49 protein-coding genes and 1 pseudogene (2 of these 50 running past the window's edge) are annotated in these 56,334 nt (G+C 73.6%); 24 read left to right on the top strand and 26 right to left on the bottom strand.

Annotated features, from left to right (window positions below; genetic code table 11):
* Window positions 1-862, top strand: partial view of an SDR family oxidoreductase gene (locus ACFYMO_RS22760; RefSeq protein WP_366771616.1) — the 3' portion only. It extends 698 nt beyond the left edge of the window; only the last 862 of its 1,560 coding nucleotides appear in the window; the start codon falls outside the window, past its left edge; it ends in the stop codon at window positions 860-862.
* 182 nt (window positions 863-1,044) lie between these two features.
* The gene (locus ACFYMO_RS22755) at window positions 1,045-1,734 is read left to right on the top strand and encodes a pyridoxamine 5'-phosphate oxidase family protein (RefSeq protein ID WP_366771615.1); all 690 of its coding nucleotides are present in this window, start codon (window positions 1,045-1,047) and stop codon (window positions 1,732-1,734) included.
* A gap of 101 nt (window positions 1,735-1,835) precedes the next feature.
* On the opposite strand, the gene ACFYMO_RS22750 is transcribed toward ACFYMO_RS22755, so the two are convergent.
* Window positions 1,836-2,738, bottom strand: coding sequence for a universal stress protein (locus ACFYMO_RS22750; RefSeq protein WP_388548469.1), 903 nt, complete (start codon window positions 2,736-2,738; stop codon window positions 1,836-1,838).
* A 338-nt stretch (window positions 2,739-3,076) separates the two neighbouring features.
* Between ACFYMO_RS22750 and ACFYMO_RS22745 the strand changes: the two genes are divergently transcribed.
* Window positions 3,077-3,964 carry a universal stress protein gene (locus ACFYMO_RS22745; RefSeq protein WP_366771613.1) on the top strand — a complete coding sequence of 296 codons (888 nt, stop codon included), beginning with the start codon at window positions 3,077-3,079 and terminating at the stop codon, window positions 3,962-3,964.
* A 144-nt stretch (window positions 3,965-4,108) separates the two neighbouring features.
* Here the strand turns inward: ACFYMO_RS22745 and ACFYMO_RS22740 are convergent, their stop codons facing one another.
* Together ACFYMO_RS22740 and ACFYMO_RS22735 are read right to left on the bottom strand one after the other, a co-directional pair.
* Window positions 4,109-5,314, bottom strand: coding sequence for a low temperature requirement protein A (locus tag ACFYMO_RS22740; RefSeq protein ID WP_366771612.1), 1,206 nt, complete (start codon window positions 5,312-5,314; stop codon window positions 4,109-4,111).
* A gap of 198 nt (window positions 5,315-5,512) precedes the next feature.
* A pseudogene (locus ACFYMO_RS22735) lies at window positions 5,513-6,421 on the bottom strand (universal stress protein).
* Between the two features lie 512 nt (window positions 6,422-6,933).
* Here ACFYMO_RS22735 and ACFYMO_RS22730 point away from each other — a divergent pair.
* Window positions 6,934-8,478: an alanine/glycine:cation symporter family protein gene (locus tag ACFYMO_RS22730; RefSeq protein WP_366771611.1), complete on the top strand. Its 1,545-nt coding sequence runs from the start codon at window positions 6,934-6,936 to the stop codon at window positions 8,476-8,478.
* A 399-nt stretch (window positions 8,479-8,877) separates the two neighbouring features.
* Window positions 8,878-10,122, top strand: a complete 1,245-nt coding sequence (locus ACFYMO_RS22725; RefSeq protein ID WP_388548465.1) for an MFS transporter — start codon at window positions 8,878-8,880, stop codon at window positions 10,120-10,122.
* A 224-nt stretch (window positions 10,123-10,346) separates the two neighbouring features.
* Here the strand turns inward: ACFYMO_RS22725 and ACFYMO_RS22720 are convergent, their stop codons facing one another.
* Window positions 10,347-10,832 carry a hypothetical protein gene (locus tag ACFYMO_RS22720; protein ID WP_366771609.1) on the bottom strand — a complete coding sequence of 162 codons (486 nt, stop codon included), beginning with the start codon at window positions 10,830-10,832 and terminating at the stop codon, window positions 10,347-10,349.
* Between the two features lie 322 nt (window positions 10,833-11,154).
* On the opposite strand from ACFYMO_RS22720, the gene ACFYMO_RS22715 reads away from it, so the two are divergent.
* Window positions 11,155-12,078 (top strand): phosphatase PAP2 family protein, encoded by a 924-nt coding sequence (locus ACFYMO_RS22715; RefSeq protein WP_388548530.1) that lies wholly within the window; start codon window positions 11,155-11,157, stop codon window positions 12,076-12,078.
* Between the two features lie 145 nt (window positions 12,079-12,223).
* Here the strand turns inward: ACFYMO_RS22715 and ACFYMO_RS22710 are convergent, their stop codons facing one another.
* The 3 genes from ACFYMO_RS22710 to ACFYMO_RS22700 form a co-directional block, all read right to left on the bottom strand.
* On the bottom strand, window positions 12,224-12,913 hold the full coding sequence (locus tag ACFYMO_RS22710) for a potassium channel family protein (protein WP_388548462.1): 690 nt from the start codon (window positions 12,911-12,913) through the stop codon (window positions 12,224-12,226).
* Window positions 12,906-14,249 carry a potassium transporter TrkG gene (locus tag ACFYMO_RS22705; RefSeq protein ID WP_366771607.1) on the bottom strand — a complete coding sequence of 448 codons (1,344 nt, stop codon included), beginning with the start codon at window positions 14,247-14,249 and terminating at the stop codon, window positions 12,906-12,908. The genes ACFYMO_RS22710 and ACFYMO_RS22705 overlap by 8 nt, the downstream gene beginning before the upstream one ends.
* 238 nt (window positions 14,250-14,487) lie before the next feature.
* The gene (locus ACFYMO_RS22700) at window positions 14,488-16,218 is read right to left on the bottom strand and encodes a BCCT family transporter (RefSeq protein ID WP_366771606.1); all 1,731 of its coding nucleotides are present in this window, start codon (window positions 16,216-16,218) and stop codon (window positions 14,488-14,490) included.
* Window positions 16,219-16,722: 504 nt separating this feature from the next.
* Here ACFYMO_RS22700 and ACFYMO_RS22695 point away from each other — a divergent pair.
* Window positions 16,723-19,305 (top strand): ATP-dependent Clp protease ATP-binding subunit, encoded by a 2,583-nt coding sequence (locus ACFYMO_RS22695; RefSeq protein ID WP_366771605.1) that lies wholly within the window; start codon window positions 16,723-16,725, stop codon window positions 19,303-19,305.
* Window positions 19,306-19,550: 245 nt separating this feature from the next.
* Window positions 19,551-20,114 (top strand): MazG-like family protein, encoded by a 564-nt coding sequence (locus tag ACFYMO_RS22690; protein WP_388548458.1) that lies wholly within the window; start codon window positions 19,551-19,553, stop codon window positions 20,112-20,114.
* A 6-nt stretch (window positions 20,115-20,120) separates the two neighbouring features.
* Here the strand turns inward: ACFYMO_RS22690 and ACFYMO_RS22685 are convergent, their stop codons facing one another.
* Window positions 20,121-21,269: a PP2C family protein-serine/threonine phosphatase gene (locus ACFYMO_RS22685; RefSeq protein WP_388548455.1), complete on the bottom strand. Its 1,149-nt coding sequence runs from the start codon at window positions 21,267-21,269 to the stop codon at window positions 20,121-20,123.
* Between the two features lie 236 nt (window positions 21,270-21,505).
* The gene (locus tag ACFYMO_RS22680; protein WP_366771601.1) at window positions 21,506-21,991 is read right to left on the bottom strand and encodes a MarR family transcriptional regulator; all 486 of its coding nucleotides are present in this window, start codon (window positions 21,989-21,991) and stop codon (window positions 21,506-21,508) included.
* Window positions 21,992-22,050: 59 nt separating this feature from the next.
* On the opposite strand from ACFYMO_RS22680, the gene ACFYMO_RS22675 reads away from it, so the two are divergent.
* The gene (locus ACFYMO_RS22675) at window positions 22,051-22,530 is read left to right on the top strand and encodes a MarR family transcriptional regulator (protein ID WP_366771600.1); all 480 of its coding nucleotides are present in this window, start codon (window positions 22,051-22,053) and stop codon (window positions 22,528-22,530) included.
* Between the two features lie 101 nt (window positions 22,531-22,631).
* On the opposite strand, the gene ACFYMO_RS22670 is transcribed toward ACFYMO_RS22675, so the two are convergent.
* The 3 genes from ACFYMO_RS22670 to ACFYMO_RS22660 form a co-directional block, all read right to left on the bottom strand.
* A complete protein-coding gene (locus ACFYMO_RS22670; RefSeq protein WP_366771599.1) occupies window positions 22,632-23,651 on the bottom strand; it encodes an alpha/beta hydrolase in 1,020 nt (339 codons plus the stop codon).
* Window positions 23,652-23,807: 156 nt separating this feature from the next.
* Window positions 23,808-24,650, bottom strand: a complete 843-nt coding sequence (locus tag ACFYMO_RS22665; RefSeq protein WP_366771598.1) for a helix-turn-helix transcriptional regulator — start codon at window positions 24,648-24,650, stop codon at window positions 23,808-23,810.
* A gap of 51 nt (window positions 24,651-24,701) precedes the next feature.
* Window positions 24,702-25,457, bottom strand: coding sequence for an SDR family oxidoreductase (locus ACFYMO_RS22660; protein WP_366771597.1), 756 nt, complete (start codon window positions 25,455-25,457; stop codon window positions 24,702-24,704).
* Window positions 25,458-25,697: 240 nt separating this feature from the next.
* On the opposite strand from ACFYMO_RS22660, the gene ACFYMO_RS22655 reads away from it, so the two are divergent.
* Window positions 25,698-26,543 carry a DUF4232 domain-containing protein gene (locus tag ACFYMO_RS22655; protein ID WP_366771596.1) on the top strand — a complete coding sequence of 282 codons (846 nt, stop codon included), beginning with the start codon at window positions 25,698-25,700 and terminating at the stop codon, window positions 26,541-26,543.
* Between the two features lie 44 nt (window positions 26,544-26,587).
* Window positions 26,588-26,872, top strand: a complete 285-nt coding sequence (locus ACFYMO_RS22650; RefSeq protein ID WP_366771595.1) for a hypothetical protein — start codon at window positions 26,588-26,590, stop codon at window positions 26,870-26,872.
* Between the two features lie 21 nt (window positions 26,873-26,893).
* On the opposite strand, the gene ACFYMO_RS22645 is transcribed toward ACFYMO_RS22650, so the two are convergent.
* From ACFYMO_RS22645 to ACFYMO_RS22635, 3 genes are all read right to left on the bottom strand, one after another.
* Window positions 26,894-28,138 carry a cytochrome P450 gene (locus tag ACFYMO_RS22645; RefSeq protein ID WP_366771594.1) on the bottom strand — a complete coding sequence of 415 codons (1,245 nt, stop codon included), beginning with the start codon at window positions 28,136-28,138 and terminating at the stop codon, window positions 26,894-26,896.
* Between the two features lie 450 nt (window positions 28,139-28,588).
* Complete coding sequence (locus ACFYMO_RS22640) at window positions 28,589-28,786, bottom strand: hypothetical protein (RefSeq protein WP_366771593.1); 198 nt, start codon at window positions 28,784-28,786, stop codon at window positions 28,589-28,591.
* A gap of 134 nt (window positions 28,787-28,920) precedes the next feature.
* Window positions 28,921-30,324, bottom strand: coding sequence for a hypothetical protein (locus ACFYMO_RS22635; protein ID WP_366771592.1), 1,404 nt, complete (start codon window positions 30,322-30,324; stop codon window positions 28,921-28,923).
* 716 nt (window positions 30,325-31,040) lie between these two features.
* On the opposite strand from ACFYMO_RS22635, the gene ACFYMO_RS22630 reads away from it, so the two are divergent.
* The 4 genes from ACFYMO_RS22630 to ACFYMO_RS22615 all read left to right on the top strand — a co-directional run bounded on the left by ACFYMO_RS22630 (window position 31,041) and on the right by ACFYMO_RS22615 (window position 33,971).
* The gene (locus tag ACFYMO_RS22630) at window positions 31,041-31,421 is read left to right on the top strand and encodes a hypothetical protein (RefSeq protein WP_366771591.1); all 381 of its coding nucleotides are present in this window, start codon (window positions 31,041-31,043) and stop codon (window positions 31,419-31,421) included.
* Window positions 31,422-31,510: 89 nt separating this feature from the next.
* The gene (locus ACFYMO_RS22625) at window positions 31,511-32,116 is read left to right on the top strand and encodes a DUF5134 domain-containing protein (protein ID WP_388548446.1); all 606 of its coding nucleotides are present in this window, start codon (window positions 31,511-31,513) and stop codon (window positions 32,114-32,116) included.
* Window positions 32,117-32,249: 133 nt separating this feature from the next.
* Entirely contained in the window at window positions 32,250-33,191 is a 942-nt protein-coding gene (locus tag ACFYMO_RS22620; RefSeq protein WP_366771589.1) for a M56 family metallopeptidase, read from the top strand.
* 87 nt (window positions 33,192-33,278) lie between these two features.
* The gene (locus ACFYMO_RS22615; RefSeq protein ID WP_366771588.1) at window positions 33,279-33,971 is read left to right on the top strand and encodes a phosphatase PAP2 family protein; all 693 of its coding nucleotides are present in this window, start codon (window positions 33,279-33,281) and stop codon (window positions 33,969-33,971) included.
* 26 nt (window positions 33,972-33,997) lie between these two features.
* Here the strand turns inward: ACFYMO_RS22615 and ACFYMO_RS22610 are convergent, their stop codons facing one another.
* Window positions 33,998-34,798, bottom strand: a complete 801-nt coding sequence (locus ACFYMO_RS22610; RefSeq protein ID WP_366771587.1) for an SAM-dependent methyltransferase — start codon at window positions 34,796-34,798, stop codon at window positions 33,998-34,000.
* A gap of 364 nt (window positions 34,799-35,162) precedes the next feature.
* Between ACFYMO_RS22610 and ACFYMO_RS22605 the strand changes: the two genes are divergently transcribed.
* Window positions 35,163-35,867 (top strand): helix-turn-helix domain-containing protein, encoded by a 705-nt coding sequence (locus ACFYMO_RS22605; protein ID WP_366771586.1) that lies wholly within the window; start codon window positions 35,163-35,165, stop codon window positions 35,865-35,867.
* A gap of 175 nt (window positions 35,868-36,042) precedes the next feature.
* Here the strand turns inward: ACFYMO_RS22605 and ACFYMO_RS22600 are convergent, their stop codons facing one another.
* Window positions 36,043-36,657, bottom strand: a complete 615-nt coding sequence (locus tag ACFYMO_RS22600) for a DUF6214 family protein (RefSeq protein ID WP_388548526.1) — start codon at window positions 36,655-36,657, stop codon at window positions 36,043-36,045.
* A 399-nt stretch (window positions 36,658-37,056) separates the two neighbouring features.
* Between ACFYMO_RS22600 and ACFYMO_RS22595 the strand changes: the two genes are divergently transcribed.
* The 4 genes from ACFYMO_RS22595 to ACFYMO_RS22580 all read left to right on the top strand — a co-directional run bounded on the left by ACFYMO_RS22595 (window position 37,057) and on the right by ACFYMO_RS22580 (window position 41,209).
* Window positions 37,057-38,163, top strand: a complete 1,107-nt coding sequence (locus ACFYMO_RS22595) for a WD40/YVTN/BNR-like repeat-containing protein (RefSeq protein ID WP_388548440.1) — start codon at window positions 37,057-37,059, stop codon at window positions 38,161-38,163.
* Window positions 38,164-38,218: 55 nt separating this feature from the next.
* Window positions 38,219-38,896, top strand: coding sequence for a uracil-DNA glycosylase (locus ACFYMO_RS22590; protein ID WP_366771583.1), 678 nt, complete (start codon window positions 38,219-38,221; stop codon window positions 38,894-38,896).
* On the top strand, window positions 38,893-40,041 hold the full coding sequence (locus ACFYMO_RS22585) for a BadF/BadG/BcrA/BcrD ATPase family protein (protein ID WP_366771581.1): 1,149 nt from the start codon (window positions 38,893-38,895) through the stop codon (window positions 40,039-40,041). Before ACFYMO_RS22590 ends, ACFYMO_RS22585 begins: the two co-directional genes overlap by 4 nt.
* Window positions 40,042-40,237: 196 nt before the next feature.
* Complete coding sequence (locus ACFYMO_RS22580; protein WP_366771580.1) at window positions 40,238-41,209, top strand: hypothetical protein; 972 nt, start codon at window positions 40,238-40,240, stop codon at window positions 41,207-41,209.
* Window positions 41,210-41,332: 123 nt separating this feature from the next.
* Here the strand turns inward: ACFYMO_RS22580 and ACFYMO_RS22575 are convergent, their stop codons facing one another.
* Together ACFYMO_RS22575 and ACFYMO_RS22570 are read right to left on the bottom strand one after the other, a co-directional pair.
* A complete protein-coding gene (locus ACFYMO_RS22575; RefSeq protein ID WP_366771579.1) occupies window positions 41,333-42,469 on the bottom strand; it encodes a lactonase family protein in 1,137 nt (378 codons plus the stop codon).
* A gap of 158 nt (window positions 42,470-42,627) precedes the next feature.
* On the bottom strand, window positions 42,628-44,196 hold the full coding sequence (locus ACFYMO_RS22570) for an FUSC family protein (RefSeq protein ID WP_388548435.1): 1,569 nt from the start codon (window positions 44,194-44,196) through the stop codon (window positions 42,628-42,630).
* 113 nt (window positions 44,197-44,309) lie between these two features.
* Here ACFYMO_RS22570 and ACFYMO_RS22565 point away from each other — a divergent pair, with 113 nt between their 5' ends.
* Window positions 44,310-45,038, top strand: a complete 729-nt coding sequence (locus ACFYMO_RS22565) for an HAD family phosphatase (RefSeq protein WP_366771577.1) — start codon at window positions 44,310-44,312, stop codon at window positions 45,036-45,038.
* A gap of 225 nt (window positions 45,039-45,263) precedes the next feature.
* Here the strand turns inward: ACFYMO_RS22565 and ACFYMO_RS22560 are convergent, their stop codons facing one another.
* Window positions 45,264-46,097, bottom strand: coding sequence for a hypothetical protein (locus tag ACFYMO_RS22560; RefSeq protein ID WP_366771576.1), 834 nt, complete (start codon window positions 46,095-46,097; stop codon window positions 45,264-45,266).
* Between the two features lie 295 nt (window positions 46,098-46,392).
* On the opposite strand from ACFYMO_RS22560, the gene ACFYMO_RS22555 reads away from it, so the two are divergent.
* The 3 genes from ACFYMO_RS22555 to ACFYMO_RS22545 all read left to right on the top strand — a co-directional run bounded on the left by ACFYMO_RS22555 (window position 46,393) and on the right by ACFYMO_RS22545 (window position 49,851).
* The gene (locus tag ACFYMO_RS22555; protein ID WP_366771575.1) at window positions 46,393-47,658 is read left to right on the top strand and encodes a VWA domain-containing protein; all 1,266 of its coding nucleotides are present in this window, start codon (window positions 46,393-46,395) and stop codon (window positions 47,656-47,658) included.
* The gene (locus tag ACFYMO_RS22550; RefSeq protein ID WP_388548430.1) at window positions 47,658-48,521 is read left to right on the top strand and encodes a hypothetical protein; all 864 of its coding nucleotides are present in this window, start codon (window positions 47,658-47,660) and stop codon (window positions 48,519-48,521) included. The genes ACFYMO_RS22555 and ACFYMO_RS22550 overlap by 1 nt, the downstream gene beginning before the upstream one ends.
* Before the next feature lie 649 nt (window positions 48,522-49,170).
* Window positions 49,171-49,851 (top strand): phosphatase PAP2 family protein, encoded by a 681-nt coding sequence (locus ACFYMO_RS22545; protein WP_366771573.1) that lies wholly within the window; start codon window positions 49,171-49,173, stop codon window positions 49,849-49,851.
* A 7-nt stretch (window positions 49,852-49,858) separates the two neighbouring features.
* Here the strand turns inward: ACFYMO_RS22545 and ACFYMO_RS22540 are convergent, their stop codons facing one another.
* The 6 genes in view from ACFYMO_RS22540 to ACFYMO_RS22515 are tightly spaced (at most 7 nt apart) and all read right to left on the bottom strand, a layout consistent with a single transcriptional unit that may run on beyond the window.
* Window positions 49,859-51,184, bottom strand: a complete 1,326-nt coding sequence (locus ACFYMO_RS22540; protein ID WP_366771572.1) for a glutamate-1-semialdehyde 2,1-aminomutase — start codon at window positions 51,182-51,184, stop codon at window positions 49,859-49,861.
* A 7-nt stretch (window positions 51,185-51,191) separates the two neighbouring features.
* Complete coding sequence (gene rfbC, locus ACFYMO_RS22535; RefSeq protein ID WP_366771570.1) at window positions 51,192-51,743, bottom strand: dTDP-4-dehydrorhamnose 3,5-epimerase; 552 nt, start codon at window positions 51,741-51,743, stop codon at window positions 51,192-51,194.
* Window positions 51,740-52,969 carry a polysaccharide pyruvyl transferase family protein gene (locus ACFYMO_RS22530; RefSeq protein ID WP_366771569.1) on the bottom strand — a complete coding sequence of 410 codons (1,230 nt, stop codon included), beginning with the start codon at window positions 52,967-52,969 and terminating at the stop codon, window positions 51,740-51,742. Before ACFYMO_RS22530 ends, rfbC begins: the two co-directional genes overlap by 4 nt.
* Window positions 52,966-53,913: a glycosyltransferase family 2 protein gene (locus ACFYMO_RS22525; protein ID WP_366771568.1), complete on the bottom strand. Its 948-nt coding sequence runs from the start codon at window positions 53,911-53,913 to the stop codon at window positions 52,966-52,968. The genes ACFYMO_RS22530 and ACFYMO_RS22525 overlap by 4 nt, the downstream gene beginning before the upstream one ends.
* On the bottom strand, window positions 53,910-55,226 hold the full coding sequence (locus tag ACFYMO_RS22520) for a hypothetical protein (RefSeq protein WP_366771567.1): 1,317 nt from the start codon (window positions 55,224-55,226) through the stop codon (window positions 53,910-53,912). The genes ACFYMO_RS22525 and ACFYMO_RS22520 overlap by 4 nt, the downstream gene beginning before the upstream one ends.
* On the bottom strand, window positions 55,223-56,334 hold the 3' portion of the coding sequence (locus ACFYMO_RS22515; RefSeq protein ID WP_366771566.1) for a DUF4910 domain-containing protein. 199 nt of this gene lie beyond the right edge of the window; 1,112 of the gene's 1,311 nt are visible here — the last part of the coding sequence; the start codon falls outside the window, past its right edge — the gene reads right to left on this strand; it ends in the stop codon at window positions 55,223-55,225. The genes ACFYMO_RS22520 and ACFYMO_RS22515 overlap by 4 nt, the downstream gene beginning before the upstream one ends.

Genomic DNA, 56,334 nt, shown 5'->3' with positions numbered 1-56,334 from the left:
GTCGGTGGCGGGGCTGCCCAGGAGGCTGATCCTGCCCGTCCCGGTACTGACCCCGGGTCTGTCCAGCCACTGGATCGGGCTGGTCACCCCCGTTCCGCCCGCCGTGGCGCGGCCACTGGCCGAGTCGCTGCGGCACGAGGTCGTCTGCCGCGAGAACGACATCGTGCGGTACCTCCCCGGACCGCCGCGGCAGCCGGTGCCGTTCACCCGCGCGGTGGAGCTGTCGCTGCGGCGGGTCCGCGACCAGGAGGTGGCGACCCGCTGGTCCTCGGCGTCCGTACCGGGCGCCCCCAGTGACCCGCTGCCCACGGACCCCGACTGGGCGGGCGGCACCCTGTACACCGACCGGCGGGCCCGACGGGTGTCCGCCTCTCCGGACGCGCTGTGGCGGGTCGTCGAGGGCATCGGCGGGGAGAACGGCTGGTACTCCTTCGGCCCGCTCTGGGCTGCGCGCGGCTGGCTGGACCGGCTGCAGGGCGGAGTGGGGCTGCGCCGCGGCCGGCGCGACCCGGGACGGGTGCGGGTCGGCGACTCGCTGGACTTCTGGCGGGTGGAGGAGGTCCGGCCGGGCGAGCTGCTGCGGCTGCGCGCCGAGATGCGGCTGCCCGGACGGGCCTGGCTGGAGATGTACGTCGACCGGACAGCGGACGGCCGTACCCGCTACCGGCAGCGCGCGCTCTTCCGCCCGCACGGCCTGGCGGGCCACCTGTACTGGTGGAGCGTCGCCCCGTTCCACACCGTGCTCTTCGAGGGCATGGCCCGCAACATCGCCCGGGCCGCCGAGCAGGGCACCGGGGGCCGGCCCGCCGGCCGGAGTGCCGGACGCCGTCACCGCCTGCTTTCCCGGCGCCGTCGGCCGTAGGTCCCTCCGGTCGGTCCGAGCGGACCGGGGGTCGCCGGGAGCAGGTGGCGGGGCGGTGACCCCGATCGGCGGCGCTCCGGTGGCGCGGCTCGCGCTGCCCTGCTGACCTGGAGCAGGCGGCTCACGGGCCGCGAGACGCAGACGGCACGCCGCGCCGGGCGGCGGGGTGGAGGTCGGGGACGATGCACAGCGAGGGGCCGGAGTCGGACGGCAGCGGCGCGGACGCCGCGGGCCCGCACCAGGACTCCTTCACGAACCGCTGTGCCGTGCGCCGCGAGCAACTGGGCCTGTCCCGGGACGAGGTGGCCCGCCGTGCGGGCATGTCGGTGGCCTATCTCGACCGGCTGGAGTCCTTGAGCGACGACTTCGATCCGGCCGCCCTGATGCGCCTCGCCGCCGTCCTCGACCTCCCCTTCGACGAACTGAAGGAGGGCCCGCGGGAACCGGGTCCGGGCCGGCGGCCGGCCGCTGCGCATCCGCAGCTGAGCCGGATGTCGGAGGACGAGTGCTGGCGGCGGCTCGGCACGCACGGAGTGGGCCGGGTCGGCCTGGCCGACGGGTCCGCACCGGTGATCCTGCCGGTCAACTTCCTGGCGGACGGCCGCACCGTGGTCTACCGGACCGACCCGGACGGGCCGGCGGCGGCTGCGGACGGGGCAGCGGTGGCCTTCGAGGTCGACCGGACGGACGAGCGCCTCAGCACCGGTTGGAGCGTCCTTCTCACCGGGACCGCCCGGCATGTCACCGATCCCGGCACGCTCGAGGACCTCGCCTCCCGGCCGGGCGCTGCCCCGTGGGCGGGCGGGCGGCGCGAGCTGTGGGTCCGTGTGCTGCCCGGCGAGGTGACCGGGCGCCGGATCCGCACCCGGTGACCCGGGTACGGCCCCGAACGCCGCATGCCGGGTCGGGCGAGCGGGCGCATCTTCGCATGCTCCGCGTACGGAGACGCGGAGCCCGCCGCGCGGCCGGCGGATCAGGTGTGCGGGACGACGGCGACGGGGGTGCGGGAGTGGTGCATCACCGCGTGCACCACGGATCCGACATGGGGGCTGAAGCGGGAGGTGCGCTGCCGTCGGCCGACCACCAGCAGAGCCGCGTTCTCGGCGGCCTTCACCAGCAGCGCCGCCGGCTGTTCGAGGAACGCCCGGACATCGACCTCCACGCCGGGATGCCGCTCGCACCAGGGTCGCACCCTGGCGGTGACGGCGGCGGCGCGTTCCGCCAGCAGTTCGTCCAGGGCCATGGTCGCCCGGGGCAGGGTGCGCGCACCGTAGTAGGCAGGCGGCTCCCAGCCGTGCCGGATCTCCAGCGGCGCCGCGCGGCGCCCGGCGGTCTCGAAGGCGAAGTCCAGCACCTCGTCGCAGGGGCGGCTCAGGTCCACGCCGGCCACCACCGGGCGCGCGGCACCGCGCTCCGCGTCCGCTGCGGGCGCCTCGTCCGCCTGCGGGCTTCCCGCACGGGCCCGGACGAGGACGACGGGGCACTGCGCGTGCGCGACGGTGGGCAGCGCGACGGAGCCGACCAGATAGCCCCCCAGGGTGCTGAGTCCGCGCGATCCGATGACCAGCAGATCCGAGGCCTCCGACAGTTCGGTGAGCAGCCGGGCCGGTTCCCCGGTCGCCGACTGCGTACTGATGGCCAGCTCCGGGAAGTCGGCCGACAGTTCGGAGGTGGCCTCGTGGAGGACCTGCTCGGTGTGGCGGCGGGGCTCGCCGCTCTCGTCCGGGGCGACGAGCTGGTCCAGGGCGCTGTCGGCGACCTGCACGTGCACGAGCTGGAGCGGTGCGCCGCGGGCGGTCGCCTCGCGGGCTGCCCAGCGGACCGCGGCCGTGCTCTCCGGGGTTCCGTCGGTACCCGCCGTGACGAAATGGGCCATGTTCGCTCCCGGGACGGAAAACTCCATACCTCGCATACCGGACCTCTCCAGGTTCCCGCGGTCGCGCTGAGCTGTCCACCGACGCCGGAGCAAGAGGGGCCAGCCGACACGGCCGGGAGGGTGCTCAGGGCCCAGGGCTCAGCACGCGGCACACGCGGGCCGGTGCCCGGAATCGGCGCCGCCGCCGAGGTCCGGACGCCGCAGGTCCCCTGGACCCACGTTGCGCCACCGGCACGCCACCCAGCGGGCACACCGTGCGGGCGGCGGCGGTAGCGGTTTCACTCCTTATGGGGGAGGTACGCAATCGCCGATCCGGCAGGGCGGAGGCTGAGTCATCCATGACGGACACCATCGTAGTGGGCTTCGACGGGTCAGCGGAGAGCCAGGCAGCGATTGACTGGGCCGCGCTGGAGGCCGAGCGGCAGGGCGCGGGGCTCCGCCTGGTCCATGTGTGGCGCTGGCAGCCGCACGCGTCGGCCGCAGACCCGGACAAGGAGCACGAGTGGATCGCCCGGGTTCCGCGGGAGGCGGCGCAGCGGCTGGCCGAGCACCACCCCGGACTGCGGGTGGAACAGCTGAGCGTGCCGGGGGTGGCGGCGGATGTGCTGGTCGAGCTGACGGAGGACGCGCGGCTGCTCGTGCTCGGCTCCCGGGCCCTGGGCAGGGCGAGCGGCTTCCTCCTGGGCTCGGTCGGTCAGGAGGTCACCGCCCGGGCCGAGTGCCCGGTCGTGATGGTGCGCGCCTCCTTCCAGGACGAGGAGGTACGGGAGAGCCCGACACCACGGGCGGGCCCCTACCCGGGGCCGGTCGTGGTCGGGCTCGATCTGGTCAAACCCAGCCGGGCGATCCTGCAGTTCGCCTTCGAGGCCGCGGCGCTGCGGGGAACGGGCCTGCGCGCGGTCCACGTGTGGAAACTGCCCGCGGTCTTCACCTACGGCCCGCGGATGATCGACCAGACCCAGCGCTCGGAGCTGGGGCGGCGGGAGCATCAACTGCTCTCGACCGCGGTGCTTCCGTGGCGGGAGGAGTACCCGCAGGTCACGGTGGACGAGCAGGCGGCGCCGGGGAACGCGTCGCGGCATCTGATCGAGCGGGCCGACGACGCGTCGCTGCTGGTGGTCGGGCGACGGGTGCAGCGGCCCGCGCTCGGCACCCGGCTGGGCCCGGTCACCCAGGCCGCCCTGCACCATGCCACTCCGCCGGTGGCGGTGGTCCCGCACATCTGAGGCTCCGCACATCCGAGTCGGCACGGGCGGGGGCACGCGGTGCGGCCCGTCGGCTCCCGGCCGCCGCGCGGACCGGTGAACGCGCCCGCGCGGAACGGCGCCCCCGCGGCCCGGGGCGGTGGTGTCCGCCACGCACACGGCGCCTCAGCTCCGTTCGCCCACCCGTCGCCGCAGGACCACCAGGTTGGCGGTGAGCGTCGCGGCGACGGCCAGCCCCATGCCGAGGACGGCGCCGCCCATTCCGAACACCGGCGGGCTGAAGCCCAGCCCCAGCACCACAAGTGCACCGGCCACCACCAGCAGGGCGTGCCCGACGGCTCCGGTCCCGGTCATCCGGTGCAGCACGCCCAGCACGAGCAGCACGATCACCACCGGTACGGCGACCGCGAGCCCCGCGGCCTGCTCGGTCAGGTGCGCGTGGTGCTGGGTCGTGTCCAGGGCGGCCTCCAGACCGCCGCCCACCGCTGCCAGCGCCGCGAAGACCACATAGTGGCCGTATCCCCACACCAGTGCGGTACGCAGGGTGGTCAGTTCGGCGTCGCTGCCGGTGAAGTAGATCCACCACAGGGCGAAGACAAGCAGCAGCCCGCCGAGGGCGATCAGCAGCACGGTGGCGGACAGACCCTGGTCGGTGACGGCGGACTGGACGGCGGTGAGACTGGCGAGGATGACCTCGCCGAGCACGATGATGGTGAACAGGCCGTACCGTTCGGCGATGTGCCCGGGGTGCCAGGTGGTGGCCCCGCCCCGGGACTCGGCCCAGGCGGGCACGGCCAGTTCGGCCACCACCAGGAGGACGATGGTGGCCGGTGCCCATGCGCCCGTGGTCCACAGCCGGGCGATCCAGCCGCACTGCACCACGGCGACGCCCGCCGCGTACCGCAGGGCGCTCCGGCGCCCGTCGGGATGCCCGGCGGCGGCCCGGAGCCACTGGGCGATCATCGCGAGGCGCATCAGGACGTAGCCGACCACCACGATCGCGAAATCGCCGTCCTGGAACGCGTCTGGCACTCCGGCGGCCAGTACCAGGGCGCCCGCCATCTGAAGCAGCGTCAGCAGCCGGTAGGGCACGTCGTCGGTGTCGTAGGCGGAGGCGAACCAGGTGAAGTTCATCCACGCCCACCAGATCGCGAAGAACACGGCGGCATACCCGGCGAGCCCGGACCCCAGATGCCCCTCCGCCCAGGCGTGGTGGAGTTCGGCCGCGGCCTGGGCAACCGCCACCACGAAGGTCAGGTCGAACAGCAGTTCCAGAGGGGTGGCGGCACGGTGCTCCTCGCCGGGGTCCCGGCCGCGCATCACCCGCCGCAGGGTTCCCGTCCGCTCCCCGAGGCTCCCGCCTGCACTCATCCCGCTTCACCCGCCCGGTGCTCGCCCGCCGCCCGCGGCCGGCCGCCGCAGGGGACCACAGCAGATCCAACCGGAGGCCCCCGGGCCGTGGCCCCGCGACGCACCGGCCGCCCGGATCCCGTACCCGGGCCGGGCGCCCCCCGCGGGCGGGGAGGACGGCCGGACGGTCCGGCAACGGGGCGCGGGGCAGACGATACGTCAGCCGTGGGCGACGACGGCGACGGGAACGGGGGCGTGGCGCAGGACGGCATGGGTGACCGCGCCGCTGCGGATGCCGATCCGGCCGTGCCGCGTGCGGCGGCCCACGACGATCATTGAGCCGCCCCCGGAAGCTCCACGAGGTGGCCCGCGGGGCTGCCGATCCGAGACTCCTCGCGGACTTCCACCTCGGGGTACTTCCGGCACCACGGCCGCAGCGCCTCGGCGATCTCGGCGGCCTTCCGCCGGGCGAACTCCTCGTGCAGGCCGAGGACCGCCGACATGCCGTAGACGCAGTAAGGGGGCAGGTTCCAGGCGTGGACGGCCCGCAATGGGACGGCGCGGCAGGCCGCCGTCTCGAAGGCGAAGGGCGAGCACCGCGCCGTCGGGGCTGTCCGCGTCGAGGCCGAGCACGACGGGGCGGAATCCGGTGGCGGCGGAGGGGATACCGGCGGGGTCCATGGCGTGCTCGTCCGCGGCCTGTTCCCCGGCCCGCACGAACACCACCGGCCGCTCCACCCGCGCGGCGACGGCCAGCCCCACGGAGCCGACCAGGTATCCGCCGAGCCCGCCGAGCCCGCGGGAACCGAGCACCAGCGGTTCGGCGTCCTCGGCAGCGGCGGTCAGCACCGCGTCGGGCGCTCCCTCGTGCAGCTCGACGGCCACCTCCACCCCTGGGTGGCGCAGTCGGATGCCGTCGGCCGCCTCGCGGGGGATCCGGTCCGCCCAGTCCTGGAAGGTCTCCGGGACGGCCGCCGGGGGCGGGTACGTGAGCGGGGCCGAGGCGGGCTCGCGCACATGCAGGAGCCGCAGGGGCAGGCCGCGCGGGCCGGCCTCCCGGGCTGCCCACTCGGCAGCGGCACGGCTCTCGGGTGAGCCGTCGAGGCCCACGGTCACATTGCGGGACATGGCCTCCCCCTCTCATTCCGGGCGCTGCTGCGAGCGTCGGCGCCGGGCGGGGTGCCGGACAGGGGCCACAGGTCCCGGTGCGGGTCCCATCGGCCCCGCGGAACAGGGCTCTCGGGCCCGGAGCGGCGGGAGCGCGGACGGGGGCCGCGAGCATCCCCGCGGGAGAACGCTGCGGCGCGCGAATCCGTGGTCAGTCGATAACAGGATGAAGGTGTCCGGATAACGGTCACGTCACGCGCCCAGGCAATTTGATTAGTTACTCGCCGTTATGTGATTTACATCACGTGTGAATCCGCAATGAACATGCTAGAACAGCGCAATCCCGTATCCGGCTCCACCCCATGCCGGCTCTGCGGACTGCCGGTATCAACTGCACAACCAGGGCGATCGCGGTTCGATTTCGCGGACCGACTCCCTCCCCCTCGCCGATCGGACGACGGCGTTCTGCTCCATGTCCGCTCACCGCGGCGCAGTCTCCCATGCGCCGGCCCGCCCTACAGGTGGTAACCACTGTGTCACTCGATTCCATAACCGACTCCATTGACAGTTCCGTCAGCGATTTCGTCGAACCCATTGCCACCAAGCTGGGTGAAATCGTCTTCTACTCCGTTCCCATCGGCGGAACCGAGCTCCCCCTGATCGTCGCCTGGCTCGTCGTGGCCGGCGCGGTCTTCTCCTCCTGGTTCGGCTTCATCCAGATCCGCAAGTTCCGGCTCGCGGTCAACGTGGTGCGGGGCAAATACGACGAAGACGGGTCGGACGGTGAGGTCAACCACTTCCAGGCACTGACCGCAGCGGTCTCCGGCACCGTCGGCCTCGGCAACATCGCCGGTGTCGCCGTCGCCGTCTCCATCGGCGGTCCCGGCGCCACCTTCTGGATGGTCCTCTGCGGTCTGCTGGGCATGGCCACGAAGTTCGTCGAGGTGACCCTCGGCGTGAAGTACCGCGACGTGCACCCGGACGGCACTGTCTCCGGCGGCCCCATGCACTACCTGCCCAAGGGCCTCACCGAACGCTTCGGCAAGAACGGCAAGATCCTCGGCCGGGTGCTGGCGGTCCTGGCGTCGGCCATGATCCTCTTCTTCGGCCTCTTCGGCGGCAACCTCTTCCAGGTCAACCAGAGCTACGCGCAGCTCGTCTCCGTCGCGGGCGGCGAGGACGGCGCCCTGGGTTCCTCCGCCGGCGCCCTGTTCTTCGGCCTCCTGATGGCCGCGATCGTCGGCATCGTGCTGCTCGGCGGCATCCGCTCCATCGCCACCGTCACCAGCCGGCTGGTCCCGTCCATGGCGGCGCTGTACATCGTCGGGTGCCTGATCGTCATCCTGGTCAACATCACCGCTGTCCCGGACGCGATCGGCTCGATCTTCGAGGGCGCCTTCAACCCTGAGGGTGTCGCCGGCGGTATCCTCGGCGCGCTGATCATCGGCTTCAAGCGGGCCGCGTTCTCCAACGAGGCCGGTCTGGGCTCCGCCCCGATCGCGCACTCCGCGGTGAAGACCAAGCACCCCGCCAGCGAGGGCCTGGTCGCCCTGCTGGAGCCCTTCATCGACACCGTGGTCGTGTGCACCATGACCGCCCTCACCATCGTCATCGCCAGCCCCGACAGCTGGGCCAAGGCCCGCACGGACGAGTCCATCGGCGGCGTCACCATCACCTCCGACGCCTTCGAGACCGTGCTCCCCTGGTTCCCGTACATCCTGACCCTCGCGGTCATGCTGTTCGCCGTCTCGACCGTGCTGACGTGGGGCTACTACTGCCTCAAGGCGTGGACCTACCTGTTCGGCCGCAGCAAGGTCAGTGAGCTGAGCTTCAAGGTCGTCTACACCGTGTTCGCCGTCGCGGGCGCCCTGCTCACCCTGCAGACCCTCATCGACCTGGCGGACGCCGTTCTCTTCTCGCTGGCCGTCATCAACATCATCGGCCTCTACCTGCTCGCCCCGATCGTCAAGCGCGAGCTGAACCACTTCCTGGAGTACATCCGCACCCGCAAGGCCGGCGCACCGGACAGCTCCGGAGGCGCCGACGAGGACAAGGACCCGGTCACCACGACCGTCTGACGGCCTCACCGACGCACCGCGGAAGGGGTCCGGGTACGCCGCGCCACGGCGTACCCGGGCCCCTTCCGCATGTCTGCTCGCGGCGCTGCCCGGCCCGGTGTCCGACGGAGTGCCCGCAGCGGGCCGCGAAGGGCCGAGGCGGCTCAGCGCGTCGAGGCCGCCGGAGACCTGGCTCGGGTGATCACCCGGCCAACACACCGTCGGCAAGCCCGGGGACGGGATGCCCGGCGACCGGCGCACACTGCTGCGCGCTCTCTCGGGGCTGCTGACTCCTTCCGGCACCGCTGCTACATTGAGCCTCATGTTCCTCCTCTTGGCATAGGTACGCCCAGGCCCGCGACCCGCACGGTGCTCGCGTCCTTCGGCGTCCTTCCTTCCGCCTCGACCGAGGAACATTCCATGTCTGCGCCTGCTCAACGGCGATCCTCGTACGCCGCCGTCTCGTACGCCGCCGTACTGCGCCTTCCGCACGCCCGGCGCACCTTCGGTGCCGCCTTGCTCGGGCGGCTCTCCTACGGCATGCTCGCTCTCTCCGTGATGCTGGCGGTGACCCGGGCCACCGGCTCGTATGCCGTCGCGGGCACGATCACGGCGCTGTTCGGCGCCACCGGTGTCTTTCTGTCCCCGGTTCGGGCAGCCCTCGTCGACCGGCACGGCCCACGCCTCGCGCTGCTGCCGATGGCCCTGCTCTACGCAGGTCTCCTGGGCGCTCTCGCGGCGGGCTCCTGGCGTCCCGCCGGCACCCCCGCCGTTCTGCTGGGCACCATCGCCGCAGCCGCGGGCGCCGCGATGCCTCCGCTCGGCCCCTCGATGCGGGCCGTCTGGCGTGAACTCACCGACGAACCGGCGCTGCTACAGCGCGCGTACAGCCTGGACGGCGTCGCGGAGGAGGTGCTGCTCGTGTCCGGACCGCTGCTGGTCGGCGCGCTGGTGCAGATCGCTCCTCCGGCAGCCGGGATCGTGGTGAGCGCGCTGCTCGTGGGGGGCGGGACCTTCGCATTCGTCATGTCGCCGGCCGTGCGGGACGTACGGCCGGCTGCCGTTTCTGAAGGAGCGGCACGCTCCGGGGCACGGCTGCAGGGGGCGCGGGCGCTGCTGACGCCGGTCGTGGTGGCGGCCGGGGTCGGACTGTCCCTCGGCGCCGTGGGTCTGCTGGTCCTCGCGTTCGTGACGGAGCGGCAGCACGGTGACGACATGGTCGCCTGGGTACTCGCGGCCCTCTCGGCGGGCAGCACGGTCGGCGGGCTCCTGAACGGTGCCGTCAACTGGCAGGCCGGGGCCCGGGTACGACTGCCGCGGCTGGCAGTCGGACTCGGTCTCGCCCTGGCCGCCGCAGGGCTCGCACCGGGCGTGGGGACTTTGACCGTCGCGGTGGCGTGTGCGGGAATCTTCGTGGCTCCGGCGCTCACCACGGCGTATCTGCTGGCCGACGAGGTGGCACCGCGGGAGCGCCGAACGCGGGCGGGCGCCTGGGTCAACACGGCGGTGAACGCGGGCATTTCCGGCGGCACGGCGACGGCCGGTCTGCTGGCAGCACGGCTGCCCCTCGGCACATGCTTCGCGCTCTCGGGCGGCGTAACGGTGTTCACGGCCATGGCCTGCGCCGTGCGGAAGCCGAAGACGGCAGGGCTGCCCCTCGGTTGAGCACGTCCCATCAGCCAAGAACGTGCCTTCAGCGATGCATCTCCTGCGCCCTGAGCAGTGTTTCCCCCACCCCCGAGCCGTGCCGGTGGCCGAGCCGCACGCTCGGCCACCTCTCGGCGACCGGGCAGCCGTCCTGCCCGGCGGTGACCGCGCCCCACCCCCCGGGTGGAGCACCACCGGAGGCGGTGGCTTCGGCAGCAGTCGGAACCGTGCAGTCCCGGGACTCAGGTACGCCCTTCGCGCTCCTGCGCCGCCTCCAGTGCCGCCGGCGCAGGCATCCAATCGGCGAGGCGTACCTGGAAGCCCGCCCTCCGGTAGGCGGCGACCACCTGCTCGTCGTCGTCGACCACCAGGACCACCGTGCGCTCCCGGGCCAGCCGGCACAGCAGTTCGGGCTTGACGACCCGGCCCGGGCGGCGGTCGTCCCGCGCGCGCATCAGGAGCCGCCCGGCCGGGAGCCCGTGCTGCCGCAGCCACTGCACCGAATCCGTCCGGCAGCGTTCCGGGCGCCCGGTGAGGTAGGCCAGTTCGCACCGCTCGGCCGTCTCCAGAGCCAGCGCCACCCCCTTCACCAGCGGCGGATCGTCCGCGGCGGCGCGGAAGAACGCGTCCCAGTCCCGCGGCCGCCGCTGCAGGAAAGGCAGCCGGTGCCGGACATCGGCCAGCGTCCCGTCCAGATCGAAGACCGCCAACGGCGCACGCACAACCATCGCCACCTCACTCCCGTCGCGCACATTCTGGCGTATCCGGCCGTGGCAGCCGAGCCGCGCCGGCCCGGCCGGCGACCGGCACGGAGGCGGACGCTCCGCCCCCCAGCCGGATGCCGCCGCGGCTCCCCCACAGGAGCGAGCGGCCGCATCTGATGTGCGCTTTTCGGGTGCCCTGGTCGGCGGATGCGGCAGCAGTGGGGTACCGACCAAGGGGCCGAGAGGTCTCTGTAGCGCGCGGCCGGGCACCGGTGCGGCAACCGCAGGGGGCCCGTGCCGGGTCGCCTGAGCGCCGCGGGATGGAAAGGAGTGGGAGCCGTTGACGGTGGGAGGAGCCTCGGCCTGGCTGCTGTCGGCAGGCCTGCCCTTGATCCTCCTGGCGCTGAGCCTGCCGGTGTGGCATTGGCGCTGGCCGCGGGCGCCGGTGCTGCTGCGCGAGGCGGCGCTCGTCTCCACGGTCTTCCTGGTCTGGCAGATCCCGGCCCGCATGTCGGCGGGGAACCTGGAGCCGGCTCTCGACCGGGCACGGTGGATCTACCGCTGGGAGCAGCGCCTGCGCCTGCCGGACGAGGTGGACTGGCAGCAGGCCGTGCTGCCCCACCCGTGGCTGGTGCAGGCGGCCAACTTCTACTACGCGGTGATGCACTTCGGGGCGATGGCGGCGCTGCTGATCTGGCTGTTCTGGCGGCACCGGGACTCCTACGGCCGGGTGCGCACCTACGTCGTCCTGGTCACGGTGGTCTCCCTGCTGATCCAGCTCGTCGCGGTGGCGCCGCCACGGCTGCTGACGCGGCTCGGTTTCGCGGACACGGCCGAACGCTACGGGCAGTCGGTCTACGGCAGCGGGCCGGGAAGCGTGGTGGCCGACGAGCTGTCGGCCGTCCCGTCCGTGCACGTGGCCTGGGCGGTCCTCGTCGCCGCTGTCGTCATCCGGGTGGGCCACCGGCGGTGGCGGTGGCTGGTGGTCGCCCACCCGCTGCTGACCGTTGCCGTGATCGTGGTGACGGCCAACCATTTCTGGCTCGACGCCGCGGCCGCCGTCGCCGTACTGGCGGTGTGCGCGCTGCTGCAGTGGTCCGCGCGGGCCTGCGCGCACCGGGTCGCCAGGGCAGTCCGGCGCACTCCCGTCTCGGCGGACAGCCCGGCGTGCGGAAACGGGGACCCGTCCGGACCGCCGGAGGGATCGGACGGGTCGAGAAGCACCGAGGGAGGGAACCGCGGCTCCCGTGGCCCGCACCCGCGGGGGTGACGGCGGCCCCGAGTGCGGGCGACGATCCGGGCGCCGCCGGTGCGTCCTCTTCGTCCTGGACCGGGGCGGCCCTAGGCTGCGCGGGCCGACAGTTCCGGCGCTGCCCAGCCTGCCGGGACTGTCGGTCTCCGGCTGCCGCGCCGGCTCAGCGCCGTTCGCTGAAACGTTCGGTCGCCCGGGTGCGTCCGGCCACGATGAGGGTGTCGTCCGCCTGGACCACCGTGTCGGGTGTGGCGTAGCTGAAGCCCTCGCCGGGCCGTTTGATGGCGACGACGGTGATGCCGTAGCGGGTGCGGACGGCGCTGCTGGACAGCGGGATGTCGAGGACGTCGGGCGGCGGCGTGGTCTTGACCATGGCGAAGTCGTCCTCGAACTCGATGTAGTCGAGCATGCCGCCGCGGACGAGGTGCGCGACGCGCTGCCCCATGTCGTGCTCGGGGAAGACGACGTGCTGGACACCGAGCTGGGTGAGGATGCGGCCGTGGGCTTCGCTGGTGGCCTTCGCCCACACGTTCTCGATCCCGAAGGAGATCAGCAGCGAGGCGGTGAGGATGCTGGCCTCCAGATCGCTGCCGATGGCGACGACGGCCCGGTCGAACTCGTGGACCGCGAGTTGCCGCAGGGCGTCCTCCTTCGTGGAGTCGGCGCGCACGGTGTGGGTGAGTGAGCCGGAGAGGGACTGGACGACCGCGGGGTTCTCGTCGATGCCCAGGACCTCGGTGTCCTCGTCCACGAGTTCGAGTGCCAGGGACCGGCCGAACCGGCCGAGCCCGATGACCACCACGGATTCGTGGTGGGCGCCGCGGCGGTTCCGATTGCTGCGCTTCCTAGCCAATGACGGGTCGCTCCTCGGGAAGGTCGTACATACGGACGCGCAGCCGCAGGGCCAGCGCGGAGGCGACGGTGATGGGGCCGAGCCGCCCGATGAACATCAGTACCGTCAGCAGGATCTGCTCACCCCCGGGCAGCCCGGAGGTGATGCCGGTCGAGAGCCCGACGGTGGCGAAGGCCGAGGTCACCTCGAACAGCGACTGGTCCAGGCTGAAGTCGGTGAAGACCATGAAGACCAGCGTCGAGGTCGCGACGGCGGCCACCGACAGCAGCACCACCGTCAGGGCCTGCCGCTGAAGGTCGCCGGGCAGCCGGCGGCGGAAGATGTCGACCGCGCCCTCGCCCCGGATCTCCGCGTAGAGCACGAAGAACAGTACGGCGAAGGTGGTGACCTTGATGCCCCCGGCGGTACCGGCGCTGGCGCCGCCGATGAACATCAGCACATCGGTGCCCAGCCAGGTGGCCGGGCTCAGCGCGCCGGTGTCGACGCTGTTGAAACCCGCGGTGCGCGGCATGACGCCCTGGACGAATCCGGCCAGCAGCTTCCCCGGCACGTCCAGCGGACCCAGCGTCGCCGGGTTGTCCCATTCGAGGGCGGTGACGAAGGCGCTGCCGCCGGCCAGGAAGACCGCGGAGGCACCGAGCACGATCTTGGTGTGCAGGGACCAGGTGCGCGGCCTGCGGAATCTGCGGCGCAACTCGAACAGCACCGGGAAGCCGAGCCCCCCGGCGATCACCGCGGCCGACAGCGGCAGGCAGATCCACGGGTCGGTGACGAACCCCATCAGGCTGTCGGAGTAGAGCGCGAACCCCGCGTTGTTGAACGCCGAGACGGCGTGGAAGACGCCCAGCCACACCGCGCGCGGCAGGGTCTCGCCGTAGGCGGTGGCGAACCGCACGGCCAGGATCGCCGCGGTGACCGCCTCCAGCAGCAGGCTGACCTTCACCACGCGGACGACGACCGTGCGCACATCTCCCAGGCCCAGGGTCTTGGTCTCGGTCGCCGCGGTGAGCCGGGCCCGCAGCCCCATCCGGTGGGAGACCAGCAGCACCAGCCAGGAGGCGAACGTCATGATCCCGAAGCCGCCGACCTGGATCAGCGCGAGGATCACCGCCTGCCCGAACCCGCTCCAGTAGCCGGGGGTGTCGACCACCACCAGCCCGGTCACACACACCGCGGAGGTGGAGGTGAACAGCGCCTCCAGCCCGGTGGCCGAGCCCGTCCCGGCCTTGGCCACCGGGAGCATCAGCAGACCGGTCCCGATCCCGATCGCCATGGCGAAGCCGGCCACGACCATCTGGGCCGGGTGCCGCACACGGGGCCGCCACCGGGTCACCACAGCAAGCACTCCGCCCCACAGACACATCCGACGTTTGTTCGCACCGGGAGACGATAAGCAATCGCGCCGCGGTCCTGGGAACCGGTATCCCCGATGACTGCGCGGACCTGTCCCGCGGGACGGGAACCACCCGGACGTCGCCGCCGCACCGGCCGCAGCACGGCCGAGGCCGCAGCCTGGTGGGCTGCGGCCTCGGCGTCCGGTACCCGGCACCTGCGCGGCGCCGGCCCTCGGAGTGCTACTTCTTGGCGTCCTCGGACGGGCTCTTGGCGGAGGACTCGACCGCGTCGGAGAGCGTGCCGTGCTCCAGGCTGTCCTCGATCGCGGCCACGGTCTGGTCGATCAGCTCCTCCTGCTGCTTCTGCTCCTTGGCCCGCAGGTACGCCTGGCGCTCCTGGTGGAAGGACTTCAGCGTGGCGATGCACATGCCGATCATCACGATGCTGAACGGCAGCGCGATGACGATCGCCGCTGTCTTCAAGGTGTTCAGCGACGCGGCTCCGGCACCGAGATCGGAGGCCAGCAGCAGCGCGATGGCGACGGCACCCTCGGCCAGCGCCCAGAACACCCGGCTCCAGACCGGCGGGTTGGGGTCGCCGCCGGAGGCCAGCATGTCGACCACGTACGAGCCGGAGTCCGAGGAGGTGACGAAGAACAGCACGATCAGCAGGATCGACACACCGGCGACGAACTTGCCGCCGGGCAGCGTGTCGAGCATCTCGAACAGCGCGTTGTTGGTGCTGATCGCGCCGTCGTGGACGTAGTCGTGCTTGTCGTTCATCTGCTGGAAGAGGCCGGTGCCGCCGAAGATGGCGAACCAGACGAAGGTCAGCAGAGTGGGGACGAGCAGCACGCCGCAGACGAACTGGCGCACCGTGCGGCCCCGGGAGATGCGGGCGATGAAGATGCCGACGAACGGCGCCCAGGAGATCCACCAGCCCCAGTAGAAGACGGTCCAGCCGTTGACCCAGCTGGTGCCCTCCTTGCCGTGCGCGGCGCCGGTGTCGAAGCTGAGCTGCAGCACGTTCTGCAGGTATCCGCCGACGTCCTGCGCCAGCCCGTTGAGCAGGAACACCGTCGGTCCGGCGATCAGCACGAAGAGCATGATGATCGCGGCCACGCCCATGTTGATGTTGGACAGCCACTTGATGCCCTTGCCGATGCCGGTGACCACCGACACGGTGGCGATGCCGGTGATGCAGGAGATCAGGACGACCAGCAGCAGCTTGCTGTTCGGGTCGTCCACCCAGCCGAGGAAGTTCATTCCGCTGGCGACCTGCATGACGCCGAAGCCGAGCGAGGTCGCCACACCGAAGAGGGTGCCGATGACCGCGACCGAGTCGATGACGTTGCCCAGGACGCCGTTCACCCTGTTGCCGAGGATCGGCTCCAGTGCCCAGCGGATGGAGACGGGGCGCCCCTTGCGGTGCACCGAGTAGGCGACGGCCAGGCCGACGACCACGTAGATCGCCCAGGGGTGGATGCCCCAGTGCAGGAACGTCTGCACCATGGCGAACTGCTCGCGGTCGGCCGCTCCGTCGCCGATGCCCGGCCGGGGTGCGTGGAAGAAGTTCAGCGGCTCGGCGACGCCCCAGAAGACCAGACCGATACCCATGCCCGCGGCGAACAGCATGGCGAACCAGGAGAGCGTACTGAACTCCGGCTTCTCATGGTCCTTACCGAGCTTGATGTCCCCGTAGCGCCCGATCCCGATCCAGATGACGAAGATCACGAAGAGCGAGACCAGAGCCATGTAGAACCAGCTCAGGTTGCCGACGATCTCGTCCTGCACGTTCTGCACCTGCTCAGCGGCCGTGTCCTGGCCGATGACGGCGTAGAGCACGAAGAGCAGGATGACGGCGGCCGACGGGTAGAAGACCCACGGCGCGATCGAGCCATCCCTCGGTGGCGCCGGAGGCTTCGCCTCCGGCTCTTGGTCAGATGTTCTGGCCGTTGTCTGCGCAGCCACGCGTTCATCCTTTGCGGTCAGGTTCATAGGCCACCAGGTCGAAGGGAGTCTCCGGCCTGTCGCGGCAGCTGCCCCAAAACCTTCATGTCATTCATTACGAAAGCATTACTGTCAACGGCCAAACCGGAACGAGACGTTCATCACAGCACCTCCGTGCCGATCACAACCTCCTGACCAGCACTTCTCTCCTCACGGCAGCGACCCGGAGCCAAACCGGCCGATCCACTCGGGCCCGAAATCCGGGCCCGGCACGCACAGCGGTGGGTAACGGATCAGCCACACACCGCCCTGCACGGATGGCGCGGACGCTTCGGTGCCCGACGCTCGCCCGCGCCCCGCCCCCCGCGGAAGCGCGGCGCGCTCCGGCGCAGCGCCGTGCACAGCCCCGCCCGCGGCACCGGGCTCACGTGTCAGCCCCGCACATCTGGGAACCCCAGCACCAGCAGCCACCCGTACTCGGCACAGCGTGGCCCGGCCGGGCCGGGCCAGCGGGACGGATCCACCATGACCAGCGGATACACGGGTCCCGGGGATTTCGGTCGGGACCCGTTCGAGGAGTTCATCGCGCACTTCCTGCGCGGAGCCCGGCCCGGGAACGGCGGACAGTTCAGCGATCCCCGCTACTACGACTTCCTCCGGCTGATGAGCGAGCCCGCACGGCAACTCGTCTCCGACGCGGCCTCCTACGCGGCCGAACACGGCAGCGACGACCTGGACACCGAGCATCTGCTGCGGGCGGCGCTCGCCGCCGAGCCCACCCGCAGCATGGTCTCCCGGGCCGGGGCCGACCCCGACGCGCTCGTCGCCGAGATCGACCGCGAGGTCGGGACCGGACAGCCGCGCAACTCGCTGTCCGTCAGCCCCGCGGTCAAGCGGGCGCTGATGGACGCGCACGAGATCGCACGCGCCCGCGGCGCCTCCTACATCGGCGCCGAGCACGTGCTGGTCGCGCTCGCCGCCAACCGCGACTCCACCGCCGGCCAGATCCTCAACTCCGCCCACTTCGACCCCCGTTCGGCCGCATCGGGCGGGGGCTCCGGCGCCGGGCAGGGCGCCGGAGCGGAAGCGCCGGCCCGCGGCGGTCCGGAGGCGCGCCCCAGCAACACCCCCAAGCTCGACAAGTTCAGCCGTGATCTGACCGAGCTGGCCCGCGAGGGGCGGATCGACCCGGTCATCGGGCGGGACGAGCAGATCGAGCAGACCGTGGAGGTCCTCGCCCGGCGGGGCAAGAACAACCCGGTGCTGATCGGCGAGGCGGGCGTCGGGAAGACAGCCATCGTGGAGGGCCTGGCCCAGCGGATCGCCGACGGCGACGTACCCGACAACCTGCTGGGCAGGCGGGTCGTCCAGCTCGACTTCGGCAGCGTCGTCGCGGGCACCCGCTACCGGGGCGACTTCGAGGAGCGGCTCACCGGCATCATCGACGAGATCCGCGCCCACACCGAGGAACTCATCGTCTTCATCGACGAGCTGCACACCGTGGTCGGAGCCGGAGGCGGCGGGGAGAGCGGCTCGATGGACGCGAGCAACATGCTCAAACCGCCGCTCTCCCGGGGCGAGCTGCACGTCATCGGCGCCACGACCCTGGAGGAGCACCGCCGGTACATCGAGAAGGACGCGGCGCTGGCCCGCCGCTTCCAGCCGGTCCTGGTCCCCGAGCCCACCGCGGCGGACGCCGTCGAGATCCTGCGCGGCCTGCGGGACCGCTACGAGGCCCACCATCAGGTGCGCTACACCGACGAGGCACTCGTGGCCGCGGTGGAGCTGTCCGACCGCTATCTGACCGGGCGCTTCCTGCCCGACAAGGCCATCGACCTGCTGGACCAGGCGGGCGCCCGGGTGCGGCTGCGTACCGCGACCCGCGGCACGGACGTGCGGGCGCTGGAGCGCGAAGCCGAGCAGGTGCGCCGCGACAAGGACCAGGCGGTGGCCGCGGAGGACTACGAGCGGGCCACCCAGCTGCGGGACCGGCTCGCGGAGCTGGAAGAGGCGGTCGGCCGCGACGGGCACAAGCAGGAGGCCCGCTCCGGCCACCGGATCGTGGAGGTCACGGTCGAGGACATCGCCGACATCGTCTCGCAGCAGACCGGCATCCCCGTCAGCAATCTCACCCAGGAGGAGAAGGAGCGGCTGCTCGGGCTGGAGGAGCGGCTGCAGCGGCGGGTGGTCGGGCAGGACGAGGCGGTCACGGTCGTCGCCGACGCGGTGCTGCGCTCGCGCTCGGGCCTCTCCAGCCCGGAGCGGCCGATCGGCAGCTTCCTCTTCCTGGGACCCACCGGCGTCGGCAAGACGGAGCTGGCCCGGGCACTGGCGGAGGCGCTGTTCGGCTCGGACGAGAAGATGGTGCGGCTCGACATGAGCGAGTACCAGGAGCGGCACACCGTCAGCCGGCTGGTGGGCGCCCCGCCGGGATACGTGGGGCACGAGGAGGCCGGGCAGCTCACCGAGACCGTGCGGCGCAACCCGTACTCGCTCCTGCTGCTGGACGAGGTGGAGAAGGCGCACCCCGACGTCTTCAACATGCTGCTGCAGGTCCTGGACGACGGGCGGCTCACCGACTCCCAGGGCCGCACGGTCGACTTCACCAACACCGTCATCGTGATGACCAGCAACCTCGGTTCGGAGGCCATCACCGGGCGTGGCGCGGTGCTCGGATTCGGCGGCGGCGAGGAGACCGACGAAGGCGCCCGGCGCGATCGGGTGCTGCGGCCGCTGCGCGAGCACTTCCGCCCCGAATTCCTCAACCGCATCGACGAGATCGTGGTCTTCCGGCAGCTCGACGACGCGCAACTGCGGCAGATCACCGACCTGCTGCTGGAGGAGACCCGGCGCCGGGTGCACGCCCAGGATCTGGAGATCGAGTTCTCCCCCGCAGCTGTCGGGTGGCTGGCCCACCGCGGCTACCAGCCCGAGTACGGCGCCCGTCCGCTGCGCCGCACGATCCAGCGCGAGGTCGACAACCGGCTGTCCCGGATGCTGCTGGGCGGCGATCTGGCGCCGCACTCCAGGCTGCTGGTCGACGTGGCGGACGGACAGTTGGAGTTCCGCACCGAGGGGCGTGCGGATCTGGCCGGGGCGCGGCGCTGAGGCGCGGGCCCGCCCACCACCGGGGCCGGGGCCTGAGCACGGCGCGACTCCGGGCACGGCACCGGGCCGGCGTGTCGCCGTACCGACGGGCGTCGCACATGCGCGGCGGCGCCGCCCGCCCACCCGGAGCATGCCCCGCGCGGCGGCGGGATCCCGCACGGGTTCGACGCCGGGGCTCGGCGGGCATGCACTCCCTACCGGGCGTGGCAGCCCCGGTCACCGCGGCACGATCGAGGAGCCACCCGTTGGGAGACGTCACATCGCAGGAGCGGCACCGGGAACGCGTCCCGGGAGGCGGATCCCGTCCGCTCGGGGGCGCCGGGTCGGCGCCCCCGGACGCGCCGGGCACCGGCGCCGATCGCGGAAGCGGCCGCCCCGGGCCGGACGACGGGAGCCGGGAGCGGGAGCAGCCGCAGGACGTCTGGCCGGTCGTCTCCGCGCTCGCCCGCGCCTTCGACACGCACGGCGAAGCGCAGGGCATGACGCGGGAGCAGCAGTGGACGCTGCAGGTGCTGAAGCTCTCGGAGGAGACGGGCGAGGCCGCCCAGGCGGTCATCGGCGTCCAGGGCACGAACCCGCGCAAGGGATACAGCCACGCCTGGGAGGATGTGCACGCGGAAGTGGCCGACGTGGCCATCACGGGTCTGGTGGCCCTGGCACGCATGCGGCCGGACGACGCGGCGGACTTTCTCGGGAGGCAGCTCGCGCGGCAGGCGGCCCGGTTCCCGGCCGCCTGGGGCCCGGACTCGGAGCCGTCCCCCGCGGACGGCGGACAGGCGCCGCCCTCCGGCGCCCCGTACCGGGCGTGACGGCTTTCAGGACGCGGAAGGCGCCCCCTCCGGGGTGAGGAGGTCGCTGCGGCGGGCGGGGCGGGTGAGGGCGAGGAGCGCCTGGTCGTCCTGGGCGGGGCCGGAGCTGTGCCGGTGCACGTCGGTGACCAGGAAGTCGAGCACGGTGGGCGGGTCCGCCGGGTAGCCGGTGTTGCGCCGGTAGGCCTCCAGCATCTGCGAGATCCGCTCGGCCGGCCGGTAGAAGGTGCCGCTGCGGTCCCGGGCCTCGGTGACGCCGTCCGTGAAGCACAGCAGCGTCCCGCCGGGCGGCAGGTCGTAGGTCTCCACGGGCGAGGCCCAGGATCCCAGCGTCGTGATGCCCAGCGGCGGCGCCTCCCGGGCGGGCTCCAGGACGCGGGCCGGGCCCGCCGGGTCCAGCAGCAGCGGCGCGGGATGACCGCGGTTGACGAGGCGGACCCGTGCCAGGTCCTGGGTGAACTCCACGAGCAGCGCCGTGGTGAAGCCCTCGGACTGTTCCAGTCCGCCTTGTCGCTCCCCCTCCCGGACGAGCGTCTCCTCCAGGGTCTCCACCACGGTGGGCAGATCGGCGCAGTGGTCGGCGGCGTAGCGGAACGCGCCGATGTCCGCGCTGACGACCGCGATGGCGGACAGTCCCTTGCCGCGCACGTCGCCGATCATCGCGCGCACCCCGTAGGGCGTCTCCTGGACCACGTACAGGTCGCCGCCGATCAGGGCGGTCTCGTCGGCGGGCACGTAGCGCGCGGCGACCCGCAGTCCGCCGGTGCGCTCGGGCGGGGTGGGCAGCACCGCCTGCTGGGCCACCTGTGCGGCGTGCCGGGCCTTGTCGGCGGAGGCGTGGTGCGAGCGCAGAGTGCGGTTGAGGCCGACCGCCAGCGCGGTGATGGCCACCAGGGTGAGCTGGGTGCCGATGCCGCTCTGCGGCCCGAACGTGCCGTTGGAGTAGGCGAGCCCGGCCTGTGCCGCCATCGCCGCGACCCCGACCGCGATGATCGTCGGAGGTTCCAGCACCGGCGCCGCCACCACCGGTGCGACGGCGAGCAGCGGTGCCGTGGAGACCCAATGGCGCGCCAGCAGGTCCAGCCCGACCGCGAGCACCAGCACCCCGGCGGGAACCCACCGGTAGATCCGTCGCCACACCCACACCTGACTCACCCGGACATCCTGCCCCGCGACCGTGCCGCCGTGCGCGTCCCCGCACCGCCGGGTCGGAAGGTTGTGGCGCACCTCCGCCCGCCTGCCCCGCACAGGCCGGTCGCCGAGGGGCCCCGCACGCTCCCTCGCGGGGACGGACCGGCGGCGCCCGCCCTCCGGCCGCCTCCGGTACGCCACCCGGCCGTGCCTCCGGTGCCACCGCGCGCGCCCGGTCGGCACCCGTCGGCGGGAGGGTCTCAGGGTGCGGTCAGCGCGGTGAAGTCCCGCACGAAGCGGGTGAGGAGGCGGGCCAGGGCCGCGCGGTCCGGTTCCGGCCAGTCGCGCAGGGCTTCGGCCACGACGCTGCCGCGGAACTCCCTGACGCGGGCGAGCAGTGCTCGCCCTTCGCCGGTGAGCACCAGGAGTGAGCGCCGCCCGTCCTGCTGGTCGGCCTCCCGGCGCAGCAGCCCCGCGTCCCGCGCCTGGGCGGCCAGCCGACTGGCACGCGGCTGGTCGACCCCGAGCACCGCGGCCGCCTCGGTGACGGTGAGGGTGCTTCCCGCCTCGTCCTCGGCCGCGACCGCGTCCACGAGCTCGACGACCGCGTCCGGCAGTCCGGCGTGCGGTCCCGTGCGCTCACCGCGCCGCTCTGCGAGCCGGGCCAGCGCACGCCGCTTCTGCGCCCGGCGCAGCGCGACCAGCGCGGACTCCAGGGCCGCGACATCGGGTTCCGGGTTGTCCACGGCACGCTCCCCACCGCCCAGGCTGCTGTATGACCAATCACATTCACATGTTAGTTTACATGCATTACTCCCTGGGGACGGAGGTCGGCATGGACGCGACCAAGCCCATCGGCTACTGGCTCAAGCACTTGGACAACCTGCTGGAGCGGCAGTTCGACGCCACCCTCGCCGATCTGGACATCGGCCGTCGGCACTGGCAACTGCTGAACACTCTCAGCCGCGGCCCGGCCTCACGCGAGGAGCTGACCCGCGCGCTCGCCCCCTTCTGGCAGCCGGGTGCGGTGGAGCCGGCGGAGGTCCTCGACGGCCCCGGGAACAGCCTCACAGCCCGCGGGTGGGCAACCACCGGGGGGCAGAAAATCGCCCTCACCGCGGAGGGGCACGCCGCGCACGCCCGGATCGCGGACCGGATCGCGCACAGCCGCCGCACCGTACTGGGCGAGCTCACGCCCGAGCAGTACACCGCGACGGTGCGGACCCTCTCGGTCATGGCCGCGAACGTGGAGGCCGACCTCGCCTCCGGCGGGCGCCCGGCCTGAGGCCTGAACGCCGAGCGGTGACAACGGCTCCCGGACGGCCCGCGGCACCCCGGCCGGGCTCCGCGAGGCCGGCCCGGCCGGCTCGGGCAGGCGGGACGGGCTCAGGCGGGCGGGGCCGGCAGCGCGGCGAGCCACTCGGTGAGGATCCGGTTGATCTCCTCCGGACGTTCCTGCTGGATCCAGTGGCCGCAGTCATCGAGGATGTGCGAGGCGTGCAGACCAGGAAGAGTCGCGGGGTAGGCGTCGACGGCGTCGGCCATCCAGGTGGTGGAGGCGTCCCGGCCACCGCCGGCGAACAGCGACGGCTGGGTGAGCGGTGCGCCGTCGAGGTCCGCGAGCTCCTCCCAGTCCCGGTCCATGTTGCGGTAGCGGTTGAGCGCCCCGGTGAACCCAGTGCGCTCGAACTCCCCCGCGAAGACGTCGAGCTCCCCCTCGGTCAGCCAGGTGGGCAGCCGCCCGGTGGGGAACCGGTCGCGCATCCGGCCGCCCGGGGCGACGAAGTGCGGGTCGGGCGCGCCGTCCGCGGGCATGGTCTCCGCGGACAGCGCGGCGTAGACACCCGCGAGCCAGCCGCGCACGTCGGGCTCGATCTCGCTCTCCGCCCGGCCGGGCTGCTGGAAGTAGGAGATGTAGAACTCCTCGCCCCGGCCGATCCGGGAGAAGACCTCGGAGGGCCGGGGGCCGCCGCGCGGACTGTAGGGGACGCTCAGCATCCCCACGGCCCGGAAGACGTCCGGCCGCAGCAGACCGGAGTTCGCGGCGATCGGGGAGCCCCAGTCGTGCCCGACGACGACGGCGGTCCGCTCCCCCAGGGCGTGCACGACCGCGACGTTGTCCTCCACCAGGTCGAGCATTCGGTAGGCGGCCGTCCCGGCAGGCTTAGAGGAGCGGCCGTAGCCGCGTACGTCGAGCGCGACGGCGCGGTATCCGGCCGCGGCCAGCACGGGCAGTTGGTGGCGCCAGGAGAACCAGGACTCGGGGAAGCCGTGCACGAGCAGCACCAGCGGACCGGCGCCCTGTTCGACCAGATGGATCCGGCCTGCCGGGGAGGGCACCAACCGGTGGGTCGGGGGCGGGATCCGGTCGGTCCGGTCGGTCTCGTCGGTGGCCTGCCGGGACATCTACCCCTCCGGAACTGCGGAACCGTCGAACGCCGCACCCGGCCGGCGACCGGGCACCCTGGCGACGATCATGGGGCCTGTCCCGCCCGAACGCCACCCCCGCAGCGCGCTCGGGCGTCGAGGGCGCCGGAAGCGCCCGGCCGCGCCCGCCCGCCGTCAGCTCTCCGCCGCCGCGGAGCGCGAGCCCGCGGCGGGCAGCAGCCGGAGCTTCTCGTCGCTCTCCGAGCCGGGGACGGCCGTGTACACCAGCAGTGCCTGGCCCTGGTCCGGATCGAGGAGCACCTGGCAGTGCACCTCGATCTCCCCCAGTTCGGAGTGCAGGAACCGTTTCGGCTCCACCCGGGGCGCCCCGACCTCATGGGCGCTCCAGTACCGGGCGAACTCCTCGCTGACCGCCAGCAGTCGTTCGACCAGCGCCTCGGCCCGGCTGCCCCGGCCCTGCCGGGAGTAGGCGGCCCGCAGTCCGGAGGCGAAGAACCGGCTGTGCCGCGGGTGGTCCTCCCCCGGGTACAGCAGCCGGGCGGCCGGGTCGGTGAACCAGCGGTGGTACAGGCTGCGGTCCGCTCCGGTGAACCGGGACTCGTCGCCGAGGAGCCCGGTCGCCAGCGGGGTCTGCCAGAGCGTCTCGGCGAGGTCGTTGATGACCTGCGCCGGAGTGTCGTCCAGCCTGCCCAGGATGCGCATCAGTCCGGGGGTGATGTGGTCCGAACCGGTCCGCGGAGGTGCGTTGTGCCCCGCGACCTGGAAGAGGTGGTCCCGCTCGGTGAGCGACATATGCAGGCCCTGGGCGATCGCGGCCAGCATCGGCGCCGACGGCTGCGGGCCGCGCTGCTGCTCGAGGCGGCTGAAGTAGTCCGTGGACATGCCGCTCAGCGCGGCCGCCTCCTCACGGCGCAGTCCCCTGGTCCTGCGCCGCGGGCCGCGGGGCAGCCCCACGTCCTCCGGCTGCAGAGCCTCCCTGCGGGTGCGCAGGAAGTCCGCGAGCTGTGCTCGGTCCACGGTCTGCCTCTCCCTGTCCGTCGCTCGCCGGTACGGTGCCATTCTCCCTCGCTACAGGAGCATGCCGCCCGATGCCTCGATGCGCTGGCCGGTGATCCAGGAGGTGCCCTCGGCGAGCAGCGCCGCGGCGGCTGCGCCGATGTCGTCCGCCTCGCCGACCCTGCCCATCGCGGTGACCGCGCCGAGAGCGGACCGGGTCTCCTGCTGGTCGCGGACGGCGCCGCCGCCGAAGTCGGTCGCGGTGGCGCCGGGGGCCAGGACGTTGACGGCGATACCGCGCGGTCCCAGTTCCTTGGCGAGATAGCGGGTAAGGACCTCGACGGCGCCCTTCGCCGCGGCGTACGCGGATGTCTCGGCGGCGACGAAGCGGGTCAGCCCAGTGGAGGTGTTGAGGATCGTGCCGCCGTCCCCGAGCAGTGGGAGCAGCGCCCTGGTGAGGAAGAAGACGCCCTTGACGTGGACGTTCATCAGCCCGTCGAATTCGTCCTCGGTGGTCTCCGCGAACGGCTTGTGCACGCCGTGTCCGGCGTTGTTGAGCAGGATGTCGAAGTTCTCGCGGTCCCAGTGCTCCTCGAGCACTCCGCGCACGGTGTCGGTGAAGGCCGGGAAGGCGGCGGTGTCCGAGGTGTCCAGCGGCAGCGCCACCGCTGTCCGGCCCAGCGCGCGGAGCTGGGCGACGACGGCCTCGGCCTCGTCCGGGTGCGAGCGGTAGGTGAGCAGCACATCGGTGCCGGCCTCGGCGAGGTGCAGCGCGGTGCTGCGACCCAGCCCGCGGTTGGCACCGGTGATCAGAGCGATGCGGGTCATGCCGTGTTCTCCGTTCACGAAGCGGGTTCCTGCAGCTCAACGGTGCCGCGTACGGGGAACGGGAGGAAGGCAGCAGCTGTCCGGGGATCGCCGGTCCCCCCTTAGGGTGCGAGGGGGCGGTGGAGAACAGGGCTTCGACCACCGTGAACTTCTCCGCCCGTTCCGCCGTCGAAGGCTGTGCACGGTCCGACAGCGGGGGACAGCACGAGCAGGGACACGATCAGGGAGTCGACGAGAGCGATGGCACCGGACGCGGACATGACCTACGCCACCCCGAGGGCGAACCGGCGCGCGCGGACGGCCCCTGCCGCGAGCGGCAGCCCCTTCACGCGCCGCGGCCGTCCCCGGCATCCGGCGAGAGCCGCCGCGTCGGTCGCCACGGCGCTGGTGGCGGCGGGGCTGCTGGCCGGGTGCGGCGGCCAGGACGGCGGCGCTCCGGAACTGCGGCGGGTCTCCGGTGAGGCCACGCCCGCGGGAATCGCCTCGTCCGGCAAAGAGAAGGGCGGCAGCGGGAAGGAGAGCGGCGGCAAGGACAGGAAGGGCGACGGTGAGCGCGCCGAGCCCTCCGCCTCGTCCTCCGAAGGCTCCGGCAGCTCCGCGGACGGCGGTTCGGGCGGCGGCGGCGCGGAGGCCGGCGGCGACGGCACAGAGCCGGGAGCCGGCCCGGGAGGGGCGTGCGCGGCCTCCGACCTCCAGGCGTCCATAGGCCCCAACCACCCCGGGGCCGGCCAGCACCACCACGCGCTGGTCTTCACCAACAGCTCCGGCAGCGCCTGCACGATGAGCGGCTTCCCGGGGTTCGCCTTCGTCGACGCCTCGGGCAACCGGGTCTCCGTTCCCCCGCAGCGCGAGGGCGGCAGCTCGCAGCAGGTCGAGCTGGCGCCCGGTTCGAGCGCCTGGGCACCGCTGTCGTTCGCCGATCCGCGCATGACGGGTACCGCGACCGTCACCCCGGACGGCGCGCTGCTCACCCCGCCGGACCAGCAGTCCTCGTTGCGGGTCGGGTGGTCCGGCGGTCCGGTGACCGCTTCGGGGGACGCCTCGGTGCCGAAGATCGGCCCGGTCTCCCCCGGCACCGGCGGCTGAACGCCGCGCCACGTACGCAGTCCGCAGACCTCGGAAGGACCCAGATGAGCGAGCAGCGCACCGACGATCCCCGCGTCCCGGCGGCGGACTCCGTCCCGTGGTGGGCCGGCACCGGGCCGATCGGCGGAGTCGTGCTGATCCTGCTGGGCCTGGGGGCGGCCGCCGCGCTCGTCGTCACCGGCCACGCGGCCCCGGACGCGTACCTGAACCTGTACGGAGCCGCCAAGATCGTGGCCGTCGGGCTGGTCGTCGCGGGCACCGGCCTGCTCGCCAAGCGGCGCCGCACGCCTGCGACGTGCGACGCCGACCGGCCGGACGAGGCTCAGTAGCCGGGCACCGGGCCCGCCCGCTCAGTCCGCGGCGGACCGCGGGCGCAGCACCACCGGGAGGGTCTGGTGGCCGTTGCTGATGAGCGAGGGAACGGGGCGCAGCTCCTCCTCCGGGACGCCCAGCCGGGCGTCGGGGAAGCGGGCGAAGAACTTCTCCAGCGCCGTGATGCCCTCCAGGCGGGCGAGCGGGGCGCCGAGGCAGAAGTGCACCCCGTGGCCGAAGGCGAGGTGCTCGGGGCCGGGATCGGTGCGGGTGAGGTCGAAGGTGTCCGCGCTCTCGCCGTGCCAGTCGGGGTGCCGGTTGGCGGCGGCGTACGAGGCGAGGACCGGCTCGCCCTTGGCGATGACCTGACCGTCGGGCAGCGGGATGTCGCGGACGGCGAAGCGCAACGGCAGGTGCTTGACGGCCGGTTCGAAGCGCAGCGTCTCCTCCACCACGTCGGCCCAGTTCGCGCGGCCCTCCCGGACGAGCGCCAGCTGCTCGGGGTGGGTGAGCAGCACGGTGATGGCCTGGTCGAGGAGGTTGACCGTGGTCTCGTACCCCGCACTGATCATCAGCAGCAGCGTGTCGCGCAGTTCGGCCTCCGAGAGCGCCGACCCGTCCCCCTCCTCGTCCCTCGCGTCGATGAGCAGGGAGGTCATGTCCTCGCCGGGCTGCTCGCGCTTCTCGGCTATCAGCTCGTCGAGCACTCCGTAGAGGCTCGTGGTGTTGGCTGCGGCCTCCTCGGGGGTCAGCGTGGTGGCGAAGACGTTGTCGACCAGTTGGCGGAAGCCCGCACGGCGCTCCGCCGGCACTCCCATCAGGTGGCAGATCACCTGGATGGGCAACGGGTAGGCGAACAGCTCCCGCACATCGGCCGCTTCCCCTTCCGGGGTGCGCGCCAGCACGTCCAGCAGGTCGTCGACGATGCGCTCGACGCGCTCGCCGAGCGCCGCCACCCGGCGTGCGCTGAAGGACGGGGCCACCATCCTGCGCAGCCTGCGGTGGTCGCTGCCGAACGAGGTGAACATGTTCTCCACCGCGACCCAGAGCGCCAGCGGCCAGGTGGGGACGGTCTCGGCGAACTGCGGCCAGTGCTGCCGCGCGTCCTTGGAGACGTCCGGGCCGGTCAGCAGCTTCTTGAGGAGGACCGGGTCGCTGACCGACCAGGCGGTGACGCCCAGCAGGTCGACCCGGGTCGCCGGCCCCCGTGCATGGAGGGCCTGGTGTTCACCGTGCGGGTCGCTGCCGGTGGGATCGAGAGTCAAAAGCTCGGGAACAGACACGGTGAGTCGCAATCTCCGTTCGCGGGGCGGGGAATTGACGCGGTGACGCCTGCCCACAGTACGAGCCGATCACGCGTCCGTGTAGGGGTCAGACGGTGCAAGATCATCTCACGTCGCGCGGCATGCGCCAGGGCCAGGCGGCCCGGCCCGCCGGCCGCACGCTCCACACGAGCGCGGGGCCGGTGCGGATGTCTCCTCTTCCGGACGTGACCGGACTGCCGAAGGCAGCGCGTGCGACGGAGAACCGACGGTGCGGCGTATCCTTCCCGGCGCGGCCGGCGCGGGAGCGCCGCGGTGGCCCGCGGCCGATTCCCGGGCCGCTCCCGGGCGGTCTGCGGACGCACCCGGAACGGGTCACGGTGCCCCGGGCACACCGGCGGGCGGTCCGCGACCGGCCCCGGCCGGAACCGGTCGACGGCGGTCCCGGCCGGGTAGCAGTGCCGGGTCCCCTCAGTTTCCGCCCAGGGACACCACACCGCCCAGCAGCGTGCCCAGGGCCTTCTCCGCGACCTTGAGGGCGGCCTGTTCAGGAGGGGTCAGTTCATCGGTCTGCGGCACGGAGGCTTCGGCGGCCGCAGCGGCCGGTGCCACCGCGAGGACGGTCGTGGCCAGCAGCGTGGCCAGGGCCAGTACGGATCGACGGAACATGCGCGCTCCTCAGGAGACGTCCGGGGCAGTACGACACCCAGCGTCCGGGAGCGGCCGGCGACGGAGCCGACGGCCGGTCCGGCGCTGCTGCGAACGGACCAGCCGGTGCCACTCGTGCGGCCGTTACCGCGGGTTCACTGTTCGACGCCGCCGAGCAGCCGCTCCGCGCGTTCCTCCACCAGTCGTACCGCACCGGGCTGGCGGCCGGGGACCCGGCGGCGCAGGAGGACCAGCTCCGGTGCCAACTCGCGGGCGGCCTCCCCCTCGTCCAGGCACTGCCACTGGTGATGGGCCCGGTCCACGGCGCCCTCCACCTCCAAGGCCCGCTCGGACTCGCCGCGTTCGAGACGGCCCCGGGCAACCCGCAGCCACAGTTCGCAACTGCGGTCCGGGGCACCGGCCAGCCGGGCGAGGTCGGCACGGACCTCCACCCAATGCAGCGCTCCCTCCGAACCGGGCCCCTCCGTACGCTCGGCAGCCTCCTCCCAGGCCACCGCGAGCGTCTCGGCCTCCTCGTGGCGCCCGGCGCGGGCCGCGGCCATGATCGTCTCGTGCGGGTCCTCGGCCGGCTCGGTACGCGGGCCCGGGGCCCCCGGGGGCGGCGGCGCGGGCCGGTGCCGGGGTTCAGCTCCGTGCCCGGGTTCCGGCTCGGCACCGGGCGGCCCGTATGCGGCCGGGACCGGCTGCGGGTACTGGTCGGCGGACTGCCACTCCGCGGGGAGGTCCGGCGGGAGCCCGTGCTCCCCTCCGTTCGGGCTCACGGGTGCGGCAGCGGGCCGGTAGCCGTTCGGCGGTTCGGCCGCCGGTTCCGGGGCCACGGGTGCCGCGGCCGCAGACGAGGCGACGAACAGCGCCTGCTCGTGCTCCGTCGTACCGGAGACGGCCGCCGCCCGCTGATGCAGCTCGGCGAACGGCATCCGGCCGCCCGCGCGCCACAGCCGAATGCACTCCAGCAGATAGGCGGGCTCCATGGGGGCGTTGCCGCCGCGCAGCCGGCGCCACGCCGACTCGCGGCTGTTCCGCACCACGCGGCCCAGCACGGCCACCCCGGGGACCTCCGGCAGGCCGCCCGCCCGGACCGCCTCCCAGGCGCCGGGCTCGGTGGCCACGTCCAGCAGCACAGTGGTCGACCCGGGGGGCCGCACGGCCAGCTCCGCTGTCAGCCACTCCCAGGGCAGCCCGCTGTACCGCACCGCGGCCGAGTGCTGGCCGGGCGCTCCCAGCCCGATGTGCAGGCCCCCCTTGCGCGGATCCTTGCGCAGTTCTCCCACGACGACCACCAGGAGCCGGCCGGAGGCACCGGCCACCAGGCGCACGCGGGCCAGCACCATCTGCGGGTCGACCGGACCGGCCAGTTCGACGACGTTCACCGCGCCGGGACCCGCGGTGTGCACGTCCGCACCGGCGAGTATGCCGCTCCAGGACACTCCGCCCAGGCCCGCCATCACGACGCCGACGTCCATCAGGCCCCCGCCGACACCCGCCATCACCAGCACCCCGTCGCTCGCGCCTTCGGAGCCCGCACCCGGAACCGACACCAGAACCCCCCACACACCAAACCGATCAGAACACGGACAGTTGTCAGCCCAAGGCCCCGGTGGGCCGTTGCCGCCACGCGGATCGCAGGCGGCCCCTGCCCGGCCGTGTCGGGCCGGTGGCGCACTCCTGCCGGGCCCGCAGCCGAGCCCCTTGCTACGGCGACCTCCAAACCTTCGACGGCGGACTCCAATTCAACACGACGGCGTCGGCGTCGGCGATCCGGCTGCCGCCACCCGACCCGACCTGCGGGACATTGCGGCTGATTCGGACGCCGTGCCGGTTCGCCACCCTCAAGAGTGAATTCCGCGTGGCTCACTCCGATGGTTGGCATACGACTCCCGCGCGGAGCGAAGAGTGACGACCCGACGGGAAACCCATCAAGAACGCCATCCAATTCATCGAAAACGATCTACATCGATCAGACAAGAGCAATGCAATGGCAATTCCTCGCGCGGAAGTTCGACAGCGGGCCGACTTTCCCGCCGAGCGGCTGCTCGTGCAATTGCCGATGAATTTGCACGGTGCAGAAGCTCATGGCGTCCGACGCATCTGGAGCTGTAGCTTCCGCGGGAGGGGGACCGCAACGGAGGGATGGGAGGGGAGAGGAACGTTGAACGTTCGTATGCCCTTGCCGTGCGAACAGAGCGCCGCGCCCACGGCGCAACCACAGACCTGCCGGGAGTCGGAGCACCTCGAATCCGCACCGGAGGCTCCGGTGGCCTTCACCGCATTCTGCGTTCTCTACCGGCAACGGTATCTGGAGTACGCGCACAACCGCCTGGCCGATGCGCGACAGGCGGACGCCGTTGTACGCCTGGCCTTCGCCGAGTTGGCCGACCAGTGGGACCTGGCGCTGCGCAGCCCGCACACCAACGCGTACGCCTGGCGGCTGCTCAGCCGCCGCATCCGCGACCACGCGCACGGAGCGGCGGACGAGCCAGGAGAGCGTCCGGGCGGCGAGAGCCCCGCCGGACACGAGGGCCACGCCTTCCTCCCGGACCACACGGACGACACCCGCGTCCTCCTCCAGGACCTGGGCATGCCGCTGCTGGAGGCGACCGAAATGATGGGGCACACCGCTCCCCGGCCCCGCTGAACCGCCGGGAGACGGACGCGCCCTCGCTGCCCCCGTGCGCTCCCGTGTGCCGCCCGCGAGCGGGCAGCCATCTCCGGGGAGGTGGGCGGATGCACGGCCCTGAAACGGTCGGATGGCTGCTGACGGCGCTCTGCGCGGTCACGGGCGTCTCGTGCCTGCTGCGGGCGCGCGGCGCGGGACCGGGCCGGCGGTCGGAGGCGGGGGGTGAGGCCGTGATGGGGCTCGGGATGGCGGCGATGGCCGCACCGGCCCCCTGGAGCGGAACGCCCGCGACGCACACGGTGTCGGGGTGGGTCTTCGGCGGGTTGTTCGGCGCGCTGCTGGTGCGGGAACTGCGGCTGACGGCGACTGTGCGGCACACCGGCGCCGGGCCGGGACGCCATCTGCACCACCTCCTGGGTAGCGCGGCGATGGTGTACATGTCGCTGGCGATGGCCCTGGGCCCGCCCGCCGGAGCGGCCGCGCACCACTCCGGAGCGGGCGGTCTGCCGCTGGTGACGGGGATGCTGTTGGTCTACTTCGCCGGATACGTGCTCTGGACGGGGACGCGTCTGATGCCGGCGGGCGCCGCCCCGGGGAGCGGCCCGGCCGCACGGAGGACAGCCGTGCCGCCCGTGGCCCGGCAGGCCGGGGTCGCGGCCGGCTGCAGAGTCGCCATGGGGGCGGGGATGTTCGCGATGCTGCTCGCCCTCTGAGGAGTGTCCGCACCGGAGCGGAGGCCCTCCCGGACGCGGGCAGCGGCCGGAAACCCGGCAGGGCTGTGAACCGCGTCACTTCTGCGCCGCCGGGCGTATCACTGTCTCGTAACGGCCTTCTAGGCTGAGCGGTATGACCGTCCCGCTCGCGCTGATGGTGCTCGCCCTGTTCGCCGCGGGTCTCGCGCCGCGCGTACTGACCCGCTCCACCTGGCCCGACCGGGAACCGGTGCTCGCCCTGTGGGCGTGGCAGTGCGTGGTGGGAGCTGTGCTGCTGTGCTGCTTGCTGGCGATGGCCCTCTCGGGTGCCGCCGCCTTCACCGCGGTACGCAGCCACGTCTTCGCCGGGGCGCCGCACGGTGTGGCCGAGGCATACTCCTCCAGCACCTCCGCGCCCTGGGCAGGCGCCCTGAGCGTGCTGCTGGCCTGCGGGGGTGCCTGGACCGGAGCGATGCTGCTGCGGGAGATCAGGGACGCGCGGGCCAGGCGCCGCAGGCGGCGGGCGGAGCTGCGCGAGCGGGCGCCGCGGCTGCCCGGCGAGAGCGCCTCCCCCAGCGAGCGGCTGGTGGTCCTGGAGGAGGAGAAGCCTGACGCCTGGTGGCTGCCGGGCGCCAACCCGCAGTTGGCCATCACCACCGGCGCACTGGGCCGGCTCAAGGGCCGGCAGCTGGACGCGGTGCTGGAACACGAGCAGGGACACGCGCGGGCGCGCCACGACTGGCTGCTGCACTGCTCCTCGGCGCTGGCCGCGGGGTTCTCGCGGGTGCCGGTCTTCGCGGGCTTCCGCGACCAGGTGCACCGGCTGGTGGAACTGGCCGCCGACGACGCCGCCTCCCGCCGCTACGGCAGGCTCACGATCGCCCTGGCCCTGGTGGAACTGAACGAAGGGCGCGGGGTCTTCGGGCCCTGCCCGACACCGGTGGCGCTGGTGCCGCAACGGGTGCACCGGCTGCTCGCGCCCGGACCGCGACTGTCGGTCAGTCGCCGGCTGCGGATGACGGCGGTGGCCTCCCTGGTACCGGTGATCCCGGTGCTCGTGGCGTTCGCTCCCGGGCTGTCCGCGCTGCGCCACTGACCCGCTCCCGGGCCGGCCCCCGCCGTCCGGCGCGGAACACCCGCCGGGAGTTGTACCGCTACCGGTGTCAGGGGCGATGATCGGGGCATGCGAGGTGCTACCCGTGCCGGTCCGGCAGGCGCATGGCAGGCCGCAGCGGCCGCCGCGCTGGGTGCCGCGGCCGTACTGCTGACCAGCCTGGCCCTGCTGCCCTGGGAGCCACTGGCCGTGCTCGACCGGGGTACCGCCTCCGGGCTGCACACGGCGGCACTGGAGCACCCGGCGCCGACCCGGACCATGCGGGTCCTCACCGACTGGGTGTGGGATCCGTGGACCTTCCGGCTGCTGCTGGCGGCGGTGTGCGTCCGGCTGCTGTGGCGCGGGGAGCGTGCGGTGGCGTACTGGGTGGCGGGCACGGCACTGGTCGGCGCCGGGGTGCAGCAGGGGATGAAGGCGGCGCTCGGCAGGGAGCGGCCGCACTGGCGGGAGCCGGTGGCCTCGGCGGAGTACAGCGCGATGCCGTCGGGGCACGTGCTGACGGCCGCGCTGGTGTGCACGGTGCTGCTGTGGCTGTGGTGGGAGCGGGGAACACCGGTGACCACCTCGGGGTGGCGGACGGGGCTCGGCACCGCCGCGGTGAGCGTTCTCGGCGTCGCGTTCACCCGGCTGTGGCTGGGCGTGCACTGGCTGACGGACACCGTGGTGGGCGCGCTGCTGGGGACGGCGGTGGCCCTGGCGTCCGCGGCCGCGTGGGCCGCGCTGCGGCCCGGGGAGCGGCTGCCCGGCCCCGCGTCCGGATAGCCCGCCGGCAGCCGCCCGGTGGCCGCTCAGGGCTTGCGGGCCACCGCGCCCACGTTGTCGACCTCTTCGGGCTCGCCGAAGGGGAGCGCCTCGGGCCGCCAGCGGGTGACCGAGACCAGCCCCGGTTCCAGGACCTCCAGCCCGTCGAAGAACCGGAGGATCTGCTCGCGGGAGCGGTTGACGCGCGGGTTGTCGCTGGTGCGGTTCCACTGCCGCACCATGGCACGGACCGCCTCCGGGCTGACCACTTCGGCCGAGTCGCTGAACACCAGATGGCTGCCGGCCGGGAGAGCCGCCGTCAACCGCGCCACCACGTCGTAGGCGCTGTCGTCGGTGAGATGGGCGACGACGCCGAGCAGCATCAGCGCCACGGGCCTGTCGAAGTCGAGTATCCCCGCCGCGCCCTCGAGGATGGCGTCCGGATCGCGCAGATCGGCGTCGAGGTAGTGGGTGACACCCTGCGGCGTGCTGGTCAGCAGGGCGCGGGCGTGCGTGAGGACGAGCGGGTCGTGGTCCACGTAGACGATCCGTGCGTCAGGGGCGATGCGCTGGGCGACCTCGTGGGTGTTGTCGACGGTGGGCAGACCGGTGCCGACGTCCAGGAACTGGCGGATGCCGAGATCCCCCGCGAGGTGGCGGACAGCCCGGCACAGGAAGGCCCGCTGAGCGCGGGCCGTGGTCACGATGCCGGGGTTGGTGCGCGCGATCTCGTCACCCACCTGCCGGTCGACGTCGTAGAAGTCCTTGCCGCCGAGCCAGTAGTTCCAGATTCGCGCCGAATGCGGCAACGTGTTGTCGATCTCTCTGGGGTCCGGTCCCGGCACCATGGCTCTCCCCTGCCCTCGGCGGTGTGTACGTCGTGCGCTGTGTGCGCACCAACGTACCGGGGACGGGCAGTGACCGTACCGGGGGCTGCGGCCGGAAGCCGGCCGGGGAAAGCCGCGGCGCAGGAGGGATGTTGAGCGGGCGCTCGTCCTCCGGAGTCGCTCCCGGAACCGCCGATGCCGGTACGCTCGGCCGGACCTCGCCGGTCCGCCTCACGGGGCGCCTGGTCGACGCCGATACCGGGGCGATCCCCCGCGTCGCCCCGATATCGGCTGCTGCAGCGGGCGTTCCGGCTCCCCTGGAGGCGAACACCCGAAGTCGTGCTGAATATATTGGCTGCCGGCCAGTCAACGCAGGAGTTACAGGATGTCCCCCCGGAGCGCATCGGTCAATGAAGAGTTGCGCCGACGCTCGCGTGAACGCCTGCTGCAGGCGACCGTCGAGCTGGTCGCCGAGCACGGGTACGAGTCGACGACCCTGGGCGCCATCGCCGACCGGGCCGGCTCGGCACGCGGGCTCATCTCGTACTACTTTCCCGGCAAGCGGCAGCTCTTCCAGTCGGCGGTGCACCGGCTGATGCATCTGACGCTGACCGAGGCCCTGGAGCGCGGACCGTCGCCGGAGGGACCGGACGGCGGACGGGAAGTGCTGGCGCGGGCCATCGACGCCGTCCTCGGACTGGCGTGCTGCCAGCCGGTGCTGATGCGTGCCCACATGGCCGGGATCCTGCAGCAGGAGGGCTTCGTGCGGTGCGACGAGCAGCAGCGCCTGGCAGCTCTGCTGCGTGGCGTCGTGGTCCGCTACGGCTCCCCCGACCCGGACACCGACTATCCGCTGCTGCGCGCCAATCTGATGGGCGCCGTCGTCGCGGTGCTGCTGCCCGGTGCGCCGATGCCGCTCGGACGGCTGCGGGGAGAGCTGTTCGCCCGGTACGGCCTCGCCTGGCGGCAGGGGACGCCACCGGAAGGGGAGGAGGGCCCCGAGGTGTCGCATGCGGCCCGGGTGCGGCAGTTGGAACGGCTGCGTCCGTGCGGTTGGGGCACCGGCTCCGGACCGCACGGCGGGCCGTGAGCCGCGCGGGGCCGCGGCGCGCCGCGCGGGTCGCGGCACCGGCACGCCCGGTGGAGGCGACGGCGGACTCCGCGTGGCCACGGAAGTACGCACGGGGCTCGTAGCAGGCGCCGCGTGCGAACGGGACCGGCGCAGGACGGCGCAGTTGCTCTGCACGGACCGCGCCGTCCGCCGTTCAGCGCCGCCGGCGGGCGTGACGCGGGCTCAGCAGCCCCGCGTCGCGGGCGCTCGCGATGACGCGCAGCGACTTGCGGCGGCTGTGCCCGGTGACCCGCATGACGGCCAGCACCGGGTCCTGGCCCTGCGCCCGGGCCGCGGAGTAGGCACCGGCCGCCGTGTGCAGCGCTGCCGTGCCGCTGAGACCGGACGGCCGCCTCCGCCGTCCCGCGGGCGCGGGCGGTCTCCGCTGCGTGGCCGCCGCGGGGGCCGGTACCGGTACGGGATGCTGCGGGGGCGCGGACGCCGGCGGTGCCGACCGCGGCGGGACCGGGTGCGGCGCCGCGGGCAGCACGCAGGGCCCGGTGGTCCGGACGGTGGGGCCGAGCGCCGGTGGCCGGAGCGCGGCGGGGCAGGCCAGCGTCAGCGGTTCGCCGAGGCGCGGCGCGAGCTCCGCGAACTCCCGGAGGGTCAGCGGCGGATCGGCCCGCACTTCCTCCAGCCGGATGCCGCCGTCCACCACGGCGGCCACCATCTCCACCTGGGTACCGTCCGGCCGGCTGACACCGACGGCGAACCAGGGCGCCCCGGCGGAATGCGGGACAGTACCCGCGCCGCTGCCGTAGCCGCGCAGTTTCCACGCGGGCCCGGACGGCGGCGAGGGCCGGCCCGCGGACGGACAGCTTCCCCGCCGGCAGGACTGGTCCGACGCGCAGCACGGACATGAGGATCTCTCCGACACGGCGGCACCGTAGCCCCGGCGTCGGCGGCCGGGCCCGCGCGGCGCGCTCGGCCGGGCCCGGGGCAACCCTGACGACGGAGGCGGTCGCAGCCCGTTCGGCGCACCGGTATGCCGCCGTTCGGGGGTCCGGTGCACGCCTCCGGGGGCCGAACGGGCGCCGCGGACACCGCCCCGGGACGCCGTCCGGGCAGTCCGGCCGGGAGTGTCAGTGGGCGGGTGCAGACTGTTCCGTGTCCCGGACGACTCGGGGACGGACACCTCGGACAACGACGTCTCGAAGGCGGTGCCGCAATGGCGGACGTACTGCTCGCGGTAGGTACGAGAAAGGGCCTGTTCCTCGCCCGGCGGCCGGTGGCCGGGCGAGGCGGGGCGGACTGGGATTTCACCGGCCCGTATTTCGACGCGCAGGCCGTCTACTCCTTCAGCATCGACCGGCGGGGCTCCACACCCAGGCTGCTGGCCGGAGGGGACAGCGCGCACTGGGGCCCCTCGGTCTTCCACTCCGACGACCTGGGCAGGACCTGGAAGGAGCCCCCGCGGCCGCCGGTGGCCTATCCGCGGGAGACCGGAGCCTCCCTGGAGCGTGTCTGGCAGCTCCAGCCCGGCGGGGAGGACGAGCCCGGTGTGGTCTACGCCGGGACGGAGCCCGGCGGGTTGTTCCGCTCCACGGACGGCGGCGAGTCCTTCTCCCTCGTCCACGCGCTGTGGGAGCACCCCACCCGACGGGAGTGGGCGCCCGGTGGCGGCGGTCTGGGCCTGCACACCGTCCTGGTCGACCCGCGGGACACGCGGCATGTGACCGTCGCCGTCTCGACGGGCGGCGCCTACCGCACCCGGGACGGTGGCGAGAGCTGGGAGCCGTGCAACCGCGGGGTCTCCGCGGTGTTCCTGCCGGAGGGCCGCCGCTACCCCGAGTACGGACAGTGCGTACACAAGATCGCGCGGGACGCGGAGGATCCCGACCGGTTGTATCTGCAGAACCACTGGGGCGTCTTCCGCAGCGACGACAGCGCCTCCAGCTGGCATTCGATCGGCGACTCCCTTCCCTCCGACTTCGGATTCCCCCTCGCGACCCACCCGCGGCGCGGCGGCGTGGCCTACCTCTTCCCGCTCAACGCGGACGCGGACCGGGTGCCGGCGGGGCACCGTTGCCGCGTGTTCCGCACCCAGGACGCGGGCGGCAGCTGGGAGGCGATGGGCGCGGGCCTTCCCGAGGCCGCTCACTACGGACCGGTGCTGCGGGACGCGCTGAGCACGGACGACGCGGACCCGGCCGGGATCTACTTCGGGAACCGGAACGGCGAGGTCTTCGCCAGCGCGGACGAGGGCGAGAGCTGGCGGCAGCTGGCCTCGCATCTGCCGGACGTGCTGTGTGTGCGGGCGGCGGTGGTCGACTGAGGAGATCCCCGCGTGCGGACCGCAGCGCCCGGCTGAGCCAGTAGAGTGACCGCTCGTGGCTGCACGACCGTTGAACGAGATTGTCGAGCCGGGCTGGGCGAAGGCGCTGGAGCCGGTGTCCGAACGGATCGCCGCGATGGGCGACTTCCTCCGCGCGGAGGTCGCCGCGGGGAGAACCTATCTGCCCTCGGGGCCGAATGTGCTGCGGGCCTTCCAGCAGCCCTTCGACGAGGTGCGCGTCCTGATCGTGGGCCAGGATCCCTACCCCACGCCCGGGCACGCCGTCGGACTGTCCTTCTCGGTGGCTCCCGAGGTCCAGCGGCTGCCGGGCAGCCTGGAGAACATCTTCCGGGAGATGCACAGCGACCTCGGCCTCCCCCGCCCCTCGAACGGTGATCTGACGCCCTGGACGGGACAGGGAGTACTGCTGCTCAACAGGGCACTGACGACGGCTCCGCGGCGGCCCGCGGCGCACCGCGGCAAGGGCTGGGAAGAGGTCACCGAGCAGGCGATCCGTGCCCTGGTCGCCCGCGGACGCCCCATGGTCTCGGTGCTGTGGGGCCGCGACGCGCGGAATCTGCGTCCGCTGCTGGGCGAACTGCCCGCGGTGGAGTCCTCGCATCCCTCACCCATGTCGGCCGATCGCGGGTTCTTCGGCTCGCGGCCTTTCAGCCGGGTCAACGAACTGCTCGCCGCCCAGGGGGCCGACCCCGTGGACTGGCGCCTGCCGTGACCGCCGCCGCGGAGGGCACCCGAGCGGCCGCGCGGGGCGCGGACGGCTGGGTGCTGGGCGTGGACTCGGGCGGGTCCGGACTCCGGGTCGCGCTGGCGCGCCTCCCCGGCGCCGGGCACGCGGGCGGCGGGCCACCGGAAGCCGTCGGTACCGTCGCCTGCCCGGAGCCCGTACGCACCGGACCGGCCGGAATCGACGCGGCGCACCTGTCCGGCCAGTTGGTGCCCGCGGTGCGAGCGCTGCTGGCGGACGCGGGCGCCGCGCACCTGGCGGCGGCCTGCGTGGGCGCCGCCGGGATGGCGACCCTCGGCACGGGGCTGCGGGCCGAGCTGCCGGGCGTGTTCGCGGCGGAGTTCGGGGTACGGCGCCTGGCGCTGGCCGCCGACGCGGTGACCGGGTACGCCGGGGCCCTGGGCGAACGGCCCGGTGCCGTGGTGGCGGCGGGGACCGGGATGATCGCCATGGGCACCGACCTGGAGACCTGGCGGCGCGCCGACGGTTGGGGGCATCTGCTGGGTGACTGCGGCAGCGGCGCGTGGATCGGGCGCGCCGGACTGGAGGCGGCGCTGCGCGCCTTCGACGGCCGGGCGGGAGGTTCGCGGGCACTGCGCAGACGCGCCGAGGCGGTGTTCGGCACCCCGCTGAGCGCGCTGCCCGGGCAGCTGTATCCCCGTACGGACCGGGCGGCCGTCCTCGCCTCGTTCGCGCCCGAGGTCGCACGGTGCGCCGAGGAGGACGCCGTCGCGGCGGGGATCATCCGAGCGGCGGCCCGGGAGATCGCCGCCGCGGCCGAGGCCGTGTGCCCGGGCTGGGAGGGTATGCCCCCGCCCGCGAGGGCCCGGGTCGCGCACCGCGAACCGGCGGAGCGCCGCGGGCGGGCGGTGCGCGTCGCCTTCACCGGGGGCCTGTTCAAGCTGGGCGAGGCTCTGCAGGGCCCGCTGCGTGCGGAGTTGGCCGGGCGGCTTCCGGACGTCCGGATCGCGGAGGCGGCGGGCGGTCCGCTCGAAGGTGCGCTGCTGGTGGCCGCGCGGCTGGCGGACGGGGCGTTGGCGCTCCCGGGGGATCCGGCGCTGCTGTCGGTGGCGGATCCGGACGCCCAGGAAGCCGCGGAGGCGCCGGGCCGGGAGGCGGGCAGCGCGGACTGAGGCGGGGCCGGGCAGGGCGGCACTCGGCCCGGGCCTGGGGCGCGGGCCGTCGCGCTGTGCACCGTATCCTTTGCGGGGTGCCGCATTCCAGGATGCCCGGAGAAGCAGCCGTCTCGCTCGGATGAATCGGGACATAAGCCCATCGGTCTGCCCCGGCCGAACAGTCAAGCCCATGAAGGCATTAGCATGCGGGCGCATGAGCTCCCCCACAGGACCGGACAATGGCCTGCCCGTACGAATGCCACGTCCCCGCCAGCCCGGACGGCACCGCCGGCCGGAGCCCGTCGTCGCTCCCGAGGGTGCGCCGGCCCTGGTTCTGGCGGTCCCCGGCGCCCCCTCCGGCGCCACGCGCAGTCTCGCCGAGGAGACGCTGAGCATCGCGCGCTCGGAGCTGCCCGGCCTGGACGCGCGCGTCGGTTTCACCGAGGGCGACGACGGGGAGTTCCCGACCATCCGCTCGGCGCTCGGCCAGGCGGTCGAGGACCGGGCGACGCGCCGCCGGTACGCACGCGAGGCGGCGGCCATGGCGGAGGAGGCCGGCTCTCCCGAGCAGGGGGCAGCGGTCGCGGCACCGCCGGCCGGCACCGCCGACGACGGGCTTCCCGCCGTGGTGGTGCCGCTGCTGGCCGGGCCGGACGCCGCGCAACTGCGCCACATCCGCCAGGAGGTGCTCAACAGCGGTTCCGGCGCCGAGCTGACCGACGTACTGGGCCCGCACCCGCTGCTCGCCGAAGGCGTGCACGTGCGGCTCTCCGAGGCGGGGCTGGCGCGCGCCGACCGGGCACGGCTGTTCACGGTCGCGACGGCGGCCGACGGCATCGTCCTGGCGACGATAGGCGGGGAAGAGGCGGTGCAGGCGGCCGGTATCACCGGCATGCTGCTGGCCGCCCGGCTCGCGGTGCCGGTGCTCGCCGCGGCGCTCGACGACGAGGGCGCCGTCCAGCAGATCGCCGAGCAGCTCCGCAACTCCGGTTCCCAGCAGTTGGCCATCGCACCGTGCCTGATCGGCCCGGAGATCGCCGAGGGCCTGCTGGAGGCCGCCGCGGAGGAGGCGGGCTGCTCCACCGCCGAACCGCTGGGTGCCTACCCGGCGCTGGGCAAGCTCGTGGCCTCGACGTACGCCGCCAAGGCGGGTATCGCGCAGCCTCAGGGAGCGACGGCGCGCTGAGCGCCCGCCCCGCCCCGTCCAGGGCCCTCGCGGGGGGACGAGCGCGAGCGGCCGTACCTGTCGGCCGGGGGCGAGCGGCCCTGTCCGGAGCGCCGCCGGCGGGCCGTCTCGCACTGCGTCGCCTCACCCTCCGGCGGTTCGCTCGATGACGACGCAGGAGGCCGACGGCAGGGACAGCGAGCCCGCGCGTCGCGGGGTGCCGGTGGCCGGGTCGACCGTGAACCAGGTGACGTCGCCCGAGCGTTCGTTGGCGGCGTAGAGCCAGCGGCCTGCCGGGTGCACCGCCAGGTCGCGGGGCCAGCAGCCGCCGCAGGGCACGGTCGCGACGCGTTCGGGCAGCGTGGACGAGGTCAGGTCCAGGACGGTGATGCTGTCCTCGCCCCGGTTCGCGGCCCAGGCGAAGCGCCCGTCCGGTGCGATGACGAGCGCGGAGGGGTGGTTGGGGGCCGCCGCGTGCTCCGGCGGTACGAGCCGGGTCTCACCGAGCGGCTCCAGGGCGCCGTGCACGGGGTCCCAACCGCAGGTCACCACGGTCGAATCCAGCTCGTTGACGACGTGGGCCCGCCGGGCAGCGGCCCGTCCGCCCCCGGAGTGCGCGGCCCCGAACGCCAGATGGCGGGGGCCGGTCCCGGGACGGAGCGGGACCTCGCGGTGCGGCCGCAGACCGGCGTCGGCGTCCCGCAGGTCGTAGATCCACACCGAGTCGGTTCCCAAGTCGGTGCAGAGCAGCCAGCGGCCTGACGGATCGGGGGTGACGCCGTGCGCGTGCGGCCCGTCCTGCCGCTCCCGGACCGGCCCCCGGCCGTGGTGCCGGTGTGTGCGCGCGGGTGCGCCGGGGGCGCCGTCTGCGCGCAGGGGCAGCAGGCTGACGCTGCCGGAGGTGTAGTTCGCGGTGCAGAGGCTGTCCGCGGTCACCGCCAGATGTGTGGGACCGGCGCCGTCGACGGGGACCGGGGGTCCCAGCAGCGCGGGGAACGCGCCGGCGGAGGAGCGGCCCGCGCCGGGGCCTCCGGCCGGGCCGCGGCCGTCGAGGCGCAGCGCCGTGACCGCGCCGCGGTCGGTCTCGCTGACGGCGTACAGGAGGCCGCCCGCGGGCGCCAGAGCGAGGAATGAGGGGTTCGCGACGGTGTCTTCCGTATGGTGCAGGGCGCTGAGCGCGCCGGTGCGGGGGTCGAGAGCCGCGGTGGTGATGCCCCGGCCCCCCGCCGAGGTGAACGACCCGATGTACGCCCGCGGGTGCCGTCGCGTCCTGCTGTTCATCGCACCGCCCTCTCGCCGCCCCGTCCGGAGGGCACGACGGTAACAGGCGAGCGCGACTTGGTCTGGACCAAATGGGTCGGCTCGTTCCGGACGGAGCGCGGGTCAGCTCGCCGCGGAGCGATCCCGGCGGAGGCGCGGCCCCGGCCGGAAGCGCGCCCTCAGGCGGCCGCTCGCGGGTGGGTGTGCAGCGGCGCGGCGAGCTGATGGAGGGCGTCCTCCAGAGCGTGCAGATGCACCAGTGCGCGATCACCGGAAGAGGGCGGCTCCGCGGCCGCGGCGGCCACCGGGACACCGGCGCCGGAGGCCGGGGCGATCCGGGCCCGCGCCGGCACCGCCAACCGGTGCACCGCGGCCTCGACCCGCTCGCAGGCCGCGGTGAGCCGGGCGTCGTGCGACGCCCCGGGGTCGGCCGCGGCCTCGGCCAGGCCGCGGATCTGGCGGGCGCAGTCGTCCAGCAGGGCCAGCACCTGGCGGGCCCTGGCCCTGCGCGCACGCAGCGGACTGAGGGGATGGACGAGCGGCGCGACCGACAGCCGCACGCGCCCCAGCAGCAGTTCCAGCTCCGCGACCCGCGGCTCGGGCCCGTCGCCGCTGCCGCCCGCGAGGCGGTCCGCCGCCTCCCTGGCGCACTCGTGGACGCAGTGCACCGCACGCCGTATCCACACCTCGGTCGCGGCGTGGGTGGTGACGGGCAGCACGAGGGCGACCGCGAGCGCGGCCCCCAGCGCGCCCACCGCGGTCTCCTCCAGACGCAGCCCGAGCAGCCCGGGATGCAGGACGCCGAGCAGGCCGTAGAGCATGCCGACCATGAGCGTGACGAAGAACATCATCCACGAGTAGGACAGCGGCGCGGTGTAGAAGATCCCGAAGACGCAGCAGGCCACGACGGCGAGCGTGGGCGCGACGGCGCCGTCCACGGGCACCGCGACCAGCAGCCCGGCGGCCAGGCCCGTGACGGTGCCCAGCACCCGGCGGAAGCCGCGGACGAGCGTCTCGCCCCGGGAAGCGGTGTTCACGAAGATCCACCAGGCGGCGCCGACCGCCCAGTACCAGCGGTCAAGGGACAGGGCCTGGCCCGCGGCCAGGGCGAATCCGCAGGCGGCGAGCGCCTGGAACGCCTGCCGGGTGGTGGGCCGGGCCAGCCCCCGGCCGCCGACCGGCGCGATGGCGGGCTGCGGCGCCGCGCCGCGCTCGATCGGCCACAGCACGAACCGGGTGAGCGCGGCCGCCACGAGCGCCAGCAGCCCGGCGGTGAACGTCTCCAGAAGCCGGTCGGGCTCCGTGCCCAGGAACTGCGCGGCGAAGAACTGCATGAAGGCGAAGATGCCCAGCGCGTTGCCGCGCGGCCCCCAGCGGCGCGCGTACACCCCGGCGAAGACCACCGCGAGGAACGCGGCGTCCCGGGCGGGCGGCTGCCCGTGCAGGAACGCGGCCAGCGCCAGCACGGGGACGCCGACGGCGGGCAGCAGCGCCGTGGTGCGAGCCTGCGCCCGCGCGGTGGGGTCCGCGACGGTGAACAGTGCGAGCAGCGCCACCAGCCCGCCCGCGACGGTGGCCTGGAGCGGCAGACCGGCGCCCGCGCAGCCGGCCACCGCGAGTCCGATGCCGATGACAGCGCGTGCCGAGACGCGCGCCCGGTGCGAACGTTCGGGACCGAGTGCCGCGACGGTGCGACGGAGGAGATGTGCTGGGGTGCTTCCCCCGGGCTTCCGCAGCGACTCGTCCAAAACCCCTCCAATCCGGGCTGACCTGGTCGGCCATGCGTCCACATGCTGGTACGAAGAGGAAAGCACCCCTTCCCACCTGCTACCAAATCGCACGCGTTTGACATGCTGGGCGCGTGAACAGTTCTGCCGCCGCACCCGCGGTCGTCTTCGACCTGGACGGCACTCTCGTCGACAGCGAACCGCACTACTACGAGGCGGGCAGGCGCCTGCTCGCCACTCACGGCGTTCCCGGCTTCACCTGGGCCGAGCACGCGCAGTTCATCGGAATCGGGACCCGGGAGACCCTCGCCGCACTCCGCAGCGCACACGGGCTCAGCGCGTCCGTGGACACCCTGCTGGCCGAGAAGAACCGTCTGTATCTCCAGTCGGTGCGCTCCGGCACCGAGGTGTTCCCCGAGATGCGGAAGCTCGTGGAACACCTGCATGCCTGCGGGCATCCGCTCGCGGTGGCCTCCGGATCGTCGCGCGGCGCCATCGACGCGGTACTCGGAGCGACCAGCCTGGATGAGCTGCTGCCGCTCCGAGTGTCGGCGGAGGAGGTGCCGCATGGCAAGCCCCGGCCGGACGTCTTCCTCGAGGCGGCCCGCAGACTCGGCGTCTCCCCCGCGGACTGCGTGGCCGTCGAGGACGCCCCGGCGGGCGCCGAGGCGGCCCGGCACGCGGGAATGCGGTGCGTCGCGCTGCCGTATCTGGCCGAGCAGGCCGCCGATCGGGGATTCGCGGGCGCCGGCCTGCTGTTCCCCGGCGGTCAGCGGGAGTGCGACGCGCAGCAGATCTACGACTGGATGGTCGGCCGCCCGGCCGGTTCCCGGCCGCCCTCCGGCGGCCCGCAGCGGGCGTGAGGCGCGGACCCGGGGCCCGCGGGTCCGGGGGCATCGGCACGGAACGCGGAGCACCCGCGCGCATGGGCTGAGGGCGCCGAGCCGGAATGCGCGGAGGGGGAGCGCCGCGCCAGGGGCACGGCGGAAGGGCGCGGACGGCGGTCGGGGTTCCCGCCGTCCGTCGGTCCGCCATCTCCGGCGCCGCACGCGCGGAAGCCGGTCCGGGCGGGACCGGCCGCGCGGGTGTCAGCCGCCCGTGGGCCGGACGGTGTTCATGATCTTCTTGATGTCGTCGGCGTTCAGCGCGTCGGGCACGCCCTGGTCCGCGTAGATCACCCAGCCGTGCATGGTGCCGTCGGGGAGCTTCTGCGCGATGCTGTGCACGACGGCCTTCGGCGGCACGCACGCGCTCGGCCGGTTGGTGACGGTGACCTGAGCAGTCGCCGTGTAGCCCTCGATGCCGCCGTGCTTCCACGGCTTCGCCTGGCTGACCTCGATCTTGGGCTTGTGATCCTTCCCGCCGTATGCGGCGAAGCCCCAGTTGCCGGCCCAGTTGCGGGCGTTCTCCTGGAGGGAGCCCTCCTTGCCGCCGCCGGTGGTGCCGACGGTGGCGAGCTGCCCCTTGCTCGCCTGGCCGATCGCATCGGGGTTGGGGTGGGAGCTGCAACCGCCCTCACGGTAGTTGGCCGCCGCGGTCATGACGACTATCGGCTTGCCGTCCTTGTCCGTGTAGGAGAGAGCCGTCCCCTTGTCCAGGACCTTCCACTTCTCGGCCTTGGCGGGCACGTCGTAGCGGAAATGATGCTTCTGCGAGGTCTGGGTCTGCCAGCCCTCGACCATCGGCTCGTCACCCGCGGGGCCCGCCGGGCCGGAGGACGGCGAGGCCCGTTCCGAGGGGCTCTTCGAGGCGGCGGACTCCTTGTCACTGGCCTTGCCGGTGTCGTCGTTGCATCCGCTCAACGCGACGGCCAGTCCCATTCCGAGGGCTGCGACCAGGGTCCTCTTCCTCCGGAGTACCGGTGCCGCCGGGGTGGGCTGCGAGTGCTGAGCGGTGCGCTGCGGAGTTTTTGACTGATACATGATCAATACCCTAGGTGAATGGCCCCGCTGCTCCGGCACCGGACGGACCTCCCTTACCAGACGCATACCGGCCCGTGACACGGCGCGCAAAACCGTCCCCCGACCGGGACGCCGGCCTCCGAGCGACCGCACGGCCAGCCGGATTCCGGAAATCCCGTGCGGAGCACCGGGCCGGCGTACCGCGGAGAGGTCCGGCGGCCGGGCGCGGGCAGCGCCAACGGCCCGCACACGGCCCTCCGTCGCTGCCATCCGCAGCCATTTTGGATCACCTCCGGATCCTCAATACGATCTGGCGATGATCACCAGAAGACGGCTTGTGACCGGGGCCTGCGCCCTGCTCATGGCCCTGCCCCTCGGGCTCCTCCCGACCGGCACCGCGAGCGCGGAGCCCGCGTCGGACGAGAACGCCCCCAAAGTCGAGTTGACGCTCGACGTCAGCGGTTCCATGCGGAAGCGCGACATCGACGGCAGATCCCGGATGGCCGCGGCCAAGCAGGCGTTCAACGAAGTCATCGACGCGGTACCGGACGAGGTCCAGCTCGGCATCCGGACGCTGGGTGCCCGCTACCGCGGGGAGGACCGGAAGGAAGGCTGCAAGGACACCCACCAGCTCTACCGGGTCGGCCCGCTGGACCGCACCGAGGCCAAGACCTCCGTGGCAACACTGGCGCCCACCGGCTGGACGCCCATCGGCCCGGCGCTGCGCGCGGCGGCCGACGACCTGGAGGGCGGCGAGGGTTCCCGCCGCATCGTCCTCATCACCGACGGCGAGGACACCTGCGCGCCGCTCGACCCCTGCGTGGTGGCGCGCGAGATCGCCGCGAAGGGCATCAACCTGACCGTGGACACGCTCGGCCTGGTCCCCGACGCCAAGACCCGCGAGCAGCTCAGCTGCATCGCGGAGGCCACCGGAGGCACCTACACCTCCGTCCGGCACACCGAGGAACTCACCGACCGGGTGAACCAGTTGGTCGACCGCACGGCCGACCCCGTCGCCGTCCCCCGGCCGGCCGAAGGCTCCCGGACGTGCTCCCAGGCGCCGAAGCTGCGCCCGGGCCTGTACACCGACCGCGAGAAGTTCGGTCAGCACCGCTTCTACCGGGTCGAGGTCCCGCCCGGCAAGGAGCTGCGCGCCTCGGTGAGCATCGGGGCCGACCGGGCCGTCCACAACGACTACGGCGTCCTGCTCCGCGCCGTCACGGTCCACGGCCGGGAGATCGTCCGCGGTTCCGAGTCCGGCGACGGGCGCACCGACCTGATATCCACCGGCCTGCGCTATCCCAAGGCGCCCGCCGACGAGGACGAGGCGCCTGCGGAGACCGTGTGCCTCCAGGTCAGCAACTCCTTCTCGGCGCCCGCCTCGGTCAAGACCGAACCCGGGCTGCCTCTGGAGCTGACCGTCGACCTGGTGGAGGGCCCGCACGAGGCGGCCGACGTCGCCTCCTTCGGCCTGGGCCGCGGCTGGTGGATGCTGGGCGTCCTCACGCTCTCCGGGCTGCTGGCCGGGCTGCTGTGGGGCTGGCTCGCCCGCTGGCGCAACCCCGTCAGGAGGGGCAACTGATGCGTATCATCCGCACCCTGGCAGCCGCGGCACTGGCCTGCGCGGCACTGTTCGCGGGAACGGGCGGCGCGGCAGCGGACAGCGCCTCGCCGGACGCCGAGGACGGCAAGTCCGGGCCGACCCGGGCCGGTACCGGCTTCCGTGACGCCGCAGCCGTCCCGCCGGGCCGATCGGCCACCGCGAACGCGTCCAGCGGCGACTACCTGTACTGGGTCTTCCCTCTCGACACCGGGCAGCGCGCCACCTTCAAGGCCGAGGTGGAGCTGCCCGAGCAGTCCGCCCGGCACGGCGACTCGACCTGGCGGATCGACGTGTACGACGGACTGCGCCGCCGGCAGCCCTGCATGTACGGCATGCAGAGCAGGGTGGCCACCGGGGACACGGCGTCGGTCGAGCTGTCCTGCACCCTGCGTCCGGTGCGTTCGCTCACCGATCCGTGGTCGGCGCACCCGCTGCCGGGCAGCTACTACTTGCGGCTGACAGCCGTGGACGCCCCCGAGAAGGATCTCGGCCTGCCGATCCGCGCGAAGGTCGAGGCCGTCACCAAGGACGCCGGCGGCGCCCACGCGGTCGACGGGTCCCTGTCCACTCCCCTGACCCCGGGAGTCTCCGCGGGAGACGGCCGGACCGCCGAGAACGGTGAGGACACCGAGAACGGCGAGGACACCGAGGAAGGCGCGAGCCCCGGCGCGCAACAGGCCCCGGCAGCCGTCGAGCCGGAGGACGGCTGGTCCTCCGGCCGCTGGTCCGACCGCTGGATCTGGACCGTCGCGGGAGGGATCCTGGCCGCTCTCGGCACCCTGGCCGGCTACGCCCTCGCGCGCGGTGCGGGACGCCCCTCCCGCACGCCACCGCGCGCCTGACCGAGCGGGCCCGGTACGTGGTCCGGGCGGCGGATGCACCCCCGCCGCCCGGAGCACGTCGGTGCGGCGCGGGCGGCCCGGACTCTCACGTGCCTGCACGGCTGCATCGTCCCTGTGGACACGGCCTCGCCAAGGCGACGAACCGCCCCTCGACGCCCGGTTGCCGCAGCCGGGTTGCTCGTTAGGGTGATACCCGGCGGCCGGTGACGGGCGCCCCCGGGCAGCACGAGCCGCGTGAGCGCGCGAGGACGCTTCCGGCAGGGCGTGGACCGGGAGAGGCGCGCGGTGGAGTGCCGACCGGGAGCGGGTGTCCGCGGAGCGGCTGCGGCCGCCGGGGAAGAGCCGGGCCGGCGGGGCCGCAGACGAGGGGCCCGGCACCACGGCGGGGCCGACAGACTGTGAGGGCGACGGTGCATCAGCTGGACGGAGCGGGCCCGGCAGTCGGCCCGGCCCGGTACGGGCCCACCGGATCCGGAGTCCGGCTCGGCCCGGCCGCGCGGCCCGCGGAGGCCGGCGGTCCGGACCGTGTGTGCGGGCGGACAGTTCGGGCGGTGCCTGGTCGCCGCCGCGCGGGGAGGCACGGTGGAGAGCCAGGCGTCTCGACGGACAGGCAGGTCGCCGCGGCGGGCCGGCCGAGCGCGGTGGGCGGGTGACCCGGCGGGCGGCGGCCGTGCTGCTGACTCCCCCGCTGCGCGCGTCGTTCGGGCCGGCCGCGGCTCTCGCCGCGTTGGTGGTCGCGGTGCTCGGATTCCGGTACGCCGGGGAGAGCGGGCCCGGCGAGGTGGAGGCGCGGGTCCGGGCGGAGTTCGAAGGGGTGGGGTCGCCGTGGCGACAACTCGCCGTGGCCACGGACTTCCTGGGAGAGCCCGCGGGGGCGGCGACGCTGGTCGCGGCCGCGGTGACGGGCTGCCTGCTGGTCAGGTGGTTCCGGGCGGCGGTGCTCACGGTGGTCGGCGCGGGGCTTGCCGTGGGGGCGACGACGTTGCTCAAGCACGTGGTGGGACGCACCATCAACGGCGGGTATCTGTCCTACCCGAGCGGGCACACCGCCTTCGCCACCGCGCTGGTCCTGGCCGTGGCACTGCCTGTGGCCGGCCGGCTCGGCCCGGGCAAGGCGGCCGGCCCGCTCCTGGTGTTTACCGCGGCGCTGTTCGGCGGTGCCGCCATGGGCTGGGCTCAGGTCACCCTGGGGGCGCACTACCCGACCGACGCCCTCGGCGGCTGGTGCACCGCGCTGGCGGTGACCCCGGCGACCGCCCTGCTGATCGACCGTGCGGCCGGCCGACGGGCCATCCGCACGGACCGGGCCGCTCCGCCGGGGCCGAGGTGACGCTACGTCAGAACGTGCGGCGGAACACGGGCCGCACGGGCCGCCCGCCCAGCCAGGGTGTGGGGTCCGCGGCGTCGAGCGCCTTCCGGTACACCGCGCAGGCCCCGGCCACCACTTCGACGGTGCGGTCGATGTCGGCCTCGTCGAGCGCGCTGCTCACCACGAACGAGGGGGCCAGCACCCCACCCGCGAGCAGGTGGCGCAGGAAGAGGGTGCGGTACTCCTGGGAGGGCTGCCCGTGCTCGTCCAGGGTGGCGAACACCAGGTTGCTGGCCCTGCCTCGGACGACGAGGTGGTCCCCCACACCCGTGCTCACGGCGGCCTCACGGACACCGGCGGCCAACTGCGCACCGAGGGCGTGCAGCCGTGCGGTGATGCCTTCTTCGACGTAGGTGGTGAGCACGGCCTGCGCGGCGGACAGCGAATGCGTCTCCGCACCGTGCGTGGTGGACAGCAGGAACACGCGGTCGCCGGGGTGCCGCAGCCCGCCCTGCTCCATCAGCTCGCGGCGCCCGGCCAGCGCCGAGACCGCGAACCCGTTGCCCAGCGCCTTGCCGAACGTGGAGAGGTCGGGGACCACGCCGTACAGGCCCTGGGCGCCCGCCTCGGACCAGCGGAAGCCGGTGATCATCTCGTCGAATACCAGGACGCAGCCGTGCCGGTCGGCCAGCTCGCGCAGACCTGCGAGGTATCCGGGCGGCGGCTCGCTGTGGGAGGCGGGTTCGAGGATCAGACAGGCGACCTCGTCCCGGTACCGGGTGAGCAGCTCCTGGGTGGCGGCCAGGTCGCCGTAGGGGAACGTCAGGGTGAGTTCGGCGGTCGCCGCCGGAACACCGGCGGACATCGGCGTCGTGCCGATGAACCAGTCGTCGACGGAGAAGAACGGGTGGTCGCCGCAGAGGGCCACCCGCGAGCGCCCGGTGGCGGCGCGGGCGAGACGGACCGCGGCCGTGGTGGCGTCGGAGCCGTTCTTCGCGAACTTCACCATCTCGGCGGTCCGCACCGTGGCCAGGAAGCGCTCCGCCGCCTCGACCTCGACGACGGACGGCCGGACGAAGTTGCTTCCGCGGTCGAGTTCCCGCCGCACCGCCTCCAGCACGCGCGGATGGGTATGACCGAGGCTGACCGAGCGCAGGCCGGAGCCGTACTCGATGTAGCGGTTGCCGTCCAGGTCCCACACATGGGCACCGCGACCGTGGCTGATGACCGGGGCCAGGCCGGCGGGGTACTGGTCGTCGCCCTTGGCGTAGGTGTGCGCACCGCCGGGGATCAGCGCATGCAGCCGCTCGTTCGCCGCCCGCGACCGGGGTAGGAAGAACTCTTCGCTTTCCACGCTCACTTCACCTCTCCAGGTGCTTCAGGGCCTCGGCGAGGGCGGGCGCGTCCCGGTCCCGCCGGGACATGGATGTGACCGGCAGCGGCCAGCCGATGGCGAGCTCCGGGTCGTCGAAGGCGATCGTCACGTCCTCCGCGGGATCGTGCGGGCGGTCGATCCGGTAGCAGGTGTCGGCGGTGTCGGTCAGCACCTGGAAGCCGTGCGCGCATCCCGCCGGGATGTACAGCGTCGTCTGCGTCTCGCCCGAGAGCTCGAAGGAGGCCACGTTGCGGTGGGTCGGCGAGTGCGGCCGCAGGTCCACGACGACGTCGAAGATCTGCCCGTTCGAGCACCGCACCAGCTTGGCCTCGCCGTCGCCGGAGCGCAGGTGCAGGCCGCGCAGCACACCCCGCACCGAGCGGGACACGCTGTCCTGGACGAAGGCGTCCGGGTCGAGGCCCACCGAGCGGATCACCTCGGCGTCGAAGGTGCGGCAGAAGAAGCCGCGTTCGTCGGCGTGCGGCGTCGGCTCGAACAGGAACGCGCCGGCGATCGCCGGGACGGGGGTCGCCTTCATGAAGTCTCCTGCCGGGTGCGGGCGTGTGGGTGGTCGTTCGCCGGGAAAAGAGCGGCCGTCAAGGCGTCGAACTGGTCCCGGAGCTGCCGGGACGCGAGCCGGTTCCGTTCGGCGAGGGTCCGGCGCAGCCCGGCCGATCGCTGCTCGAGCGCGCGGAACTGCTCCAGCAGCCGGTCGGCGTCGACCTCGCGGGCCGGGTGGCAGTACGCGCCCAGCCCCATCCGGGCCATGAGCGCGTCGCTCTTGGCCGCATAGCTGAGAGCGAGTGTCGGGGTGCCGGCCTTCAGGGCGCAGACCAGGTTGTGGTACCGGGTCGCCACCACGGTGTCGGCGGCCGCGGCCTCCGCCGTCAGGTCGGCCAGCGAGGTCGCCTCCGCTGCGCCGACCAGCGGCGAGTCCACCGCTTCGCGGATCGCGTCGACCACCCGGGCGTCGCACCCGTCGCCGGTGAGCAGCCGGACCGGCCTGCCCTCCGCGACCAGCGCGCGCACGAAGCGGGTCGTTCCGTCGAGGTAGCGGCGGTGGATCTCCTCGGCACGGGCGCGGTCGTCGTTGCCGCCGTGGAAGTCCATGACGCCGACGCAGACCAGGCCGGGCGGGCCGGGGTCGCGGCCGGCCACCGATGGTGCCGGCAGGGCGAACGCGAGGTCCGGGTGGACCGCGTCGCGTGCGGTGTCCACGCCCATCTCCCGCATCGCGTCCCGGGACAGGTCGTCCCGGTAGGACCGGTAGGCGGCCAGCCGCGCGGAGCGGCGCACCAGGACCCGGGTCGCCCGGTCGCCGATCGCGGCGGCGCCGACACCGACCAGCGCGACCTTGGTGCCGAACAGCCGGCCGGAGGCGCAGAGCAGGAACAGCGCGTAGGGGAAGCCCCACGGCCGCAGCGGCAGTGTGGCCTCCAGAACGCCCATGCCGGGCACGATCACCACGTCGTGCCGGCGCACCCAGGCGGCCGTGCGGACCGCGTCGACGAGCTTGCCCACTCCCTTGCCCGCGAGCGAGCCCGCTCGGGACGCGGTCCGGTACTCCCCTCCGTACCAGTGCAGCCGCGTCGCGGGAATCCCGTACCGGGCCGCGACGGCCTCGGGCCCGCCGCACAGCGCGTCCACGGCCGCCTCCGGATGCTCGGCGCGCAGGTAGCCGAGCACGGCCTCCAGCGATCCGTCGTTGCCCAGGTTGCCGGAGCCGAGCAGTCCGAAGACTCCGACGCGTACGGGAGTTCTCATGTCCGTCGCCCCTCGCGGCCCGCGACGAGGTCGTCGACGGAGACGGTGAGCCCGGCCGGGTCGGCCGGGGCACGGTCCTCGACCCGTTCGCCGGCGCCGGGACGGACCCGGCTGGCCAGCCACGCGGCCAGGTGCCGGTAGCAGGCGCGCCGGTCGGCTGCGGACAGCGGCGCCCGCCGGATCGCCGAGGCGAAGCCCCAGACGTATTCGGCCAGCAGCCGCGGCGTCGGGTGCAGCGGGCCCGCCCGCCGCGGGTCCAGGTTGACGCACCGGGAGCGCTTGGAAGGGTTGGCGCGCTCGGCGCGGCCGGGGTGGTCGCGGCGGAAGTAGAGAAGCTCCGGCACCTGGTGGAAGGGCCCGTGCAGGACGATCTCGGCGACGAAGGTCCGGTCCGCGTGGTGATAGCTGTCGTGCGGCTGCACGCGGCGCAGCATGTCGGCGCGCATCACCCCGTAGAAGTCGTCGCCCCCGGGCTCGAACAGGAAGCTGCGGAAGCGCTCCGGCGCGTGCGGCGAGTCGGTGGCGAGCCCGTACTCGTAGGGGACCTGCAGCTGTCCTGCGCCGTCGACGACTGCCTGGCCGGAGTGCGCGAGGATCACGTCCGGCCGTGCGTCCAACGCCTCCACACAACGCCGCAGCAGGTCACGGGCGTAGAGGTCGTCGTGCGAGGCCCACTTGAACAGCTCGCCGCGGCACTGGGTGAAGACGTGGTTGTGGTTCGGTGCGGCGCCGATGTTCCGGCGCAGCCGGAGGTAGCGGATGCGGGGGTCCTGCGCGGCGTACGTGCGGCAGATGTCCTCGGTCCCGTCGGTCGAGGCGTTGTCGGAGACGACAAGTTCGAAGTCCTCGTAGGTCTGGCCGAGCAGCGCGTCGAGCGCCTCGGCGAGGTACTCCTCGCCGTTGTACACGGGCAGGCCGATGCTCAGCCGGGGATGCGCTTTCATGGCGTCCTCACTTCGCGGATGGGGTGGTGGTGGCGCTCGCGCAGGGCGGACCGCAACTGCAGCCACCACACAGCCGAGCCCAGGAGGGTCGCGGCCGCCACGCCCCAGGCGGAGCCGACGGTGCCGGCCGCGGCTGCCCCGCCGAGCCCGCCGCCGGCATAGCAGGCGGAGGCGAACAGCTGGCTGCGCAGGCTGCGCCGGGCCGCGGCGAGGGCACGGAGCCCGGCGGCCGCACCGGTGCCGAGGCCGGCGCCCGCGACGCCGAGCGTGGCGGGCACGATGAGCTCCGCGGCGGCATGCCAGACGTCGCCGAGCACCAGCACACCGGCCCGGTCCGGCAGCAGCAGCAGCGCCCCGCCCCACAGCAGCGCGGCGGCGGCCTGCCCGCCGCCCAGCAGGAGGCAGAACGGGCCCAGCCGGTGCGGGGCCCGCCGCAGCACCCGTGCCGCCTCCGCGACGGTGACCAGCGAGAGCCCCATCAGCACGGCGAGGAACGGACCGAGCAGCAGCTCGGCGCCCCGGATCACCCCCACGGCGCCGACCCCGGCGATCGCCCCGAGCCCGTACGCCCGCAGCTGGCTCGCGCCGCTGACGCAGGTGTTCTCGACCAGATACCGGTAGCCGAGGTCGCGGTGCTCGCGCAGCCACGCGCGCGCTCCGGTGGGCCGGGGCAGGATGCCGGACTGAAGGCAGCCGCAGGCCGCGGCCACCGCGGCGGACGCGCCCCAGGCGACCACGAAGGCGGCGACGCTGCCCACCCGGGCCGCGCAGACCATGGCCGGGACGAGCGCGAGGCCCCACACGAGGTCGTTGACGAACGCCTTCCGGCCGGTGCCCGCCGCGAAGAACGCGTACCGCCAGGCGTCCTGCAGCAGCAGCCCCGGCAGCAGCGCGCCGAGGCAGGCGAACGCAGACCCCACCGGCCCGCCGAGCGCCGGTCCGAGTGCAATGCACACCGCGCCGACGGCGGCGCCGACACCGAGCGCGGTCCCCGACGCACGGGCCACGGCGCCGCGCCAGGAAGCGTCCGGCACGCCGCTGAAGCGCACCACGAGCGGGTCGGTGGCCACGCCGCGGGAGACGCTGAGCACCACGCCGTAGGTCACCCAGGCCAGGCTGAACGCGCCGAACGCGGCCAGCCCGAGCGAGCGCGCCACGTAGACGCCCACCGCGAAGTTGGTCATGCTGGAGGCCGCCTGGTCGGCCAGCCCCCAGGAGAGCCGGCCGACCACGGCCCGCCGGGCGGTCGGCCCGGAGCGCCCGGCCGGAGCCGACGGCGCCGTGCGCTCCTCCTCGGTGCTCATCGGCGTCATGCCTTGATCAGCCCTGCCTCGTGCAGGGCGTCGGCCGCGACGGCGACGGTGCCGAACGGCAGCCCGGACCGCTCCGCGACGTCCAGCAGGCTGTGCGCGCCGTCGGAGAGGTTGAGCACCCAGAGCATGGCGAGCTGGGCCTGCTTGGCGTCGCTGCGGCCGCCGAGCGACTCGTACAGCCCCCGGCGGCCCAGTTGCGGTTCGCCGTAGGGGCTGAGGTTGACGTAGCGCCGGTTGCGGTCCAGCACGGCGAACGCCTCGCGGCAGACGGCGAGCGTGTCGGCCATCGCCTCCGGGGTGACGAAGTCCAGGTTGTCCGCCGAGGTGTGGTATTCGGGGTATCCGGCGTACGGGGTCCGGCAGAGCGAGCCCACGCCGAGGTCGAACCCGGGTGAGCAGAACTGCCGCTCGTCGTAGCCGTAGGGGGTGAACTCCGTGATCCGGTGGGGGCGTTCGGAGGTGCGCAGCACGTGCCGCAGCACCCGGTCGATCTCCGCGTCCCCGCGCCTGCTCTGCTTGTACGTCAGGCCGCCCCGGTCGCCCGCGCAGGCCAGCACCAGTCCGTGCTCGACCTGTCCCCCGGCTCCCGGCTCCGCCCGTGCCGGGGACGGTCCTTGCACCCGGTCCGTGTTGCGGGCCAGCCAGGTGATCGCGCCGATGGTTCCGGGGGCGAACAGGAACCGGTAGGTGTACCACGGCGTGCGCTCCGCCAGTGCGCGGGCCAGGAACGTCGCCACCGCGATGCCGGCCAGGTTGTCGTTGGCCAGCGACGGGTGGCAGACGTGACAGGAGACGAGCACCTCGTCGGCGACCTGCCCCGGGACGACGTGCTCGGCGTAGGTGAGGTGGCCGTCGGTGAGCGTGGAGTCGATGCGCACCTCGTACATGCCGTCCGGCAGGGCGTCCAAGGTGTCCTGGGCCAGGCAGAACCCCCATTCGGGCGCGTAGTAGCTGGTGCGGTAGGGCACCCAGGACGGGTGGTCGGGCAGCGTGTGCAGGTGTGCGCGCAGTTCGGCCAGCGGCATGGTCGCCGACACCGGCACGCTGTAGCCGAGCACGTGCAGGCTGGAGTCGGCGAAGTCGACGACCCGGCGGCCCGTGCTGTCGG

Source organism: Streptomyces sp. NPDC007025, from assembly GCF_042869455.1.
GTDB lineage: Bacteria > Actinomycetota > Actinomycetes > Streptomycetales > Streptomycetaceae > Streptomyces.
Note: the sequence above shows the minus strand (reverse complement) of the source record. Positions and strands in the feature narration are given on the sequence as shown.

Excerpts from the sequence above, each read along its gene's own strand:
- ACFYMO_RS22695 (WP_366771605.1), top strand. The coding sequence starts at position 16,723 with ATGACCAGCGGATACACGGGTCCCGGGGATTTCGGTCGGGACCCGTTC.
- rfbC (WP_366771570.1), bottom strand. The coding sequence starts at position 51,743 with ATGAAGGCGACCCCCGTCCCGGCGATCGCCGGCGCGTTCCTGTTCGAG.
- ACFYMO_RS22610 (WP_366771587.1), bottom strand. The coding sequence starts at position 34,798 with ATGGTGCCGGGACCGGACCCCAGAGAGATCGACAACACGTTGCCGCAT.
- ACFYMO_RS22650 (WP_366771595.1), top strand. The coding sequence starts at position 26,588 with ATGAGCGAGCAGCGCACCGACGATCCCCGCGTCCCGGCGGCGGACTCC.
- ACFYMO_RS22525 (WP_366771568.1), bottom strand. The coding sequence starts at position 53,913 with ATGAAAGCGCATCCCCGGCTGAGCATCGGCCTGCCCGTGTACAACGGC.
- ACFYMO_RS22530 (WP_366771569.1), bottom strand. The coding sequence starts at position 52,969 with ATGAGAACTCCCGTACGCGTCGGAGTCTTCGGACTGCTCGGCTCCGGC.
- ACFYMO_RS22755 (WP_366771615.1), top strand. The coding sequence starts at position 1,045 with ATGCACAGCGAGGGGCCGGAGTCGGACGGCAGCGGCGCGGACGCCGCG.
- ACFYMO_RS22750 (WP_388548469.1), bottom strand. The coding sequence starts at position 2,738 with ATGGCCCATTTCGTCACGGCGGGTACCGACGGAACCCCGGAGAGCACG.
- ACFYMO_RS22670 (WP_366771599.1), bottom strand. The coding sequence starts at position 23,651 with ATGTCCCGGCAGGCCACCGACGAGACCGACCGGACCGACCGGATCCCG.
- ACFYMO_RS22520 (WP_366771567.1), bottom strand. The coding sequence starts at position 55,226 with ATGACGCCGATGAGCACCGAGGAGGAGCGCACGGCGCCGTCGGCTCCG.
- ACFYMO_RS22720 (WP_366771609.1), bottom strand. The coding sequence starts at position 10,832 with ATGGTTGTGCGTGCGCCGTTGGCGGTCTTCGATCTGGACGGGACGCTG.
- ACFYMO_RS22620 (WP_366771589.1), top strand. The coding sequence starts at position 32,250 with ATGACCGTCCCGCTCGCGCTGATGGTGCTCGCCCTGTTCGCCGCGGGT.
- ACFYMO_RS22675 (WP_366771600.1), top strand. The coding sequence starts at position 22,051 with ATGCATTACTCCCTGGGGACGGAGGTCGGCATGGACGCGACCAAGCCC.
- ACFYMO_RS22575 (WP_366771579.1), bottom strand. The coding sequence starts at position 42,469 with ATGAACAGCAGGACGCGACGGCACCCGCGGGCGTACATCGGGTCGTTC.
- ACFYMO_RS22605 (WP_366771586.1), top strand. The coding sequence starts at position 35,163 with ATGTCCCCCCGGAGCGCATCGGTCAATGAAGAGTTGCGCCGACGCTCG.
- ACFYMO_RS22655 (WP_366771596.1), top strand. The coding sequence starts at position 25,698 with ATGGCACCGGACGCGGACATGACCTACGCCACCCCGAGGGCGAACCGG.
- ACFYMO_RS22580 (WP_366771580.1), top strand. The coding sequence starts at position 40,238 with ATGAGCTCCCCCACAGGACCGGACAATGGCCTGCCCGTACGAATGCCA.
- ACFYMO_RS22555 (WP_366771575.1), top strand. The coding sequence starts at position 46,393 with ATGATCACCAGAAGACGGCTTGTGACCGGGGCCTGCGCCCTGCTCATG.
- ACFYMO_RS22550 (WP_388548430.1), top strand. The coding sequence starts at position 47,658 with ATGCGTATCATCCGCACCCTGGCAGCCGCGGCACTGGCCTGCGCGGCA.
- ACFYMO_RS22745 (WP_366771613.1), top strand. The coding sequence starts at position 3,077 with ATGACGGACACCATCGTAGTGGGCTTCGACGGGTCAGCGGAGAGCCAG.
- ACFYMO_RS22660 (WP_366771597.1), bottom strand. The coding sequence starts at position 25,457 with ATGACCCGCATCGCTCTGATCACCGGTGCCAACCGCGGGCTGGGTCGC.
- ACFYMO_RS22640 (WP_366771593.1), bottom strand. The coding sequence starts at position 28,786 with ATGTTCCGTCGATCCGTACTGGCCCTGGCCACGCTGCTGGCCACGACC.
- ACFYMO_RS22615 (WP_366771588.1), top strand. The coding sequence starts at position 33,279 with ATGCGAGGTGCTACCCGTGCCGGTCCGGCAGGCGCATGGCAGGCCGCA.
- ACFYMO_RS22560 (WP_366771576.1), bottom strand. The coding sequence starts at position 46,097 with ATGTATCAGTCAAAAACTCCGCAGCGCACCGCTCAGCACTCGCAGCCC.
- ACFYMO_RS22725 (WP_388548465.1), top strand. The coding sequence starts at position 8,878 with ATGTCTGCGCCTGCTCAACGGCGATCCTCGTACGCCGCCGTCTCGTAC.
- ACFYMO_RS22625 (WP_388548446.1), top strand. The coding sequence starts at position 31,511 with ATGCACGGCCCTGAAACGGTCGGATGGCTGCTGACGGCGCTCTGCGCG.
- ACFYMO_RS22595 (WP_388548440.1), top strand. The coding sequence starts at position 37,057 with ATGGCGGACGTACTGCTCGCGGTAGGTACGAGAAAGGGCCTGTTCCTC.
- ACFYMO_RS22740 (WP_366771612.1), bottom strand. The coding sequence starts at position 5,314 with ATGAGTGCAGGCGGGAGCCTCGGGGAGCGGACGGGAACCCTGCGGCGG.